Genomic DNA, 49552 nt, shown 5'->3' on the forward strand with positions numbered 1-49552 from the left:
TGCTCTGGTTATCTGCAACGTTTGGTTTCTAAGCTAGAGCACCTGCCAGTCAAAATGGTTGTGTCAGTTTTATGACAAGTGAAATATTGAGAATAATTTCCATCTGATAAAAATAGCGGCAATAAGGAGGATATAATCTTTCTCTTTTTAGATTCGCTCAATAAATTTTCTCTATTGGACTAATCGGCAAAATAATGACGATTAGTCCTTCTTTGTACTCGCGTACTAATACACCTTGGTTGTTGAAGTAAACGCACCTTCTTCAATGCTTCTCAATATTACCACCCTCTATTATTCAAATTTCCTGTCTTAATCCGCTTAACCTATTTTAGCAATTTGAGTTGTTATCAAAGTGTTACATCAAAGATGTGTTATCTTTAATAATGACCCTGAGGAGGATCAGGGGATGCTATCCCTAAGGTAAAGGAGGAGCTATGTCGTCAACCCTACGAGCAGCCAGCAAGGATACGCTTCAGGTTAAAGATAAAACCTGGCATTACTACAGCTTACCGCTGGCCGCCAAAGAACTGGGCGATCTCTCGCGCTTGCCCAAATCACTTAAAGTGCTACTGGAAAACCTGCTGCGCTGGCAGGACGGTGATTCCGTCACCGCCGAAGATATTCATGCCCTTGCCGGATGGCTGCAGCATGCCCATGCCGACCGGGAAATTGCCTACCGTCCAGCGCGCGTTCTGATGCAGGACTTCACCGGTGTTCCCGCCGTCGTCGATCTGGCGGCGATGCGCGAAGCGGTAAAACGCCTGGGAGGCGACACCGCCAAAGTGAACCCGCTTTCTCCTGTCGACCTGGTCATTGACCATTCGGTTACGGTAGACCGTTTCGGTGATGATGATGCTTTTGAAGAAAACGTCCGGCTTGAGATGGAGCGTAACCATGAGCGCTATGTCTTCTTACGCTGGGGACAACAGGCTTTCAGCCGCTTCAGCGTGGTGCCGCCGGGCACCGGAATTTGCCACCAGGTTAACCTGGAATATCTCGGTCGGGCGGTATGGGGCGAACAGCAAAACGGCGAGTGGGTAGCCTTCCCGGACACGCTGGTCGGTACCGATTCACATACCACAATGATTAACGGTTTAGGCGTACTCGGCTGGGGCGTGGGCGGTATCGAAGCGGAAGCCGCCATGCTTGGACAGCCGGTATCCATGCTGATACCGGACGTTGTCGGCTTTAAGCTGACCGGCAAGCTACGTGAAGGTATCACCGCGACGGACCTGGTCCTGACGGTCACTCAGATGCTGCGTAAACATGGCGTAGTAGGTAAGTTTGTTGAATTCTACGGCGATGGCCTCGATTCCCTGCCGCTGGCGGACCGTGCGACTATCGCTAATATGTCGCCGGAGTATGGCGCAACCTGCGGCTTCTTCCCGATTGATGCGGTCACGCTTGACTATATGCGCCTGACCGGGCGCAGTGAAGAGCAGGTGGCGCTGGTGGAAGCCTATGCGAAAGCCCAGGGGATGTGGCGTCAGCCCGGAGATGAACCGGTCTTCACCAGTACGCTGGCGCTGGATATGGGTAGCGTCGAAGCCAGTCTGGCAGGGCCGAAGCGTCCCCAGGATCGCGTGGCTCTCGGCGATGTGCCTCATGCCTTTGCTGCCAGCACCGAACTGGAGGTGAACCACGCGCAGAAAGATAAACGACCAATCGACTATACCTTAAACGGGCAGCAGTACTCGCTACCGGACGGGGCGGTGGTGATTGCCGCGATCACCTCCTGTACGAATACTTCCAACCCCAGCGTGCTCATGGCCGCTGGCTTGCTGGCGAGGAAAGCTGTCGAGCTGGGCCTCAAACCGCAGCCGTGGGTTAAAGCATCGCTGGCGCCGGGATCGAAGGTGGTTTCCGACTATCTGGCCCATGCAAAGCTGACGCCCTATCTGGATGAGCTGGGATTTAACCTGGTCGGTTACGGCTGTACCACCTGTATCGGTAACTCTGGGCCGCTGCCGGATCCCATTGAGCGGGCAATCAAGCAGGGCGATCTGACCGTCGGGGCCGTGCTTTCCGGCAACCGTAACTTTGAAGGACGTATTCATCCGCTGGTAAAAACTAACTGGCTGGCTTCACCGCCGCTGGTGGTCGCCTACGCTCTGGCGGGTAATATGAATCTTGACCTGACGCGTGAACCATTAGGGACCGGTAAAGAGGGTCAGCCGGTGTATCTGAAAGATATCTGGCCGAGCGGCAGCGAAGTGGCCCAGGCGGTTGAGCAGGTCTCAACGGAGATGTTCCGCAAAGAGTACGCTGAAGTATTTGAAGGGACCGCCGAGTGGAAGGCGATTAAAGTGGATCGCTCTGATACCTACGACTGGCAGGATGATTCGACCTATATTCGTCTGTCGCCCTTCTTTGATGAAATGGGCGTTGAACCTGAACCGGTGGAGGATATTCATGGCGCGCGCATTCTGGCCATGCTGGGCGACTCGGTTACCACCGACCACATCTCACCGGCGGGCAGCATTAAAGCCGACAGTCCTGCGGGGCGTTATCTGCAGAATCACGGCGTCGAACGCATCGACTTTAACTCCTACGGCTCACGTCGCGGCAACCATGAGGTGATGATGCGCGGCACCTTTGCCAACATCCGTATACGTAACGAAATGGTGCCCGGCGTGGAAGGGGGAATGACCCGCCATCTTCCGGATAGCCAGCCTATTGCTATCTACGATGCTGCAATGCTCTATAAAGCGGAGGGCACGCCGCTGGCGGTCATTGCCGGCAAAGAGTACGGTTCCGGCTCCAGCCGCGACTGGGCGGCTAAAGGCCCGCGTTTGCTGGGCGTCAGGGTGGTGATTGCCGAGTCATTCGAGCGTATCCACCGCTCCAACCTGATTGGTATGGGGATTCTGCCGCTGGAGTTTCCGCAAGGGGTAACGCGCAAAACGCTGGGGCTGAACGGCGAGGAGCGGATTGATATCAGCAACCTGCAGGCTCTACAGCCAGGTATGACGGTACCGGTCAAGCTCACCCGCGCGGACGGTAGTCAGGAGGTCATTGAGTGCCGCTGCCGTATCGATACCGCGACTGAGCTGACCTACTATCAGAACGACGGTATTTTGCACTATGTGATCCGCAATATGCTCTAAACCTGCGTCTGATATAAAAAGGGCCAGCATATGCTCTGGCCCTTTTCTTATTAATGCGGCGGATTATTTACTCAGCAGGTGGCCCATTTTCGCCGCCTTGGTATCGAGATAGTGGGCATTTTTCGGGTTGCGGCCCACGATCAGCGGCACGCGTTCGACAATGTTGATTCCGGCTTCGGTAAGGATCTCAACCTTCTTCGGATTGTTGGTCAACAGACGCACCTGTTCAACGTTGAGCAGCTTAAACATATCCGCGCACAGGGTAAAATCACGCTCATCGGCGGCAAAGCCCAGCTGATGATTAGCCTCGACGGTGTCATAGCCTTGATCCTGTAAAGCGTAAGCGCGAATTTTATTCAGCAGGCCGATATTGCGCCCTTCCTGCCGGTGATACAGCAGGATACCGCGCCCCTCTTCGGCAATATGCGACAGCGCCGCTTCCAGCTGAAATCCGCAATCACAGCGCAGGCTAAAAAGGGCATCGCCCGTGAGACACTCAGAGTGTACGCGGGCCAGCACCGGGGATTGCCCCGAAATATCGCCGAAAACCAGCGCGACGTGATCCTGCCCGGTTGCCAGTTCTTCAAAACCCACCATGAGAAAATCGCCCCATGGGGTTGGCAGTTTGGCTTCTGCCACACGTTTAAGCTGCATGTGATTCTCCAGATTCTATCAGCACCTGACTGTGCTTCTGTTTGCCGCTATTTTGCCACAACGGCGCGACGTTCTCCTAATTGCGTACGGTTACCTGCGCGCAAAGCGCACAAACGAACTACTTTCCGTTATGATATTGAGGTCAAAGAATAAGGAGATGAAATGCTGTTGATTGCCAGACGAACCGCCGTTGGCGCGGCCCTGCTATTGATCATGCCTGCTGTGGTGTGGATTTCCGGCTGGAAATGGCATCCGGAACTGTCGGCAGGCATGATGAAGCTGCTGTACTGGGTGACCGAGACGGTGACGCAACCCTGGGGCATCATCACGCACGTTATTTTATGCGCCTGGTTCCTGTGGTGTCTGCGATTTCGTCTGCGCGCCGCGGTAGTCCTGTTCCTGATTCTGGGCGCCGCGATCCTGCTGGGTCAGGGTATGAAGTCGTGGATTAAAGACCGCGTTCAGGAGCCTCGCCCCTTTGTCATCTGGCTGGAACAGGCCCGGCAGGTGCCGGTCACCCAATTCTACACCTTGAAACGCAAAGAACGCGCTAAACTGGTGCATGAGCAGCTGGCCCAGGAGCAGCAAATTCCGCACTTTTTGCGTAAGCACTGGCAAAAAGAGACCGGCTTCGCTTTCCCTTCTGGTCACACCATGTTTGCTGCCAGCTGGGCGCTGCTTGGCGTAGGTCTGCTGTGGCCCCGGCGTCGTTGGGTAACCATGGCGCTGCTGCTGACGTGGGCCGTAGCGGTGATGGGGAGCCGCCTGGCGCTGGGCATGCACTGGCCGCAGGACCTGATCGTCGCGACGCTCATTTCCTGGCTGCTGGTGACCCTGGCGACCTGGCTTGCCCAGCGGTTCTGCGGTCCGCTATCGCCGCCGGGTGAAGAGGCGCAGGATATTAAAAAAAGGGCGGCAGCGCCGGAATAGTGTTGATATTGCCAGCTTCAGGCCGCATATCCTGTACTGGCGTCATGCATTTCCATTTCACCGCTGCGGCGAAAATGATACTTTATAGGGCTGAACGCGGGATTCTTACGCGCAACCCACATAACGGGAAGTCATGTGAAATATTTTCTAATTTTCTTATTGGTGTTAGCAATCTTCGTCATTTCAGTGACGCTGGGAGCGCAGAATGACCAGGTGGTCACGTTCAACTATTTGCTCGCGCAGGGTGAATTCCGTATCTCAACGTTGCTGGCCGTGCTTTTTGCTGCCGGTTTTGCCATCGGTTGGTTGATTTGCGGCCTTTTCTGGCTGCGCGTCCGCGTCTCTCTGGCGCGTGCCGAGCGCAAAATTAAGCGTCTGGAGCATCAGATTGCGCCAGCCGGCGCTGCGCCCGCTGAAGCCGGTGTTCCTGCGGTGAAGGAATAATCATTTATGCTGGAGTTGTTGTTTCTGCTTTTGCCCGTTGCCGCAGCATATGGCTGGTATATGGGGCGCAGAAGTGCACAACAGTCCAAACAGGACGATGCGAGCCGTCTGTCGCGTGACTACGTTACAGGGGTTAACTTCCTGCTGAGCAATCAGCAGGATAAAGCCGTCGATCTGTTCCTCGATATGCTGAAAGAGGATACCGGCACCGTCGAAGCCCACCTTACGCTGGGCAATCTGTTTCGCTCGCGCGGCGAAGTTGACCGCGCTATCCGCATTCACCAGAGCTTAATGGAAAGCGCCTCGTTAACTTACGATCAGCGCCTGCTGGCGGTTCAGCAGCTGGGGCGCGATTATATGGCAGCCGGGCTGTATGACCGGGCGGAGGGGATGTTTAAACAGCTGGTGGATGAAACGGATTTTCGCCTTGGTGCATTACAGCAGCTGCTGCAGATTTATCAGTCAACCAGCGACTGGCAGTCGGCGATTGAAGTGGCGGAACGCCTGGTTAAGCTCGGTAAAGAGAAGCACCGCGGCGAAATCGCCAACTTCTGGTGCGAGCTGGCGCTGCAGCAAATGGCGGGCAATGACCTGGATAAGGCCATGGCGCTACTGAAAAAAGGCGCCGCTGCGGACAAGAACAGCGCTCGCGTCTCCATCATGATGGGACGGGTGTGGATGGAGAAGGGCGACTACGCTAAAGCCGTCGAGAGCCTGGAACGGGTAATTGAGCAAGACAAAGAACTGGTCGGTGAAACCCTGGAGATGCTGCAAACCTGTTACCAGCAGCTGGGGAAAATCGACGAGTGGGAAGCGTTTTTACGCCGCTGCGCGGATGAAAACACCGGGGCGACGGCCGACCTCATGCTGGCACAAATCCTTGAGCAGCGAGAAGGAATTGAGTCCGCGCAAAACTATGTGACGCGCCAGCTGGAGCGCCACCCGACGATGCGCGTATTCCATAAACTGATCGATTACCATATTAATGAAGCCGAAGAGGGGCGGGCGAAGCAGAGCCTGGGTGTTCTGCGCCAGATGGTGGGCGAACAGGTCCGCAGCAAGCCGCGTTACCGCTGTCAAAAATGTGGTTTCACCGCGCATACGCTGTACTGGCACTGCCCGTCGTGCCGCTCGTGGTCCACCATTAAGCCAATTCGCGGCCTGGATGGGCAGTAAATTTAAAAAAACGCGCGCTTTAGTTACAACATACTAATGGATTTATCTTCATCATCTCCTCCGGCTACGGTAGCCGAATTGTCCGGCAGACAGGGAAATGCAGCCTGTTATTTTTGCCTTATCGCAGGTAGAATGCTGCCCGTTTACCTTTTTTGCGCCGAACCGGCGCTCATCAACAATTAAGGTCCGGTCATGACGTCTACTGCTACATCTTCTTCCCGCGTTGTCACATCTTCTCCCGTCGTCGTTGCTCTTGATTATGATAACCGTGATAAAGCGCTGGCGTTTGTCGACCGTATCGACCCGCGCGACTGTCGCCTGAAGGTGGGTAAAGAGATGTTTACTCTACTGGGGCCGCAGTTTGTTCGCGACCTGCATCAGCGCGGTTTCGAGGTCTTTCTCGATCTAAAATTTCACGATATTCCGAATACCACCGCCCGCGCGGTCGCCGCAGCGGCTGAGCTCGGCGTCTGGATGGTCAACGTTCACGCTTCCGGGGGGGCGCGTATGATGACCGCCGCACGTGAAGCCTTGCAACCTTTCGGCAAAGACGCCCCGCTGTTAATTGCCGTCACCGTGCTAACCAGCATGGAAGCCAGCGATCTACAGGATCTGGGGATTACGCTTTCTCCAGCCGACTACGCCGCGAAGCTGGCGGAGCTGACCCAGCGCTGCGGTCTGGATGGCGTGGTCTGCTCGGCGCAGGAAGCGGTTCGCTTTAAACAAGAACGGGGCCAGGCGTTCAGGCTGGTGACGCCTGGCATTCGTCCACAAGGCAGCGACGCCGGCGATCAGCGGCGAATTATGACGCCGGAGCAGGCGCAGGCAGCTGGCGTGGATTATATGGTCATTGGTCGCCCGGTCACTCAGTCTGCCGATCCTGCCGCTACGCTGCGCAGCATCAACGCATCGTTGAATAAGGAGGCATGATGAGCGATTCCAATAGCCGACTGGTGTACTCAACGGACAGCGGTCGTATTGATGAACCTAAACCGGTACAAGCGCGCCCGAAAGGGGACGGTATCGTGCGCATCCAGCGGCAGACAAGCGGTCGTAAGGGTAAGGGCGTCTGCCTGATTAGTGGGATTGATGAAAATGATGAAGCGCTGGCTAAACTTGCCGCCGAGCTGAAAAAGAAATGCGGCTGCGGTGGGTCGGTAAAGGACGGTGTGATTGAGATTCAGGGCGATAAGCGCGAGCTGCTAAAAACGCTTCTTGAAGCCAAAGGAATGAAGGTTTAGCTGGCTGGCGGTTAATCAATAATAAGGCCACGATAATTATCGTGGCCTGCAATTTTTTGCTGGTGTACTGGTCAGCTAATATAAACTTTAATCTAATTGCTTGCGGTTAAATTATTTACCTACCTGGTGGCCAATAATACCGCCGACTGCCGCGCCGCCCAGGGTACCCAGGGTGCTGCCATCGGTAAGCACCGCGCCACCGAGCGCACCGGCGCCTGCGCCGATAGCGGTATTACGATCGCGTTTAGACCAGTTCGAACAAGCGCTCAGAGACATTGCAACAGTGACGGCCAGAACCACAGCGGCCATTTTTTTGTTCATTGAAGTCATCATTTTTTTTCTCCTGAATAATCTATTCATGGATACAACTTCCCTTAAGCATAGCTTGTTACGCCAGCTCGGGGAGTATTCCATGAAGCTTTAGTTGCGCAGGTGTTGCTCTATTCACGCAGGTGATAGTTACTTCCTGTTATATCGCTAACATTAATTCTACTTTCAATAAATTTTTCAGGCAGGTAAAAAGTCTGAATTCAGCGGTCAGATAAGTCTCAGACGAGAGCTATGCCGGGTACGGCCCGGCATACTAAAGGCAAAGCAGGGAGAACGATCAGGGATGGTTGACGATATTTACGGTTAAGCCGCACTGCGTTAACTGGTTATGCACGGCATCGTTTAGATTGTCGTCGGTAATAATGCGGTTGAATCGGCCGATCGGCCCGAGCGGATATGGGTGCACAACGTTGAACTTCGAGCTATCGCTCAGCACAATCGCCTCACAGCCCTTTTCAAGCACCGCGTTCACCACATCGGCGCGCATCATATCTCGTCCGGTAAATCCGGTTTCGGCCTGCCAGCCGTCGATGCCGATAAAGGCCTTGCTGAAGTGAACCTGCTGAATAAACTGCCGCGTGAGAGGACCAACCATGCTTTCGCTGCGCTTCTGGTAGATTCCACCCAGCAGGATCACTTCTCCGGGCGTCTCTTTCAGTAGGTGAGCGATATAGCTGCTGACGGTGATGATAGTGATATCGCCGCGCTCGGCGAGCGTACGGGCGAGCAGGGCGTTGCAGCTGCCGTTTTCGATAAATACCGTTTCCCCGGAGGAGACGAGCGTAGCGGCCCGCGCAGCCAGCTCTCGCTTAATGGCGAAATGGGTCATCATGCGGGTTTCCACATCTTCGCTGTCCAGCGGAACGGCGAAGCCGTGGGTACGTCGCAGGTAGCTCTGCTTTTCTAATGAGTTTAAATCCTGGCGAATGGTGACTTCAGAGACACCGGTCATTTTCGCGAGATCGGCCACGCTCATACGGCCTTTATCGATGACCATTTGCAAAATACTTTGTTGTCGGGCGTTCATAGCAACTTCGCAGTTAAGGGCTGTTTGGGCGAGCGATCGGGCCAGGATGCCCGATTGCGGCGGTGTAGATTATCAAATTTCCCACGGGGCCTTAGGCTGGCCGGGTTTGTTTTCCTGTTCGTCGTTCGAAAGCGCCTGAAGTTCAGCTTTCAGAATTTCGAGGTTATGGATCGCGGAGTGATAATCCCCGGCAACCAGAATATCCAGCACGGTATCGATACGTTGGGCGAGCAGGCGAGCATTCAGATCTGACATGGCGTTATCCTGGTTACAAATGTGAATAAAATCAATGATGCTAAAAACGGATGAAAAAGAGAAGCGAAAAAAACGCACAACTTTACTCATCGACGATAATTAGCGGACAACGCGCGGAACACCTACGGGAAGGGCTAAAACGCGGCTCCGGGTAAGGGAGCCGCATTGAACAGTCTATCAGGCGGCAGGGCGCGCAATCACGCTACGGGTTTCCATGCGGACTTCGGCAATCGTGACATCGATAACATCCGTCACCTTATACACGACCTCGCCTTTAATTTGCACGGTACCGCTTTCCTGGCTGCAAACCAGCTCATCGCGTACGGCGTGGAGGAATGGGGCCGGGATAAAGGCAACTGCGCCGTTATCAACCAGTCGCACACGCATACCGCCGCGGCTGACATCGATAATTTCAGCAGCAAAGCGAGTATTAGTACCGGCCTGCGGCTTCAGATAACGGGCGTACAGCCAGTCGCCGACGTCGCGCTCCGCCATGCGGTTGAGGCGGCGACGTTCCGCCATTTGCACCGCAACGTCATCCTGCGGACGAGAGATGGTTTCCCCTTTGATAATCGCTTTCAGCAGACGATGATTGATCATATCGCCGTACTTACGGATCGGGGAGGTCCAGGTTGCATAGGCTTCCAGACCCAGGCCAAAGTGCGGGCCCGGCTCGGTGCTGATTTCGGCAAAGGACTGGAAACGGCGAATACGGCTGTCGAGGAAACCGGACGGCTGCGCGTCCAGTTCGCGACGCAGCTTGCAGAAGCCCTCCAGCGTCAATACTTCCACCGGATCAACGTGAACATCGTGGGTTTTCAGCAAGGCCGCGAGCTGCTCGGTATTGGCCGGATCGAATCCGGTATGGACGTTATACACGCCGAAACCGAGCTTATCGCGCAGCACGCGGGCGGCGCAGATGTTGGCGGCAATCATCGACTCTTCAACGATGCGATTAGCGATACGACGCGGTTCGGCAACGATATCCAGCACTTCGCCTTTTTCGCCCAGCACAAAGCGATAATCCGGACGGTCCTTGAACACCAGCGCGTGGTTTTTGCGCCATTCGCTACGGCGCAGGCAGGCATCGTGCAGCAGGTTAATTTGCTGCGCGATTATCTCGCTCTCCGGCTGCCAGCCGCCGTTATTTTCCAGCCAGTCGGACACATCATCGTAGGCCAGCTTCGCTTTCGATTCGATGGTCGCCGCGAAGAACTGAATATCGTCTTCGATGGCCCCGTCAGCAGCCAGGATCATACGGCAGGCCAGAACCGGACGAACTTCGTTAGGGCGCAGGGAGCAGAGGTCATCAGAGAGTTCGCGCGGCAGCATCGGAATGTTGAAGCCCGGCAGATAGTTGGTAAAGGCGCGAATTTTTGCCGTATTGTCCAGCTTGCTGCCTTCGGCAATCCAGGCGGTTGGATCGGCGATGGCGACGGTCAGGTGCAGCTTACCGTCAGCGGCCAGCTCGGCGTACAGCGCATCGTCCATATCTTCGGTGCTGGCGCTGTCGATGGTCACGAAAGTCAGCGCCGTTAAATCGCGGCGTTCCAGACCCTCATCAAGCATCTCGGTCGCTACCCCATCCGGCGCTTCTTTTTCCAGATTATGGCGCGCCAGGGTGACCCACCATGGTGCGAAATGATCGTCGCCGAAGGTAATGTACTGGGTGAGCTCAGCGTAGAAACCGCGGTCACCTTTCAGCGGATGACGGCGCATTTCGGCAACGGCCCAGTCACCCTCTTTAAAATCATGCTCTACGCCGCGAGCAGCGCGGCAGGGAATGGCATCTTTCAGCAGCGGATGGTCAGGAACGATGGAAAGACGGTCGTCTTTCTTATGAACTTTGCCGACAAAACGCGTCAGGAACGGCTCAACCAGTTCTTCCGGCTCAGCGCTTTCGCGTTCTTTTTCAGTATTGACCACGGCAATAATACGATCGCCATGCATGACTTTTTTCATTTGCGGCGGCGGAATGAAATAGCTTTTCTGAGAGTCGACTTCGAGGAAGCCAAACCCTTTTTCCGTCCCTTTAACGACCCCTTCAACGCGCGGAGTCTGGGAATGCAGTTGCTGTTTAAGCTGCGCTAGCAGCGGGTTGTCCTGAAACATAATTTCTTATTTTCGTGGCTAAAAGAGCGGCTGACATTTTTACGCGAATATGCCTGCCGCAGCAAGCGCTGTTTCAGCATTTTACGTCTGCTGACATCCATTGCCGAGGGCGATTTTCAGACGATTCATCCAACCGCATAGCCCGCACCAGGCGAGAAGATCGATGGCGGCGGTGCGGGAAAGCCCGCATTCCGTCAATGGGCTTAGGTAGGCGGCGCTAAAACGGTCAGGGGAGCGGGTTAAAAGCTGTATGGACTGTAAAAGCCGGTGCTCGATGACATGCTCTTCTCTGCGCGACTGCGCGTCAGGAACGATACCGCGTAAAGCATCGGCAAAATCCGGACATCGCGAGGCCCAGGCATTGAAGCAGCTGATGCTGCCGTTAATCCGCGCTGCGATCAGCGCCACCTGAGCGGTGAACGGCGGCTGATCGCTGAGGTGGCTCAGGAGCAGTTCCTGCAGATCCAGCGGCGGTTCCTGGGTCGCCAGCAGCGGTGCCAGTTCAAACAGGCCGGGATACTTTTGCCATTTTGCCAGCAGCGACTGACGCTCATCATCGGCATAGCGTAAATCTGAGTCGTCGAGTCCGAGCCGCCAGTCGCTCTCACGGGCAAAGAAAAGCGCCTCTGGCGCATCTTCCTGCTGCGGCATCCCGGGGATCCAGCGCACCGGGTAACCCAGCGCGGCGTGAAAGGCGGCGATAGCGCGCGCCTGGAAGCCGATAAAGCCAATAATCTGATTGATAAGAATAATGTCGCGACTGGTCAGGCCGACTTCGTCAAGCTGGCTGCGGGAGAGCGCGTTGATCAGTGAAGGAGAGCTCGCCAGCTGGCGGGCGTATTGGGTAATTTGCGCCAGGCGTCGATTGCTTTCACGCGAGGAGTCCGGGCCGGGAAGCGGCGCCAGGCGGGCTGCGTAATGATTGCATAGCCGCTGAACGCCATAAACCTGGGCGACGGTCAGCGCCGTGCTAAGCCGGTCATAGGCGCTAAATGTCTGTAGACGATTTACGCTCACAGAAGCGGGGAACAGGGCATCAGCCAGCCGTCTGGCGGGTGCCAGCCAGCGCGCATGCGCCTTAAGCAGATCTTCAGGTAGCGTGAGATCGAGGAGAAAACGATCTTCGACATGGGCGGCTTCAGGGACGAGCGGCAATACATCCACCGGGCAGATTGTTGACTGGGTCTCATGATACCAGTGGTTTTTGCCGTAAACGCGGCGTTGCTCCATGGGCGTTCCTTGTTCGGTATGTGGCAAACCGCCGTTTCGCGGTCATGCTATGCGGAACTATCCTGGCTTAACCCTGGGGCCGGAGAAAATATTGATACGTGCTAACAAATAGCGGATTGGAATAACAGAAGGGTAAATATGCAGAAAAGACCCCTCCTCACGGACGTAAGGAGGGTGAACAACTTATTTGATTTCCAGCTCGTTCATGGCGGCGATGTTGAAGCCGCCGTCAACGTGAACGACTTCGCCGGAGATGCCGGCAGACAGGTCGGAGCACAGGAATGCTGCGCTGTTACCCACGTCTTCAGTGGTGACGGTGCGACGGATCGGAGTGACCGCTTCGCAGTGCGCCAGCATTTTACGGAAATCTTTGATACCGGAAGCCGCCAGGGTACGGATTGGACCGGCAGAGATGGCGTTAACGCGCACGCCTTCCGGACCCATGGCGTTAGCCATGTAGCGGACGTTAGCTTCGAGGGAGGCTTTCGCCAGACCCATCACGTTGTAGTTCGGGATGGCGCGCTCTGCGCCCAGGTAGGAGAGCGTCAGCAGGGCGGAGCCCGGGTTCAGCATACCGCGGCAGGCTTTCGCCATCGCCACAAAGCTGTAGGCGCTGATATCGTGAGCGATTTTGAAACCGTCGCGGGTAACCGCATTAACGTAGTCGCCGTCCAGCTGATCTGCCGGAGCATAGCCGATAGAGTGTACGAAACCGTCAAACTTAGGCCATACTTTTGCCAGCTCGGTGAACAGAGACTCGATGCTCTCGTCTTCCGCCACATCGCACGGCAGGACAATGTTAGAACCCAGCGCGGCGGCAAATTCTTCCACACGACCTTTCAGTTTTTCGTTCTGATAGGTGAACGCCAGTTCAGCCCCTTCACGGTGCATTGCTTGTGCGATGCCCCAGGCGATGGACAGTTTGCTGGCAAGGCCAGTCAACAGAATGCGCTTACCGGAAAGAAAACCCATAGCTTTTAATCCTTATCGTTATTGCGTATTTTTACTTTAACAATCATCTGGTTAGCGTTGTTATTTCAAAATAACTCAAATTTAGCCGGGAATTATATCCCACTGACGACCCCTTGTGTCACGATATTTTTCTGCCATTTGCCACGGTCTGGCGCGCTTTGGCTACCGTGCGTACAAGAGTATACCATCTGATATTGCGGCGATCTGGGGTTAGCGGCGCTCGATTTCCGCCAGTAAAAGCCGGGCGTCCTCAGAGTGCGGGATCAGCTCGCCGGGCGGTTGATTCTGCCACCAGATCCCCGAGCCGGCCTGGTAAATCGTATCCGCCATCCGCCAGTGGCCCCGCAGAACCCATGCGATACCCTCCGCGCCGGGCCGCCGCGGCTCAGCGACGACGCTTACCCGCGAGGCGGCACGCGCGCGCTGGGTCATAATATTGAAATCGAGACCGCGTCCGCTAATGCCTTCGCTGGCAAGAGGCCATTCGCCGGCAAAAGCCCATGGCTGCCAGAGCATCAGGCGCTGAGCAATATTGTCGCCCCGTAGCCACAGCGGCTGGCCCTCAAGAAGGGTGATGACCCGGTCAACGCCGGGAAAAGGAGAAAACGGGCCATCCTTTTCCAGCGTAGCGATACTGGCGCGCCAGAGAAACGGCGCATCTGGCGAGGCAACGCTGACAATTTCACGCGTTTCCCCACCGCCGTTTTTCCACGGCGTGACCGGCAGGGTAGAAAACTGAACCGGAACAATCATCGCAATTTTCGCCTCGGATTATTTACCGTCTTTACGCCAGGCATCGGCGGTCAGCGCCTCGCCGAAATGGCCGGCAATCAGACGTTTTGTCAGATCGTGCAGCGGAGAGGCCAGTACGTCGGCGGTGCTGCCGCGTTCGACCACTTCACCCTGGTGCATCACCAGCACCTGATCGCTGATGTGCTTCATCATGCCCAAATGCTGGGTAACGTAAATGTAGGAGATACCCTGTTTTTCCTGCAGCTCCAGCATCAGGTTAATCAGTTGAGAGCGCATTGACATATCCAGCGACGCCAGCGCTTCATCGCAGACGATCACTTTCGGGCGCAGGATTAGCGCCCGCGCCAGGCCCAGACGCTGTTTTTGGCCCGGTGCCAGCATATGCGGATAATAGCTGACGTGGTCCGGCAGCAGACCAACCATGCGTAACGTTTCGATAATCTGCTTCTGCCGCGCCTCGGGTTCGAGGTCGGTATTGAGACGCAGAGGGAAATCGAGGATTTGCGAAATTCGCTGCCGTGGATTGAGCGAGGTCGACGGATCCTGAAAAATCATGCGAATCTTCTGGCTGCGGAAAGAGAAATCTCCAAACGCCAGCGGATGGTCATCAATCAGCAGTTCGCCTGTGCTGGGTTCGACCATCCCGGCTAGCATTTTCGCCAGCGTCGATTTGCCGGAGCCGTTTTCGCCGATAATCGCCAGAGTCTGGCGCTCGCGCAGGGTAAAGCTTAACGGCTTAACCGCCTCTACCGTTTGCCGGTGAAACCAGCCGGTGCGGTAGCGAAAGGTCTTACTCAGATTGCGTACTTCAAGCAATGTTTCGACCATTTCACTCTTTCTCCATGTTCAGCGGGAAGTGACAGGCATAGAGGTGGTTGCGCGCGCCCACCAGCCGGGGCGTTTCAATACATTCACGCTGGGCGTAAGGGCAGCGCGGCCCGAGCCGGCAGCCGATAGGCAGCTGTTCGAGCAGCGGAATAGCGCCCGGCAAGGTATTGAGCCGACTTTTGTGCGGCATGGCGCTGCCGAAATCGGGAATCGCCCGAATCAGCGCCTGGGTATAGGGATGATGAGGAATCGTCACCAGCTCCTCGCTCGGCGCGGTTTCCACCGTCTGCCCGCAGTACATGACGTTAATTTTGTCCGCCCATTTACTGAGCATCTGCATATCGTGACTGATCAACAAAATCGTGGTGTTGTTGTTTTGGTTCAGCCGCGTCAGCAGGCGGATGATTTGCGCCTGCGTCGTCGGCTCCATGGCGTTAGTCGGTTCATCGGCGATCAGCAGCCGCGGCTGGTTAGCCAGTGCGATGGCGATCATGACCTTCTGACACTCGCCATCCGTCAGCTCGTAGGGGAAGCTGCGCATCGCATCTTTATGGTCTTTAATCCCCACGCGGTGCAAGAGCTCAATGGCGCGCCGCTTGCGCCAGCCAAAACGTTGCCACCAGCGGCCTTTAAAGGTCCAGCCGGGGATATTCTGCGTGAGTTGTTCGCCGATACGTTCGGAAGGATCGAGACAGGATTGCGGCTCCTGAAAGATCATCGAGACGTTGTGGCCCACCAGTTTACGCCGTTCGCGCACTGAGAGACGCAGCAGATCGATATCGTCGAAACGCATACGGTCGGCGGTCACCCGCCAGTTGTCTTTGGTGACGCCGCAAATCGCTTTGGCAATTAAGCTTTTACCCGAGCCGGATTCTCCGACCAGGCCGCGAATTTCCCCCTCAGCGAGGGTCAGGCTGACGCGATCGACGGCTTTCACCCAACCTTCGTTGGTTTTGAATTCAATGGTTAAATTTCGGATATCGAGTAACGGCATTATTCCACCCCGGCGATAATTGCGCGGCGGATCCCGTCGCCCAGCAGGTTAACCAGCAGGACGCTAATCATAATGGCCGCGCCCGGCAGCATCACCGTCCACGGCGCAACGTAAATCAGCTCCAGCGCGTCGCCGAGCATCGCTCCCCACTCCGGGGAAGGTAGCTGAGCGCCGAGGTCGAGGAAACCCAGCGCGGCGATATCCAGAATCGCCATCGAGAGCGCTCGGGTGATCTCCGTAACCAGCCCAGAGGTAATATTTGGCAACACCGCGAACCATAAAATATTCAGGGTTGACGCTCCGTCAAGGCGGGCGGCGATAACATACTCTTTTTCCAGCTCGTCGTGCACCATGCTGTAAACCGAGCGTACCATGCGCGGCAGAAGCGCCAGCCAGACGGCGAACATCGCGTGGCTGAGGTGAGGTCCGGCGAAGGCGACCACGATGATGGCCAGCAGCAGTGACGGGATCGACAGCAGGGTATCAAGAATATGGTTCATTACCGCCGAGCGCAGGCCGTGGGTCGCACCGGCAATCACACCAAGCACCAGACCCAGTAGGGTAGCGCCCAGCGTCACCACAAACGCGCCGCCGACCGTTGGCGCCGCGCCGCTCAGCAGGCGGCTAAGAACGTCGCGGCCCAGATCGTCGGTACCAAGAAAGAACGAGACTTCGCCGTAGCGCGACCATGACGGCGGCAGCAGTTGATAGCCAAGGAACTGCTGATCGATACCGTAAGGCGCGAACCAGCTGCCGAAAACGCACAGTAGCACCAGCGCCGCGCAGCCGTACAGGCCGATCATAGCGGTAGTATCGCCATAGAATTTTCGCCAAACGGTGCGCAGCGCACCCGGCGGGCGCTTCTCCAGATAGACGCTATCGTAGGGCATATGAACCTGTTTTATGTTTGTTAGTCATGATTGATGTCTTTTTAAATTCTTCAATACCAGCAACACGTTACTGCCATTTTGTGCTTTAAGATTCTTTATTTTGCATTAATTTGAAGGTTATCAATTTACGTATAATGTGCACACTGATGTGTATATCATCTTCCCGAATGTACACATTGCCTACCGACACAAAACTTAGGAAATCTCTTGGCAAAAAAAGAGACAAAATTGAGGTCATTTCAGACGCTCACGGCTTGAATGTCAGGTTGTCTACTTCCGGCAGTATAACATTCTTTTATCGTTACAGATGGAACGGGAAGGCCGTACAGCTGACGATTGGCGATTATCCAACCATATCACTATCTCATGCGCGAGAGTGTCGGCAGCAGTTCAGGGCGTGGTTGACGGAAGGACTGGATCCGAGACGGCAAACGGTGCTGGCGAAACAGAAAAATAGAAGCGCTGACAGTTAAAGAAGCGTTCGACTACTGGGAAAAGTATTACTGCCTTCCTGAAGGACTGGTCAATATAAAAGTTAATCGCCGGGACTTTAATAATCATATCGCTGCTGTGCTCGGCGACATGATCGTTGACCAGACAACAAAGGCACACTGGCTAAGCCTTTTTGATGATATGGGAAGAAGGGGGGGGACAGGGCAGATGCTGGGTTTAATGCAGCGTACATTCCGTTTCTGCTCCAACCAAGGGGTTATTAACGTAAACTCTATAGAAAGCTTAAGACGCGCTGATGTCGGGCTGACTGCTGCGGTAAAAGAACGCTGGTTAAGTGATGAGGAAATCAAAACTGTATGGAATGCTCTGCCGGAGATGAAGCACAGGCAGCAGCTGATTATGACGTTTCTAATCATGACCGGTTGCCATAGTACTGAGATAAGAACGGCTAAATGGGAATGGTTTGATTTCCAGGAGGGAACCTGGACTATTCCAGCAAGTGATTACAAAACCGGTCAGTCAGAAAGGCGGGCGCTACCTGAAGCGGTGGTCAAAATGCTGAAGACAGAAAAAGAAACATCCGTCTCAAATTATGTTGTGACACTGTCACGATAAAAAGGGCCAGAACACGATCGTCCCCCGCTGCAATCCAACATTGCCTTATTCTCAGCTCAAATCATCGCCAAAACGGGAATGAAAACATGGTCGCTCCATGACCTGAGAAGAACAATAGCGACACGCCTGTCCGAGCTCGGCGCGCCGCTACATGTTATAGAAAAATTGCTCGGCCATCATATGTCCGGCGTCATGGCGAGATATAACCTGCATGATTACCTTGATGATCAGCGCCATTGGCTTGGGGTATGGCAGACTCATCTTGAAAAGCTGATTGGTCAGCCTCTGGTTTAATACCCACCTTAGACGATCCTGCTGGAGTATTCCGGCTTTATCATCAACCCGCCTCTGAAACCTCTGTCATGGCTGAAATAGCCCTATTTTCTTCCTCCCTGGAACACAGAACATCACATCAAAAAATGCACATTTTACGTTCAATTATGAATTAATAGTGGACAAGTGATAACAATTCATTGCATTAAATTGCACAACATTTCAAAAAACGGAGTTTTTGATGTCGTGTCTTTCCTCTGCCAGATACGGGTTTCTGCTGGCCAGTCTCACTGCAACAGCCCTCCCGGCAGCGCCCCTGAGCCCTGCGGACCAGAATGCCATTGAGCAACAACAAAAGGCATTACTGGAACAGGCGCAACAGCAGCGCGACCTACTCCGCCATTCCACACCTGATCCCTCACTACCGGAAGCACCCCCCCGCAGAACCGACCGGTCAGTGTTTTGCACTGCGGCATATCCAACTCGAGAACGTCACGGTTCTCCCACTATCTGTGCAGCGAAAATTGGTAACTCCGATATTAAAGCAGCATCCAAAACATCATTAAACAGATTCGAAGTAAAATTTAGATAGGGGTAATAAAATGAAATATTTAACTGAGGAACAATATCAGGATCGAAAAGATTTATTGCGAGGAGCCTCTACAACGATGTTATGGAAAAATATTGACCCAGAGAGTGTGGATGGTGCCTATAAACTAACCTATCAGGAAGAAAAAGCTCTATATATCTGGTTCATTTCACGCTTACTGAAGGATGGTGACATTAAACTCGCTCGCTATGGAAAATTTCTCCCAGGAAGCATTGAAAAACAGATCGATGTTTTTGAAATGGCATTTCCCAAAACTGAGGATGAAATGGATTGTGATGCATTTGAAGGATTTTGGTTTTTAAGTGAAAACTGCCCCGCAGGTATTGTCTGGATTCACGAAAATGGCTATCAGGATTGGACTTAGGTCATGATATTTTAACATCCGCCCCGTCATTTATGATAGGGCGGATGTCATGACATACAATTACATCCAGACTGCGTACCTATTCTACGAGCCTGTCAGTAATTCTGTGTAAATGCCACTGTATTAAAGGTGATCGCTCATGCGGTCACCGAACTCGATAATAAAACGACTCATCGCCAGTCATAAGTTCTGGATCGGTATACTCCATTTTTTGATGCATTTTTGATCACCAGATAAACAACTTTCCGTACCGAGTCATCCGTCGGGAATGCTTTGCGTTTCTTTATCGCCGCCCGGATACTGCGGTTGCAGGAAGTCTTAAAGAGTAACGAGGCAAAAGAGCAGACGGCACGTATGATTGGCGCATTGACCGGGGCACTCATTACGCACACACCCGAAGGGGTATACAGCGGTGCAGACAGTGCCCAGAACGTCTATCGCTACAACATGACGGAACATATGCTGCAGCAGTATGCCCTGGATAATCAGCGGGATATTCTGGCCGCGAGTAAAGGAGATGCGGCGGCGGCGAAGCGTGTTCAGGCCCGGAGAGAAGCGGCGATTATCGTGGCAGCGGCCAGCGGTGGGGGTATGGCACTGACAGCAGGTGGTATGACTCTGATTGGTGCTGCTCCCGAGCTGGTGCTGGCTGCAAGGCTGGTTATCGCCGGTTGTAAAACAAATCCTGCGCTCTGCCTGAATCAGGCGGGTATTTATGCGGCAGATATTGTGGCACCAGAAGCACTTATCGGTACCGGAGCCATTACCACTTCCAGTACGCTGATTATCGGGAAAACCGAAGATAGCCTGAAGAAGCTTTCGCAGCAGTTGGTGAAGGTCTAGGATGAACTAAATATAAAAAAACATTAAATATTCAATCTGTTGCCAGCTTTATCAAAGGAGAAACAGCCTCCGGGGCTAATCTTACTACGAAAACGGCAGATTATGTACGTGATATTCAGAAAGTTAATACTAGCCAGTTAGTCAAGCTTTTCGATAAATCACAGCCAGATGGTAATATTAATATTTTTGGCAAGCCCATAGCGCAAGTGTTAGGCGATGGAGGAAGTAACAAGAAAGGCACAACAAAAGTTTTGGCTTCAGAATCACTTAATGATAAAGATATCTATACTTATGCACAATCACTTGCTGGAAGCACACCTCTTATCGAGGTGAGAAACGCAAAAGGTGTTGTGTACTACGCTAAGTATGACGGGAAAATTATAAATCTGAGAAATTATTCAGCTAGTGCGCAAGAGTCTAAAGCTCGATGGACAATTGATATTATCGGCTATAAAGATATAAATAAAGCTTCAAACCTCGCTGACAACAAGTTTGAACTCAAGTTTAGATAGGAGATTATATATGATTACAAAAGATGAATATAAAAAAAGGAAGGAAGCCCTTGAAGGGGCATCAATGGTTACGATTTGGGAAAATATTCACCCAGCTAGCCTGTCAGGTAAGATAACGCTGTCATTTGATGAAGAGAAAGAGTTATTTCTCTGGTTTATTGAGCGTTTAATGTATGAAGGGAAAGTAAAGCTTGGAAACGGTGGCAAGTTCTGGACGGGAACAATAAAAGAGCAGGTCTCTAAGTTTAGAGAAAGTTTCCCTAATTCTCCTGAAGAGATGGAGTGTGGCGCTTTTAATGGGTATTGGTTTTTATCTGATACTTGTCCTGCTGGGCTTGTCTGGATTCACGAAAATGGCTATCAGGATTGGACTTAGGTCATGATGTTTTAACATCCGCCCCGTCATTTATGATGGGGCGGATGTCATGACATACAATTACATCCAGACTGTGTACCTATTCTACGAGCCTGTCAGTAATTCTGTGTAACTGCCACTGTATTAAAGGTGATCGCTCATGCGGTCACCGAACTCGATAATAAAACGACTCATCGCCAGTCATAAGTTCTGGATCGGTATACTCCATTTTTTGATGCATTTTTGATCACCCGATAAACAACTTTCCGTACCGAGTCATCCGTCGGGAATACTTTACGTTTCTTTATCGCCGCCCGATCACGCTGTCCAGCGATTCTATAGCATTCGTGGTGTAGATGGCCTTGCGGATATCCGGTGGGTAGCCGAAGAACGTGTTCAAGTTTTCCCACTGTGCACGCCAGCTTTTGCTGATTTGGGGATACTTAGCCTCCCATGCTTCTGTGAACGCATCCAGCGCCATTAGCGCCGCCTCTTCGATCGGGGCCTGATAAAGATTTTAGCCCGCTGGTGAGGGCTTTGTAGTCCTTCCAGGACACGTATTTCAGGCTGTTACGCACCATATGGATGATGCACAGCTGGATGTGAGCCTGCGGGTAGACGCTGTTTATCGCATCCGGGAAGCCCTTCAGACCGTCCTCGCAGGCAATCAGGATGTCCTGAAGACCGTGATTTTTAAGCTCTGTCAGCATACTCAGCCAGAACTTTGCGCCTTCATTTTCGGCCAACCACATACCCAGTAATTCTTTCTGGCCTTCGATGTTGATACCCAGCGCCAGGAAGACGGCTTTGTTGATTACTCTGCCATTCTGACGGACTTTGACAGCAATGCAGTCCATATAAACAATGGGATACAGCGCATCCAGTTGTCGGTTTTGTCACCCCGTGACCTGCTCTTTTACGGCGTCGGTGACCTTGGATATCAGCGTGGGCGATACATCGGCGTCGTACATTTCTTGCGTGCGTTTATCAGGGATAGTTTATCCCACCCCCCTGGTACGTAACCCCAGAAGACAGGATCGATATGCAGTTGCTCATCATGTTCGCTCAGGAGCAAAACCTTTGCTACTGGCGCCACGTTGTATCGTCCGAATGGTTCTGGATCATAGGCGATATCACGCTCAGCTTCTTCGGCAAGGTAAGCCAGGTATTCTTCGCGTGTCTGTGATTGAGCAAAGCGTCCGCACATGGTTACCTCCAGTCATCAGAGTGAAAGTATAGAGGGTGTGGAGAAAAGGTAGGAAGGTAACTCCGACAGCCATATAACTGATGACTGCCGGAGTGGACGTTAAAAACAATGAGTACAAAATTGTGTATTAAAATCCGGAAAAATCACAATAATAAAACCTAACTTTTTGTATTTAAATGGTATTTTTTTATTTGTAACTGCTATCGTAGGGCATACCATTCCTTATGTTTCAGTGGGTTAGCCATAGCCCCCAAAATATCGGATATCACGTTCACAATAATCACCAGCGCGCCGATGACCATCACGCCCGCTGAGATTGCGGCGTAGTCCTGTTGGCGAATGGCGTTAATGAGCCAGCGGCCCAGTCCCGGCCAGCTAAAGACCATTTCGGTAATCATCGCCAGCGTTAGCATGGTGGAAAACTGCAGACCCAGGCGCGGAATCACCGGCGGCAGGGCGTTATGCAGTACGTGACGGTGTAAAATTGTCCGCCGCGATACGCCGCGGGTGGCCGCAGCTTTGACATAGTTGGTGTCGTACACTTCGCTGGTGCTGATGCGCATCAGACGGATCACTTCCGTCGTCGGCGCCACTGCGAGGGTCAGCACCGGCAGCACCATATGGCGCGCCGCGCTGACGATCATTTCATGACGCCACGGCGAATCGGAAAGCCACGCGTCGATCAGCGCAAAGCCGGTGACCGATTTCACTTCGTACAGCAGGTCGAAGCGCCCGGAGACCGGGAACCAGCCCAGGGTGAGGGAGAAAAACAGGGTCAACAGCAACGCCAGCCAGAATACGGGGATCGAGAAGCCCAGCAGCGCCAGGGCGCTAATCAGGGTATCTTGCCATTTGTTGCGCATAATCCCCGCCAGCATGCCGACGGGGATCCCGATCACCAGCGCGAAGCCGAAGGCGAGGATACACAGCTCCATCGTGGCAGGGAATACCTCTTTAAGCTGCTCCGAGATCGGCTGCCCGTTGATGCTGGAGACGCCAAAATCCCAGTGCAGCACGCCCTCAAACCAGAACCACCAGGCGTTCCACAGCGAGGCGCCCTGCAGCGGCGCGTGAGGCGTAAAATAGCTCAGGCTAAAACCGACAAACGTCAGCAGAAAGAGCGTAATCAGCAGCAGCAGCAGGCGACGCAGGGTAAAAATAATCATGGTTTTTGCACCTCGTCTTCTTTTTCCCGCGAGACGCCGGCAAAAGAGGCGTTGCCAAACGGACTCAGCACCAGGCCTTTCATGTCGTAACGATAGGCCTGAAGACGCAGGGAGGAAGCCAGCGGCAGAACCGGCAGTTCATCAGCAAGAATGCGTTGGGCCTCTTTATAAGCTTCAATGCGCGAAGCCAGCTGCTGGGATGTCAGCGCTTTTTGCAGCACGTCGTCGAATTCACGATGACACCAGTGAGCATAGTTGGTTTGTGAGGCAATCGCCGCGCAGCTCAATAGCGGACGGAAGAAGCTGTCCGGATCGTTACTGTCCGTTGCCCAGCCGGAAAGCGTCAGATCATGACTCATATCCATTAATCTGGCTTCCTGAAAACGCCCTTCGACCGGCACAATGATCACCTTCACGCCAATTTGCGCCATATCCGCCTGGATAAGCTCGGCGGTTTTCAGGGGGCTGGGGTTCCAGGCCTGCGAACTGGTCGGGACCCATAGTTTAAGCGTCAGCTGTTCCAGCCCCAGCGCTTTAAGCCTGGCGCGAGCTTCCGCAGGATTATATTCGGTGATTCTGGCGTCGTTATCATAGGCCCAGGAGGCGCGAGGCAGCATTGAAGCTGCGGTTTCCGCCGTTCCGTAATAGATTGACTGCATCAGACGCTGATTATTGATGGCCAACGCCAGCGCGTGACGGACCTCCGGATTATCGAGCGGCGGCTTAGCGGTATTGAACGCCAGCCAGGCGATGTTCATTCCCGGGCGCAGGGTCAGGCGAAGGCGCGGGTCGTCGCGCAGAATAGAGAGCTGGCTCGCAGCCGGCCAGGCCAGCACATCACACTCGCCGGTCAGCAGTTTTGACAGTCGTCCGGTACCGCCGGAGCCCAGATCGACCACCACCTGCGGCATCAGCGGTTTACCTCGCCAGTAGGCCGGGTGGCGCTGCAGACGAATATATTGCCCGCTGCGATATTCCTCAAGCTGGAACGGGCCGGTGCCAACAGGTTGACGATCGATCAGCTCCTGACGATCGCTCTGAGCCAGCTTTGCGGCATACTCCGCCGACATCACCGAGGCGTAGTGGGTAGCCAGGTGCCACAGGAAGGAAGCATCCGGTCGTTTGAGGCGAAATTCAACGGTGTGGTTATCCAGCTTACGCACGCTTTCGACGCTGTCGGCGAACTGTAAGCTATCGAAATAGGGGAAGCTGCTGCCGTTCACGTTGTGCCACGGATGGTCGCGGTTAAAAATCCGGCCAAAGGTAAAAATCACGTCGTCAGCGTTGAAATTGCGGGTCGGCTTAAACCAGGCGGTGGTCTGGAACGGCACGTTATTGCGCAGGTGGAAGCGGTAGGTGGCGCCGTTATCCAGCACCTCCCAGCTTTCTGCCAGTTCCGGGACCAGGCGGTAGGTATAGGGGTCAACATCAAGCAGTCGGTCGTACAGCTGGGCGGCAAGAGTATCGACAATCAGACCGCTGCTGACCTTTTGTGGGTTGAAGGTGTTAACCTGGCCGCTTACGCAATAAACAAAACCGCTATCGCGAATATCCGCGTTAGCAGGCAGGGCGGGCGCGGCAAAAGCTTGCCCGTACAGCATAGACACCGCTGCCAGGAGAGAAGACAATTTCAGGCGCATAGTTTCTTATTGATTATAGAGCAAGGCTCTATCTTATTAATATTAAATAACATTTACCACCACCTTATTGCTTATGGAGATAATGTAAGCGATGGTTGCGTCGGTTATTTGACCAACTAATTCAAATTCATACCGCTTATTAACTTCGAGTATACCTCTTAATTCACCCTGCGTTTGGCAACAGGCGAAGAGACGGGAAGCGCAAATATGAATTTCATCGATTCAAATGTAGAACGGCTCGCGGGCACGTATTGTCGTAAGCATAGCGCTTCTCTGCGCCGCAGACGCCCAGACGTTTGCCATATGGTAGCTTTTTATTTGAGGATTCTCCAGCGAGCCGTGCCGGCATGACCGCCGGAGAAAGGGGCGCTACAGCGGCAGGAGCCGGTTATAACGTGCAATATAGTCTTTTGGGGTGATTTCAAGCTTTCCGCCATCAGGATGGTTCGCGACATACGTACGCAGCACCAGGCCGCTTTTTTGCGGCGTGATTTCCCAGCCTTGCAGACGATAGGAATCTTCGGTTGAACGAATAAGCAGGTCTGAAAAGATCATCATGACCGTGAGCGCCGGGGCTTTGTGGCTTTTCATGGTATGAACCAGGCTGACGTGCGCGGCATAGCGGCCAAGCGTTGAGGAATTAACCGGAATCATCTGTATTTTCAGTCCATTGAGTCATCATGCGCCGATGATAGTTCACATCAGTATATCTTACCAGTTACAAATGTTTAACCATGATGACGGCCCGGGCGCATCCAAAACCCTTAACTTTGTCCCTGTTTGCCTCCGCAGGTCATGGTAACCATTCATGTGACGCTGTCACTTCATGTCATTAAGAGGCGTAAATTCATACAGCGCCAGCGCGTTGCTCTCCAGCGAATCGACGAGCTGCCATCGATCGCTTGCGGGCGTTTCTTCGCTCACGCGCAGGGCCGGGCGCGCCTGGTGCATCAGCCAGCGATACTCTTCTTCATCCGGGCCGCTCTGGCTGCGAAAAGCCTCGAAAAGCGGAAAGAGCGCGCCATGATGCCGATCGAAGAGATGATGTTTGATGCGCCAGCGTCCATCAAGGCCGAGCAGGCGCACGCTCCATGGCTGACTAAAGCGCTGGATAAACGCCTCCTCGCTGGAAAGCCAGGGATTGAAAACCACCGTATTGCGCAGCAGCAACTGGTAATGGCCGTTATCGCGCAGCAGCAGCAAATTTTTTTCGTTAATCACCACTTCGCCCCGCAGCCTGCGCCACAGCCACAAGACCCAATACACCGGTCGCGGCAAACCGTGGAGATAGTGCAGCGCCAGGCTGGAGGTATCAAGCTTGCCGTTAGCGCCGGCTTCCCCTTGCAGCCCGGAATTCAGCCAGAACCCCGCCAGCCACACCTGGTCTGCCAGCCCCAGCAGATTATCCATCAGTAGCGCGCCGCGAAAGAAACGGCCGTTGGTGTCGCGAGTATCGCCGGTCAGGGTATTCCACGACAGTAGCCAAAGCGGTAACAGCAGCTGCCGCTGGCGCAGCGCGCTGTGGAGCTTGCGCATTTTAAGCACCGGGTAATTCTCGCTGGCGGCCAGCCTCTGGCTATCAATCTGCGCCAGATCCAGCAGTTCATTCGCATCTGCCTGGCAGGCAAGAAAATCCGCCTCGGCCAGCAGCGGTGAACAGAAGAGGGGATCGTCCTCCACGTTTTGTGAAAAGCGGTGCCAGATCCCCAGCGCCGACTGCGGCGAAAGCGCCTGGAGGATCGTTTTTTGTTGCCGCCAGGCATGCTGGCGCGCCTCATCGCTGGCCTGCGGGGACCAGTGCCAGACAAAACGCCAGCTGGCGAGGGTTGCCGGTGGAAAATGGTTGGCGGACAGGTGCAGAAAACGCTGTAGCAGATCGCCACGAGTGGTGATACCGGTATGCAGTATTACCGCCCAGCCCATCGACGCCAGCCAGCTAAAAATGCGCTGCAGGTTATACCAGCACGCATACCCGGCCAGCTGCGCATCGTCCCAGCCGGTACCGAACAGGCGGCTACTGAGAAACGGATCGTGAACGTCGATGGCGAATATCGGCAGCGAGTTGTGCAGTTCTTCGAGCTCCTGACGGACATCCTCGCGCAGCAGGTCATCCAGTTCCCGAACGGTAACGACGATGCGCGTGTGCCGCAGCGGCGTACCGCGCGCCGGTAGCTGGCGCACATCAAGATGACGGGTTTGCTGGGGATTGAGCCGCAGCGGCGGGCTATCCAACCCATTGATCTGCGGCGCATTGAGCCGGGAATATAGCCTGTCTATAGACACCGGTTGCCATAGTTCAGCCCGTTGAACGCGTGGACGAGGGGATTCAACCGCCGTTTGCGGATGCTGATGGCGAAACTGGCGCGGCGTCAGACCGTGTTCACGTTTAAACAGGTCGCTCATCACCCGACTGCTGGCAAAGCCCTGTTGCTGAGCGATTTGCTGTATCGATTTACGCGTCATCGTCAACTGCTCAGTAGCTTTACGCAGGCGAAGCCCGGTGATGTATTGCATAAAGCTGACGCCCACCTCTTTGCGGAACAGGCGCGATAGCCAGGCCTCAGAAACAAATTCGGCGGCGGCTATCTCCTGCAGCGACAGGCGTCGTTGATAGTTGGCGTCGATTCGCGCCACTACCCGATTTATTCGCTGACTCCAGCGTTCGGCTCCGCGAGGCGCCTGGGCGGTGAGGGGACGGCTGAAGCGTGACGCCAGCAGAAGAGCAATTTCGCTAAGCCAGCGGTTGGCCTCCAGCCGGTAGTGGGCTTGCGGATTGACCAGACCGAGGACCAGCAGCTGGCGCATCAGGTAGCGCAGGGTATCTTCGGCATCGTGGGTTTTGTTGCTGCTCTGGTAGGCAGAGGCAAAAAAATCGCCGTCGAGGCGGGTCAGCCATCCAGCGTTCAGCGACAGCGCCATCACGACGTTCGCCGTCTTGCTGTGCAGGCTCCAGCGGCGATGGCGATTCACTATCGCCAGTTCATCAGCCTGCAGGTTCCGGCCCGACTCGCCATCGCGGAGTTCGACGCTGCCCTCAAGCAGCCATATTAGCGTCAGCGTCTCGTTTTCCTGCTGGCTCAACTGGCGGATATCGCGAACCGTAACCTGAAAGTCGCCTGAATGATGATCCATGCAGCCTCCTGAAGACAAAAAACAGCGTGTTGTTTTTTGTCATAACCGTTTTGTATGAAAAACACTCATTAATAATCCGTCACTATAAAACAAAAAGGCGCATTTTAAAGCCGCCATGGATGCATAAACTCGAAAGTGTCGTGCAAACACAACACAGGAATAATAAAAATGACACACCCGATTATTGAGGCATTACAGGTTAATGAGGCGCAGTTTGTCGCTCTTCGTCGCCGTTTCCACCAGCAGCCGGAAATCGGTTTTGAAGAGCATAAAACCAGCGAAGAGGTGGCCCGACTGCTCGGCGAGTGGGGCTATCAGGTCCATCGTGGTCTGGCGGGAACCGGCGTGGTCGGTACCTTACGCGCAGGCGACGGTCAAAAACGGTTGGGACTTCGGGCGGATATGGACGCGCTGCCGATGCATGAGATGAGCGGCAAAGCGTGGGCCAGCCAGATAGAGGGACGTTTTCATGGCTGCGGCCACGACGGTCATACCACCACCTTACTTTACGCTGCGGAATATCTGGCGCGCGCGCGGCAGTTTAACGGCACGCTGCAGCTTATTTTTCAGCCGGCTGAGGAACTGCTCTACGGCGGCCGGGTTATGCTCGAAGACGGCCTGTTCGACCAGTTTCCCTGCGATGCCATTTTTGGCCTGCATAATATGCCGGGACAACCGTTAGGCAAAATCGGTCTGCGCGACGGGGCGATGATGGCCTCATCCGACACTCTCCATATTGAAGTCAAAGGGGTTGGTGGACACGGCGCGCTGCCGGAGCATACCGTCGACGCTACGCTGGTGGCATGCCATATCACCCTGGCGCTGCAATCCATTGTCTCCCGCAATATCACGCCGTTTGAGCCGGCTGTCGTGACCGTGGGCAGCATCCAGGCCGGGCATGCGCCGAATATTATCAATGACAAGGCCTTAATGAAGCTCACTGTGCGCACCTTAAACGAACAGGTTCGCGAGACCGTACTGCAGCGCATTCACGATATTGCCGTCGCTCAGGCCGAGAGCTTTAACGCCAGCGCCGCCATTACCCACGTTAACGGCAGCCCGGTTTTAAGAAACGATCCGGCAGCCAATGAGATGGTTCGGAAGGTGGCGGCTTCGCTATTTGGCGAGGAGTTGGTCGGCGAAGTGAAGCCGTTTATGGGCAGCGAAGATTTTGCTTTTATGCTCGAGCGTAATCCGAACGGCTGCTATTTCACCATCGGAGCGGGGGATGAAGCGGATCGCTGTATGGTGCATAACCCGGGATATGACTTCAACGATGCCCTGTTGCTAAAAGGCGCCGCGCTGTGGTGCGCCCTGACGGAACACTATTTGCGTTAATCTCCGCAACGAAGAGGACCCTGCTATGAGTTCTGTATCGCTAAGCGAAGCGCAGTTCGTCGGCACCGATCGCCTGCTGGCGGGTATTGTATTGAGCGTTCTGACCTTCTGGCTGTTTGCCCAGTCGGTGATTAACGTGGTTCCGGCAATGAAAAGCAGCCTTGATATTTCGCTGGAAACCCTGACCCTGGCGGTGAGCCTGAGCGCCTTGTTCAGCGGCTGCTTTGTGGTCGCCAGCGGCGGGCTGGCGGATAAATTCGGCCGCATGCGCATGACCACCCTGGGCCTGATTCTCAGCATAGCCGGCAGCGCAATGCTGGTGCTCTCCCAGGGACCCGCGCTGTTCCTGGCCGGACGCGTTTTACAGGGGCTATCGGCCGCCTGCATCATGCCGGCGACGCTGGCATTAATAAAAACCTGGTATGAAGGTAAAGCGCGCCAGCGGGCGGTCAGCTTCTGGGTCATCGGCTCCTGGGGCGGCAGCGGGCTGTGCTCGTTTGTCGGCGGGGCGATTGCTACCGGACTGGGCTGGCGCTGGATCTTTGTTTTCTCCATCGCGGTAGCGCTGGCGGCGCTGTTTTTACTGCGCGGTACGCCGGAGAGCCGCAGCGCCAGCGCGCAGCAGCATAAGCTGGACATCAGCGGCCTGCTCAGCCTGATCCTTGCGCTGGTGCTGTTAAATCTGTTTATCAGCAAAGGCCACGGCTGGGGCTGGAGCAGCGGAACCTCGCTGACGATGCTGGGCGGCGCGGTGGCGGCGGGGTTATTTTTTATCCGCAGCGGTAGGCGTAAGGGCGACGCGGCGTTGATTGATTTTGCGCTGTTTCGTAACCGGGCCTACAGCGCCGCGGTGCTGTCGAATTTTCTGCTCAACGGCGCCATCGGTACCATGATGATTGCCAGCATCTGGCTCCAGCAGGGGCACCATCTAAGCCCGCTGGAGAGCGGAATGATGACGCTCGGCTACCTGGTCACCGTGCTGGCGATGATCCGGGTGGGCGAAAAGCTGCTGCAACGCTACGGCGCGCGCTTGCCGATGATCGCCGGCCCGGTTTTTACCGCGCTTGGCATCCTGCTTATTTCCTGCACCTTTCTCGATAAATCGACCTATATCGTCACGGTCTTTTTCAGCAACGTGCTGTTTGGCTTTGGACTGGGCTGCTACGCTACTCCGTCAACGGACACCGCGGTGGTCAACGCTCCCGAGAATAAGGTCGGGGTGGCGTCGGGAATTTATAAGATGGGTAGTTCGCTCGGCGGGGCGATGGGTATAGCGGTGACAGCGTCACTTTTTGCGCTGTTTTTACCGCTGGGAATGGCCAGCGCGGCGCAGTATGCGCTGTGGTTTAACGCCGCGCTCTGTCTCGGTTCAATGACGCTGAGCGCGCTGCTGCTGCCGCGCATAGCTCAAAGCTGATGCTTTTTCAGCAGCGCCCGCAGTTGGTGATAGGTTAGCCCCAGTAGCTCGGCCGCCTGCTTTTGATTGTACTTTGCCTGTTCGAGACTTCTCTCGAGCAGGCTTTTTTCTTGCTCCTGCTGGAAAGCGCGCAAATCGAGCGGCAACATGGGGCCGGGCGCCTTTTCTGCTGCAGCGGGCGGGGCAGTTTGCTGCTGGCGGAAGGGGTTAATAATAATATTATCCAGCTCGCTTTCACTGCTGCCGTGACGGTAAACCGACCGTTCCACCACGTTTTTTAATTCACGGATATTCCCCGGCCAGCGGTAGTTCTGCAGCGTCACGGCGGCGCGTTCGCTAAAGCCGGGAAACAACGGCAGTCCGAGTTCGCGGCACATCTGGATAGCAAACTGGGTGGCGAGCAGCATAATATCGCTCTGGCGTTCGCGCAGCGGCGGCAACTGCACCACATCGAAAGCCAACCTGTCGAGTAGGTCAGCGCGAAAGAGCCCATCTTCCACCATTTGTGGCAGATCGGCGTTGGTCGCGCACACCAGGCGGACGTTAACCTGCAGCGGCTGGCTGCCGCCGACGCGCTCGAGTTCGCCATACTCAATCACGCGCAGCAGCTTTTCCTGCACCAGCATCGGCGCGGTGGCCAGCTCATCAAGAAACAGGGTACCGCCGTCGGCGCGCTCGAAGCGCCCCGGATGGCGTTTACTGGCCCCCGTAAATGCCCCGGCTTCATGACCGAATAGCTCGGAATCGAGCAGGTTTTCATTCAGCGCAGCGCAGTTCAGCGAGATAAACGGCCCCTGCCAGCGGGAAGAGAGGAAGTGCAGGCGGCTGGCGATCAGCTCCTTACCGGTTCCGCGTTCGCCAATCACCAGCACCGGTTTATCGAGCGGCGCCAGTCTTGAGACCTGTTCCAGCACTTCCAGGAAGCTGTTGGCCTCGCCGAGCAGGTTGTCCTTGTATTCCGCCATGATGAATTTCGCCATTAAGTAGTGTGATTCACCAGGTCACTTTAGCAATGCGTTGGCCAGATAACAACCACTTCTATTAAAATCAATAAGATAAAAAGTTGGCACGGCATTTGTATTAGTGATGGCACAGGCCGGTGCCTGATACCAGAACTATGAGGATTGAAATTATGGGTATTTTTTCTCGTTTTGCCGACATCGTGAACGCCAACATTAACTCTCTGCTGGAGAAAGCGGAAGATCCGCAGAAGCTGGTTCGACTGATGATCCAGGAGATGGAAGACACGTTGGTTGAAGTGCGTTCGACCTCGGCGCGGGCGTTGGCTGAAAAGAAACAGCTGACCCGTCGTATTGAACAGGCCGTTGCGCAGCAGGCGGAATGGCAGGAGAAAGCCGAACTGGCGTTGCGTAAAGAGAAAGAGGATCTGGCTCGTGCGGCGCTGATCGAGAAGCAGAAGCTGACCGACCTGATCGCTAGCCTGGAAAATGAAGCGCAGCTGGTTGATGAAACGCTGGCGCGGATGAAAAAAGAGATTGGCGAGCTGGAGAATAAACTGAGCGAAACGCGCGCCCGTCAGCAGGCGTTGATGCTGCGCCATCAGGCCGCAAGTTCCTCCCGCGACGTTCGTCGTCAGCTGGACAGCGGCAAGATTGATGAGGCGATGGCGCGCTTTGAATCGTTTGAACGCCGTATCGATCATATGGAAGCCGAAGCCGAAAGCCACCGCTTCGGTAAAGATAAATCGCTGGATCAGCAGTTCGCCGATCTGAAAGCGGACGATGAAATCAGCGAGCAGCTGGCGGCGTTGAAAGCCAAAATGAATCAAAATAACCAGTAATGAATTCGGGCGGCACCGAGACGTGCCGCCGCCATCTGCAAGGAGTTCACATGAGCATGCTTTTTCTCGCCATCCCTTTGACGTTGTTTGTGCTGTTTGTTTTGCCGGTCTGGCTTTGGCTGCATTACAACAACCGCACCGCCAGCGGCAGTTTATCGCAAAACGAGCAGCAGCGCCTGCTGCAGCTGACCGATGACGCAAAGCGCATGCGCGAGCGTATTCAGGCGCTGGAAGCCATTCTTGACGCTGAGCATCCGAACTGGAGAGAAAAATAATGGGCGGACTGGATCTGAGTAAAAAACTGTGGCGCATTCCACAGCAGGGCATGGTCAAAGGCGTTTGCGCCGGTATCGCGCAGTACCTGGACGTGCCGGTTAAGCTGGTGCGCCTGATTACCGTACTGGCAATGATTTTTGGCCTGTTCCTGTTTGTGGTGGTGGCCTACATCATTCTCTCGTTTGCGCTGGATCCTATGCCGGAAAGCAAGCTGTATGGTGAAAAAATGCCGAGCAGCGGAGAACTGCTGGCTGCTGCGGATAAGGAGCTGGCTGCAGGGGAGCGCCGTCTGCGTGAAATGGAACGCTACGTCACCTCTGACACCTTTTCGCTACGCAGTCGTTTTCGTCAGCTATAACTGAAAGTTGAGGTTAATAATGAACATGAAATGGCAGCAGGCCGGGCAAAAAGTTAAACCGGGTCTGAAAATCGCAGGCAAGCTGGTGCTGCTCACCGCGCTGCGCTACGGCCCGGCGGGCGTCGCTGGCTGGGCGGTAAAATCCGTCGCGCGTCGGCCGCTGAAAATGCTGCTGATGCTTGTTCTGGAACCGATGCTCAGCCGGGCGGCGCAGCGGTTTTCTAAACGTCGTGGATGGCGTATGTTATGAGTGCCTAAAAACTCACTCTATCAGGATGATAAAATGCGAAAATTGTTTCTGGGTTTAGCGCTGGCGATGGCTTTACCCGCCTTCGCGGCGGAGCACTGGATTGACGTCCGCGTTCCGCAGCAGTATCAAAAAGAACACGTTGACGGCGCGGTGAACATACCGCTGGCGGATTTAAAATCGCGGATTGCGGCTGAAGTGCCGGATAAAAACGATACCATTCACGTCTATTGTAACGTTGGCCGACAGTCGGGCCAGGCTCAGCAGCTGCTGAGCGAAATGGGCTACACGCAGGTGGTGAATGCCGGCGGCCTCAGTCAAATAGCGATGCCGAAAAGCGCCAGCCACTAACCGTCAGCCCCGCCGCAGCGGGGCTATTGCACTTTATTGATTAGCCCTCATGTCTATTTCCCTCGTTCTTCAGGCTCAACAGGATGGCGATGAAGCGACTCAAAACAGAATTTAATGCGCTGGTGAATCGTGGGGTTGACCGGCATCTCCGTCTGGCCGTCACCGGTCTTAGCCGCAGCGGCAAGACCGCGTTTATCACCGCACTGGTCAATCAGCTACTGAATATCCACGCCGGGGCACGGCTGCCGCTGCTTAGCGCGGCCAGAGAAGAACGCCTGCTGGGCGTCAAGCGCGTCCCGCAGCGGGATTTTGGCATTCCGCGTTTTACCTATGACGAAGGGCTGGCCCAGCTCTATGGACAACCTCCGGTCTGGCCGACGCCCACCCGCGGCGTCAGCGAAATCCGCCTCGCTCTGCGCTATCGCTCTAACGATTCGCTGCTGCGCCATTTTAAAGAGACTTCGACGCTCTACCTGGAGATTGTCGATTATCCCGGCGAGTGGCTACTGGATCTGCCGATGCTGGCCCAGGATTACCTGACCTGGTCACGACAGATGACCGGACTGCTGCAGGGGCAGAGGGCGGCGTGGTCGGCGCGCTGGCGGCAGCTTTGCGAAGGGCTGGATCCGCTTGCGCCCGCCGATGAAACCCGTCTGGCGGAGATCGCCGCGGCGTGGACCGATTATCTGCACAGCTGTAAGCGCGAAGGGATGCATTTTATTCAGCCCGGGCGCTTTGTGCTGCCCGGCGAAATGGCTGGCGCGCCGGCGCTGCAGTTCTTCCCCTGGCCGGACGTTGATGCCGCCGGTGAGGCTAAGCTGGCGCAGGCGGACAAACCGACCAATGCCGGAATGCTGCGCGAGCGTTTTAAATACTACTGCGAGAAAGTGGTGAAAGGCTTCTACAAAGATCATTTTCTCCGCTTCGACCGGCAGATTGTGCTGGTGGACTGCCTGCAGCCGCTTAACAGCGGGCCTCAGGCGTTTAACGACATGCGTCTCGCGCTGACGCAGCTGATGCAAAGCTTCCACTATGGCCAGCGCACGCTGTTTCGTCGTCTGTTCTCACCGGTTATCGATAAGCTGCTGTTCGCCGCGACCAAAGCCGATCACGTCACCGTCGATCAGCACAGCAATATGGTATCGCTGCTGCAGCAGCTGATTCAGGATGCCTGGCAGAACGCGGCGTTTGAAGGCATCAGCATGGATTGCCTGGGTCTGGCGTCGATTCAGGCGACGCAGAGCGGGCTTATTGAGGTGAACGGGGAGAAGATCCCTGCGCTGCGGGGGCATCGGCTAAGCGACGGACAGCCGCTGACCGTCTATCCCGGGGAAGTGCCCGCGCGCCTGCCGGGTCAGGCCTTCTGGGAGCAGCAGGGCTTTCAGTTTGAAAACTTCCGCCCGCAAGTGATGGATGTTGATAAACCGCTGCCGCATATTCGCCTCGACGCGGCGCTGGAATTTTTGATCGGAGATAAATTGCGATGACCGAACCCTTAAAACCGCGTATTGATTTCGACGGCCCGCTGGAGGTGGAAAAGGCGCAAATTCTGAAATCCGCTCGCGCTTTTGACGGCGCGGATGCGGAGAAGTTCGCCCCTGCGCGCCTTGACGCGCCGGAAGAAGAAGAGGGGGCGGCGGAAGCGGTAGTGGAGTCGGTGCTGCGGCCTAAGCGCAGCCTGTGGCGAAAGATGGTCAGCGCCGGGCTGGCTATTTTTGGCGTCAGCGTCGTAGCGCAGGGCGTGCAGTGGACGATGACCGCCTGGCAAACGCAAGACTGGATCGCCCTCGGCGGCTGCGCAGCCGGCGCGCTGATTGTCGGGGCGGGCGTCGGCTCGGTAGCAACCGAATGGCGCCGTCTGTGGCGGTTACGCCAGCGCGCGCACGAGCGCGATGAGGCGCGGGACCTGATGCATAGTCATGCGGTCGGCAAAGGGCGTGCCTTTTGCGAAAAGCTGGCCCGGCAGGCGGGTCTCGATCAATCGCATCCGGCGCTGCAGCGCTGGTATGCAGCGATCCACGAAACGCAAAACGATCGTGAAGTGGTAAGCCTGTACGCGCAGATCGTGCAGCCGGTGCTGGATGCGCAGGCGCGGCGTGAGATTAGCCGCTCGGCGGCGGAATCGACGCTGATGATTGCCGTCAGTCCCCTGGCGCTGGTGGATATGGCGTTTATCGCCTGGCGTAATTTACGCCTCATCAACCGCATCGCCACTCTGTACGGTATTGAGCTCGGCTACTACAGCCGCCTGCGCCTGTTCCGTCTGGTGCTGCTGAATATCGCTTTTGCCGGCGCCAGCGAGCTGGTGCGGGAAGTCGGGATGGACTGGATGTCGCAGGATCTGGCAGCCAGGCTATCGGCGCGCGCGGCGCAGGGGATTGGCGCCGGGCTGTTGACCGCGCGGCTGGGTATCAAGGCGATGGAGCTCTGCCGCCCGCTGCCGTGGATCGCCGATGATAAACCGCGGCTGGGGGACTTCCGCCGCGAGCTGATCGGCCAGCTAAAAGAGACGTTGCAGAAGAGCAAAAGCGGCGCGGAAAAATAAGTCGCTTAAGCATTCCCGGCTTGCGGCGTGAGCGCCTTAGCCGGGCTACCGCTCCACAGAAGGCTGTCACTTGTCTCACGGCGATGCGCAGCGCAATCCGGGGAGAAAAGCAGCGGCGATGACGACCGGTTCTTTATTGCCATTTTCCTCTCTGAGCGCATAACTTTACGGCAGAAAGGCCATTTTTCCGCCATACTGTCAATAATTGTTGACAGCTATCTTCACGCCAGCAAATAACTGTCCTATTATTCATCCGTTATTGGCCTCTTTAGGGTGAAAACTCCTATGCGTCTTGAAGTCTTTTGTGAAGACCGTCTTGGTCTGACTCGTGAATTGCTCGATTTACTGGTGCTGCGCGGTATCGACCTGCGGGGTATCGACATTGACCCTATTGGCCGAATTTATCTCAATTTCGCCGAGCTGGAGTTCGCTAGCTTCAGCAGTCTGATGGCGGAAATTCGTCGTATCGCCGGCGTCACCGACGTGCGCACCGTGGCGTGGATGCCGTCAGAACGTGAACATCTGGCGCTCAGCGCGCTGCTGGTGGCGATGCCGGAGCCTGTGCTCTCTCTCGACACCAAAGGAAAAGTCGAACTGGCTAACCCGGCCAGCTGCCAGCTGTTTGGCCAGAGCCAGGAGAAGCTGCGCAGCCATCCGGTCGCACAGCTGATTACCGATTTTAACGTCCAGCGCTGGCTGGAAAATAGTCCGCAGGAGTCCCACGCCGAGCACGTGGTGGTTAACGGGCAGAACTTCCTGCTGGAGATCACCCCGGTTTATCTCGAAGGCGAACACGGCGAGAAGGTGCTGACCGGCGCGGTAGCGATGCTGCGTTCAACGGTCCGTATGGGGCGTCAGCTGCAAACGATGACCATTCAGGATACCAGCGCCTTCAGCCAGATCCTCGCTGTAGGCCCGAAAATGCGCCACGTCGTCGAGCAGGCTCGCAAGCTGGCTATGCTCAGCGCGCCGCTGCTGATCGTCGGCGATACCGGTACCGGTAAAGATTTGCTCGCTCACGCCTGCCACCTCGCCAGCCCGCGAGCGGGGAAACCTTACCTGGCCCTGAACTGCGGCTCCATTCCGGAGGACGCGGTGGAGAGCGAGCTGTTTGGCGACGCTATCCAGGGCAAAAAGGGGTTCTTCGAGCAGGCTAACGGCGGTTCGGTTCTGCTGGATGAAATTGGCGAAATGTCGCCGCGAATGCAGACTAAGCTGCTGCGCTTCCTCAACGATGGAACCTTCCGCCGGGTCGGGGAAGATCATGAAGTCCACGTAGATGTACGGGTGATCTGCGCGACGCAGAAAAACCTGGTGGAGCTGGTGCAAAAAGGGTTGTTCCGCGAGGATCTCTATTATCGTCTTAACGTGCTGACGCTCTATCTACCGCCGCTGCGCGATTGTCCGCAGGACATCATGCCGCTGACCGAACTGTTTGTGGCGCGTTTCGCCGATGAGCAGGGTATCCCGCGGCCGAAACTTTCTGCCGATTTGAACAGCGTATTGACGCGCTATAGCTGGCCAGGCAACGTGCGCCAGCTCAAAAACGCGATTTACCGTGCCCTGACTCAGCTGGACGGTTTTGAACTGCGCCCTCAGGATATCCTGCTGCCGGATCACGACGTCTCGTCATTAGCGGTTGGCGAAGAAGCGATGGAAGGCTCGCTGGATGATATCACGCGCCGTTTCGAGCGCTCGGTGCTTACCCAGCTTTATCGTAGCTTCCCCAGCACGCGTAAACTGGCCAGGCGGCTTGGCGTCTCGCATACCGCCATCGCCAATAAACTTCGCGAGTACGGCCTGAGCCAGAAAAAAGGCGACGAGTAATTCCCGCCGACCGGTTGCCTGCGCCGTCGGTCGGCATTTCCAGAACATTTCCAGAAAAAGGAGGGGGCCTGGCGGCGAATGAATCTGTATATACTGCGTTTTTACCCTCTTTTTTGCAGGAATACGCATGTGGATCTGGCGTAGTCGTTTTTTTCAGTGGATGAAACTGCTGGTGCTCTCCAGCGCGATCTCTTTTGCGCTGTTCTGGTTTCACCTCCCGGCCGCGCTGCTGCTGGGGCCGATGATTGCCGGCATTTGCCTGAGCCTTCGCGGCGCGGAAATCCGCGTTCCCCGACCCTTTTTTATTGCCGCTCAGATGATTATCGGCTGCATGATCGCCCGTAGCCTGACGCCCTCGATTTTCGGTGTTCTGCTGGCAAACTGGGCGCTGGTGCTGCTGATTCTCTTCTCCACGCTCGCCATCAGCGCGCTGGCGGGATGGCTGCTGGTGCGCTATAGCGCGCTACCCGGCGCCACCGGTGCGTGGGGAAGTTCGCCGGGCGGCGCTTCGGCGATGGTTATTATGGCCCAGGAGTACGGCGCCGACGTTCGACTGGTGGCGCTGATGCAGTATTTGCGCGTACTTTTTGTTGCCGGCGCCGCGGCGCTGGTGGTTCGCGTTGCGCTCGGCGGCGAAGCCCAGGAGATGACTCAGCAGGTCGCCTGGTTTCCCCCGATAAGCTGGCAGCTACCGCTTACGCTGCTGGTGACGGCGGCCGCGGGATGGCTGGGGCTGCGTCTGCGCTTTCCGTCCGGTGCGATGCTTTTCCCGATGCTGATCGGCGCGCTGGTGCAGGGAGAAGGCTGGCTGCAGCTTGAACTCCCTGAGTGGCTGCTGGCGCTGGCTTATGCCGCCGTTGGCTGGAGCGTTGGTCTAAAGTTTAATAAACAGATCTTCCTGCTGGCGTTAAAAACCCTGCCGCAGATCCTGGCATCGATTATCGGCCTGATTCTGCTATGTGCGCTGATGGCTTATGGACTGACGCAGGTTTTACCGCTGGACTTTATGACCGCCTATCTGGCGACCAGCCCGGGCGGGCTGGACACGGTAGCGATTATCGCTGCCGGCACGCGGGCGGATATGTCTTTTATTATGGCGATGCAGACGTTGCGCCTGTTCACTATCTTGCTGACCGGCCCGGCGATTGCGCGCTTTATCTCCCGCTATGCGACGCGGGAATAAAAAAAGCCCCCGTTTAACGAGGGCTTACGTTACCTGGTGGGGATATTACGCTTTCAGCGCGGCCAGGGCTGCGTCGTAGTCCGGCTCTTCGGTGATTTCATTCACCAGCTGGCTGTATACCACCTGGTCGTTTTCATCAATCACGACCACAGCACGCGCTGCCAGACCGGCCAGCGGGCCCGCGGAGATCGCTACGCCGTAGTCGGCCAGGAACTGCGCACCGCGCAGAGTGGACAGAGTCACGACGTTGTTCAGGCCTTCAGCGCCGCAGAAGCGTGACTGGGCGAACGGCAGGTCGGCGGAAATGCACAGCACTACGGTGTTGTTCAGTTCTGACGCCAGTTGGTTGAATTTACGTACCGATGCCGCGCAAACGCCGGTATCGATGCTTGGGAAAATGTTCAGCACTTTACGGGAGCCCGCAAACTGGCTCAGCGCGACGTCAGAGAGATCTTTGGCCACCAGCGTAAACGGCTGCGCTTTAGCGCCTGCCTGCGGAATGGTGCCTTGAACAGAAACGGGGTTGCCCTGGAAATGCACGGTTTGTGACATGGTTATCTTCCTGTTTACATATAGTTAACGTCGCGGCTAGTGTATGACATCCGTCATCGGCACGGCAAATCCTTTTAATACTTACCTGCGAGGTTCAGGGAATGCGAAATCTGCGAGTCTATGAAGAAGCCTGGCCGCTACATAGCCCTTTTGTGATCGCCCGCGGCAGCCGCAGCGAGGCAAAAGTCGTGGTGGTGGAAATTGAAGAGAATGGCGTCAAGGGCACGGGGGAATGCACGCCTTATCCTCGTTATGGAGAGAGTATCGCCTCGGTGATGGCGCAGATTATGGCGATCGGCGAACAGATTGAGCGGGGCGTCACTCGAGAGCAGATTCAACGCCTGCTGCCGCCAGGGGCCGCGCGTAATGCAGTGGACTGCGCGCTCTGGGACTGGCAGGCGCGCAGCGCGGGTAAAAGCATCTCGCAGCTGTTAGGCGTGACGCTGCCCAAGCGGGTGGTTACGGCGCAAACGGTGGTGATCGGCACCCCCGAGCAGATGGCGGCCAGCGCGTCGGCCCTGTGGGAGAAAGGTGCCACGCTGCTGAAAGTGAAGCTTGATGACCATCTGATTAGCGAGCGGTTAATTGCCATTCGCGAGGCGGTTCCGCAGGCAACGCTCATCGTCGATGCCAATGAAGCCTGGCGCAGCGACGGTCTGGCCGAGCGCTGTCAGCTGCTGGCGGACGTCGGCGTCGCGATGCTGGAGCAACCCCTTCCGGCTGGGGCCGATGAAGCGCTGACGAATTTTATCCATCCGCTGCCTATTTGCGCTGATGAGAGCTGCCATACTCGCGATAGCCTGGCGGCGCTGCGCGGCCGCTATGAAATGGTTAATATCAAGCTGGATAAGACCGGTGGTCTGACTGAAGCGCTGCTGCTGGCGGAGGAGGCAGAACGCCTGGGGTTTGCACGGATGCTGGGCTGTATGCTGTGTACGTCGAGAGCGATTAGCGCGGCGCTACCGCTGGCGCCGCTGGCCCGTTTTGCCGATCTTGATGGTCCAACATGGCTGGCCGTGGATGTCGAGCCGGCGCTGCGCTTCAGCACCGGGGTGCTTCATCTCTGAGAGTGCCAGTGCAGCAGCTCCGTCATGGCCTGCAGATATTTCTCCGTTGCTTCGTCGGCGGATATTGCCGGGAATTCGGCGGTGATACAGGGCAGGCCTATATCGGCGCACCAGCTGCCAAAAGAACCGGGCGTTTCATAGCCGACGCTACCCACCAGCGGCAGGCTAAACGCATCGGCCAGCCAGTGCCCCAGTTCGCTGTGGCCGGGGTCTTCAATGCAGGCCAGCGGATCGTGAAATGAGATCACCCATGCCGGGTGGATCTGATGGATCAACTGGCACAGCGCCCGGGTCTCGGGTTCCGAACCTGGCTTTTCGCCGTTGAGTAGAACGACATCGCGCTGCTCTGCCGCGCTGTTCCAGCGGTAGACGGTTTCTCCTTCCTTCCAGTTCGCCGCTGGAAAATTCCGGTTCAGGTCGATACCGCGTGCGTTAGCCCGCAGCCCCAGCTGACAGCCGTCAGGGTTGACCGCCAGCACCACGTGATGACGGCGCAGCTCTGGCTTGAGGGTTCGTAGCGCACAGGAGAGGGTGACGATGGAGGCGTTTTCATCGCCGTGAGTACCGGCAAGGATCAGGCCGCTACGGCTATCGGCCAGCGGCGCCGGAAACCACAGCAGCGGCGCGCCCAGGTAAGACTGGCCGTAGCGTTGGGTTCCAGGCGGAAAATCACCGCGCTGGGGGCGAGGACGAGAAACGGGCATAGGGCATCCTGTTATCAGGTTATTTTTCAGCAGTGTTGTGTAAAACCGTCCCGGAATCAAATAGTTTCCAGCAATGTTGAAATCAGCATATATGTCAACTTTCTTTCACAAGCTGTTTGCAATTTCAGGTGATGAAACAAATAATTATCGCACTGCCAGCTCTGGTTTTTTTATTTTAAAGGGGATCTTATGAAGTATCCTGTCAAATTGACATGCGGCGCGCTGTGGTTAGCCAGCGTCTCTTCTCTTGCCTGGGCGGCGGATGTCCCGCCCGGCACCGTATTAGCCGAAAAACAGGTGCTGGTGCGGCACATAAAAGATGAGCCCGCCACCTTAGATCCCGCGAAAGCCGTCGGCCTGCCTGAAATTCAGGTTATCCGCGATCTTTTTGAAGGTTTAGTCAATCAGGATGAGAAAGGCAACCTAATACCAGGCGTGGCGACTCGCTGGCAGAGCAATGATAACCGCGTCTGGACGTTTACCCTGCGCGATAATGCCCGCTGGTCCGATGGAACGCCGGTGACGGCAGAAGATTTTGTCTATAGCTGGCGGCGGCTGGTTGACCCCAAAACCACATCACCCTTTGCCTGGTTTGCGGCGCTGGCCGGTATCGCCAATGCGCAAAATATCATTGATGGTAAAGCCGCGCCGGATACCCTTGGCGTCACCGCCGTAGACGCGCGAACGCTGCGCGTTCAGCTGGATAAACCGCTGCCGTGGTTCAGCAATCTGACCGCCAGCTTTGCGTTTTATCCGGTCCAGAAGGCGAATGTTGAGAGCGGCGACAGCTGGACCCGTCCGGGAAGCCTGATTGGCAACGGCGCGTACGTTTTAAAGGATCGCGTGGTGAATGAAAAACTGGTGGTGGTTCCCAATACGCACTACTGGGACAACGGCAAAACGGTGATCCAGCAGGTCACGTTTACGCCCATTAATCAGGAGTCAGCGGCAACTAAGCGCTATCTGGCCGGTGATATCGATATTACCGAGTCGTTCCCGAAAAATATGTATCAGAAGCTGATGAAGGATATTCCGGGGCAGGTTTACACTCCGCCACAGCTGGGCACCTATTATTACGCATTTAACACACAGAAAGGGCCAACCGCCGATGAGCGCGTCCGCCTGGCGCTGAGTATGACTATCGACCGCCGTCTGATGGCGGAAAAAATTCTGGGTACTGGTGAGAAACCGGCCTGGCGTTTTACTCCGGATGTCACTGCCGGCTTCACTCCCCAGCCGTCGCAAATCGAGAGCATGAGCCAGGCTGAGCTGAATGCCCAGGCCAAAGCGCTGCTGCAGGCGGCGGGCTACGGCCCGGGTCGCCCGCTGAAGCTCAGCCTGTTGTATAACACCTCGGAGAATCATCAGAAAATCGCCATTGCGGTAGCGTCTATGTGGAAGAAGAATCTTGGCGTCGACGTGAAGCTGCAAAATCAGGAGTGGAAAACCTATATCGACAGCCGTAATACCGGCAACTTCGATGTGATTCGCGCTTCGTGGGTGGGGGATTACAATGAACCTTCAACGTTCCTGTCGCTGCTAACCTCGACGCACAGCGGTAATATCTCCCGCTTCAACGATCTGGCCTACGACAAAATTCTCACTCAGGCGGCGCTGGAAACGTCGGAAAAGGCGCGCAATGACGATTACAACGCGGCGGAAAAAATCATTATGGCGAAAGCGCCTATCGCGCCGATTTACCAGTATACCAACGGGCGACTGATTAAACCGTGGCTGAAAGGGTATCCGATTGCCAATCCGGAAGACGTCGCCTATAGCCGCACGATGTATATCGTGAAGCACTGATGAGCACCGGTTGCCTGCGGGCGTCAGGCAACCATCACATCTCTCCAGAGCGCGGCCCGCAGCGCCAGCTAACCTGTATTCTATTTCCCGACGCAGCGGCAAACCTCACTTTTGCCAGCTCTCACTCTCCTGGTCAATGAACAGCGTAGAGGCCATCAGATATCATTTTTAAAATCTATATTTATCCTATCTGAAATTATTGATATCTATATTTATCGTCGGGGTTGGGCTGGCTGATGGCTTGCGAGCGGTCAAACGTACTCAACATATCTTTTTGGATACGCGCAATCTTTTCCGCATCGGGAATGGCCTGATTGCCTTCGCTCATTGATTAACATCAATAAACTCCGTTTGTTTATATGTGAATTTAATATTTATTCATTTGTGAGATGTGAATTTTTTATTTATCGCAGTCAGATGATGAATGTTTTTGTTGATTTTGTGCGCATGATGCTTATTATTTTTTGTATTTTCATTTAAATGCTTAAGCAAAGTCTTATATTTGGCCTGAATACGGATGAGTTGCTCTATTCTGATGTCTGGCCCTGCGATGATTGTGCAAAGAAAATCGTTATGTTTGGCCCATACGCCTCCAGGGAAGGAAGCGCTATGGCCAGGATATTGCGAGTGCGGCTGTAAGGCGGCCTCTGATTTAAGCTGAGGCTGCACGTCAGAGAGGCGCGAATAGCGGCGTCGCATTTCCGCTTATGCGCTGCATCGTTACTGATTTGAGTAATGGCAAAGCGGGGCGTCTTTTATCTGGAAGATAAAAAAATTCAACGCCAATGGGCGCTCTTTTTAGCTGCGCGTTTTCATAATGACGTGCAGAAGAGCGTTTATCTGGGCTGAGCAGGCGCTAAAAGAACGGGCGGGAAATAATATGCGTCAGAGTGTCTAAGTTTTTAAAGGCCTTGAGTACGAGCAGGATGCGTGCGAGAAACTTTAACTTCATGCCATGCTGGCGATACGTCAATTATTACGCGTCCTCAAATACAGACTTTGATATCGCTATATTCAGAAAGGCGTTTGAATAAATTCTAAAAGACGCCGCGTTGACTCAGAAATTATGAGCCGAAATGAACACGCTGGCCCCTGAATTAATCGGGTGCGTTGTTTAATCAATTATCCGGAAATGGCTGATGTTGGTAAATATCAACACCGCTTCGCGAAAGGCAAGCCGCAGTACTGGAAACAGAGAGCACTCGTTGTTTTCTGTTTAAAAAACCACCTGGTTCGGGCGTGCAGTTGGGGTGAGATGAATCCCTTTCTGGATATGGCGGCGCTTTCTGTCGCCCCTCAGGCGAGGGTCTGGAAGCGTTATAGAAAAGTTTAAGGGTGAGGGCCGTCAATCGGAAAATAGCGCGGAGCAGCCCGACAAAGCCCTGGAAGACACGGACGTGCCCCTGTCGCAGGTGGGTCTGATATCAAAAGCGTAATACAGGAGCAGGGATGAAAACAGTACGACCGTTATGGGGACGGGGACAGATGATCTCTCCCCAACATTTTCAGCAGGAAACCGCGCAATCGGCCTGGCAGACAGAGTATGTCGCCCGGCTGGGGGCAATTCATCCCTGGGGAGTGGCGCGGGCGGAGTTTAATACCGCGCTGCTGAAGCAGGGGAAACTGAAAGCCGACCACCTGTGCGTGCGTTTCGCCGACGGCACGCTCATTGATAGCGATAACGCCGATGCGTTGCCGCCGGTGATGAACCTGCCGGAAACAGAACATCACGAACTGACGGTGGTTCTGGCGCTGCCCCATGAGCATGAGAACGGTGGCAACTGTCTGCAACCGGAGCAGAGAGCGGAGCGTCCCGTGCGCTGGCGTCTGGCCTGGCGGGAGGTGCGAAACCGCTATGGGGAGGACTGCCGCCAGATTGCGGTAATGCAGCCGGAGCTGACGCTGCGTGAGGCCGATAGCGACAACGCTGATTACCAGACCGTCGCCGCGATCCGTCTTACGCGCGATAGCCAGGGACACTGGTCGCAGGACGAGTCTTTTCTGCCGCCGCTGCTGAACGTACAGGCCAGCCGTTGGTTGAGGGAACAAACCGAACAGTTGACGGGTCAGCTCCGTGCGCGCCTGCAGCGCCTGATGTCTATGCGTCGGGAAAGCAACGAGCGAATGGCCGACTTCGCGGTAGCGGACGTGTCGCTGTTCTGGCTGCTGAGTGCGCTCAACAGCGCTGAGCCGTTGCTCAGCCATTTTGTTCGTCATCCGCAGGTGCATCCGGAACGTCTGTATACAGCGTTGGCCGGTCTGGCAGGTAGCCTGCTGACTTTTTCTCTTGAACACACTACAGCCGATATTCCGGCCTATCGTCATGAGCAGTTAACGGCGGTCTTTCCTCCATTGTTTGACTTGCTGGGGGGACTGCTGGAAGCCAGTCTGCCATCGAGGGTGGTGTCGATTGACATGGTTCATGATGAACGACGCAAGCGCTGGCATGCCCGTCTGCACGATCCACGACTGCGTGAAGAGGCGGATTTTTATCTCTCGGTACGATCGGCGCTGCCGGTAGCGCAGCTACTGGAGCAGTTTCCGCTTCAGTGCAAAGCGGGCAGCCCGGATGAAGTCGACCGGGTCGTTAACGGTTCGCAACCCGGCATCCCTCTGCGCGCGATGAGCCACGTTCCGGCGGCCATCCCGCTGCGCCTGGAGAACCAGTATTTCACCCTTGATATGGCCCATCCGGCGGCGCGAGCGATGCTGTTGGAAGGCAGTTGCGTCTTTTACGTCCCCGGTCTGCTGGGCGCCCCTGAACTCGAACTCTATGCGGTACTGCGCTCATGAAACAGGATACGAATATCGACGCCCTGATGGCTGACGCCTGGTTGACGGTGACGGAACTGCGGTGCGGGGCGAGACTGGCCGACGGGGAGGGCGAACGCCTCTGGCGACATTGCGTAGAGCATATTGAAAAGGTCATGGCGGAACTGGAGACCGCGGGCCTCAGCGAGGCGAGCCGTCGGCATATTCTCTACGCCTGGTGTGCACTGCTGGATGAGACAGCTAAAGGACGTGAAGGTGAGGATGATGCCTGCATCGTCTGGTATGACCGTCCGCTGCAGGCGAAATACTTCGGTGCCCTGGACGCCGGCGATGCGCTGTATGAGCGGATGCGACAGGTTCTGCATGAGCCCGCGCCGGATGTGGCGGTACTGACCTGCTTCCATCGCGTGTTGATGCTGGGCTTTAAGGGATGTTATGCCCTGGATGAGCCGGTTCGCGACCAGCTTATCACCAGACTGGCGGAGCGCGTTTCGCCGTTTGAAACCGACCAGAGCCAGCCTGTACTGGCGGGTATATCCGGGCGTAGCGGCCTGGCGGACGGGTTGCGACGCTGGCCGGTTTGCCTCGGGCTGTCGCTGGTTGCGATCGCCGCGCTGTGGCTGGGGCTAAATCATTGGCTTGATTCCCTGATTACAACCCTGCTGCTCGGGGCGGAAAAATGAGCGTGAACCATTTGCGCCTGTTATGGCTCTGGGCCGGGATCCTTGCGGTACTGCTCTGTTTGCTGTTTCTGCCGCTGGCTACCGGCGGGCGGATTCTGGCTGTTGCGCTGATCCTGACCGCAGTCATCGTTGCCCTGATTGTCGCCGGGCGCAAGGGGGAATGGGGACTTACAGAGGATGCCTGGCTGGATGACATTCCGGACGCGCCGTACTGCCTGCCGGTGGTGCTGGTCTGCGGTGATATCGCCAGGTGGCCGGAGTGCGGGGTGGTTTTGCGTACGGCTCAGGGCTGCTGGTTAAATGTTCCTACCGCCGAACTGCAGCAGACGGTACGTACTCTTCTGCGTAAACGCCCGGATCTGATATCGCAGCTGGCGGTGATGGTCTGCGTTTGCCCGCAGTTGCACGGTGATGAGGCGGCGCTGGCGGTCGGGCTTAATGAGCTGCGCTGGCAGCTGAACCAGGCGCGGAGCGACTGCCGCCGCTCGGTGCCTTTACTACTGAGCAGTCACGTGGCAGGGGCGTCTGTTCCTCACTCGCTATGGCAGACAGCGCAGACCGGGGAAGCCATGCAGGTGTGGCAGGCGAATGACGCGCCTTGCTGCACCGGGACCTGGCTGGCGCAAAAGAACGGAAGGGAGCGTCTGGCCACACAGGTGAGGATGAATGCGCTGGTTCGCCTGACGCACGAGACGGCGCTGGCTATGCTGACGGCGCCCTCTGTTGATACGCCCCCGGTGATACCCGCTATGATGCTGTATCACATGACGCCGTCGGGGGCACCGGTTCTGCCTCAGAATCTGTGGCAGCGCTGGTTGTCTCATCATACCGCTCTGGGCTCACTACCTGGCTGGCAGCCTGATACCTCATCAGCGGATGTCCTGTTACCGGATTTTATTCTGCCACTGTTGCCATTGGGCGTCAGCGAGACGCCACGCGCCAGGATTTTACGCCGGGCGTTCTGTCTGTTCACCCTTGCCATTCTCATCGCACTGTGCGCCAGCGCGTGGAACAACCGCCAGCTACTGCAGCGGGTGGGGTTCGATATTCAGCACTATGAGCAGATTGCGATGGTTGACTACGCCTCGAAAGCCCGCGCCCTGCAAATCCTGAGTGGGGATGCGGTTCAACTGGATCAGTGGGCGCGCCGCGGTGAGCCGCTGAACCTGAGTCTCGGTCTGTATCACGGGGCCTATTTACGCATACCGGTGTTGGCCGCGATTCGTTCCTGGGAACCCCCACCTCCGCCACAAAAACCAGCACAAAAAACCGTGCCGAAAACCATCCGCCTCGACAGCATGTCGCTGTTCGATACCGGGAGGTGGGCGCTTAAGCCCGGATCGACAAAGCTGCTGGTGCACTCGTTGGTTGGCATCAAAGCAAAACCCGGCTGGCTGATTGTCGTTGCGGGCCATACCGACAGTACCGGTGAGGAAAAAGCCAACCAGATACTTTCGCTGAAGCGTGCCGAATCGGTGCGCGACTGGATGCGTGACACCGGAGATGTACCGGAGAGCTGTTTTGCGGTGCAGGGCTTCGGCGAGAACCGTCCTGTAGCCACCAATGAAACGGTTGAAGGGCGTGCGCTGAACCGCCGTGTCGAAATCAGTCTGGTACCGCAGGTGAATGCCTGCCAGCCACCGGGCATGCCTTCGGCCTTATCGCGGGAGAGCGGCGCGTCAATCAATGAAACGGAGAAGTAGCATGGCAACTCCGGTCTGCCTGTTGCTGAAGAGCAACGGCGGAGCGGATATCACAGACTCCCATTCGCCAAACGTAGGTGTCACTACTTGAGCCTGAAACGGGCAGGTTTTCCTGTCCGCAGTTATTTTGCTGAGCAGCCGCGGGGCAAGTGTTCAACAACGACAAAAATTGGTCTGCTGGCCTGATGCGCTTTGGTAAGTGAACAGCGACGGGCGGTAGCGTACCTGAAATGATTGAAGAGAAACTCTCATGGAAAATCCCGCCATTTTGTTACGTCGTCTTCACCCAAACTGCGCCCGCGCAACAGAAGGTCTCTTCTGCCTGCCGCCGAACGCCGGGATAAGCCTGCTCTGCCAGCAGATATTACCGGCGGTAAGCCAGCTGCGCTTAAGCCCTGTGGCTGCAGGACAGTTGCCTCAGCGTCCTTCTCCGGGTCGGGACGATAAGAAAATGATTGCGATGACGTTTGAGAAAGAGGTGAGCGTATGAGTGATATCCCGGCACAGCAGTTCAGCCACAACCATCCTCTGTTAACGGTGCGCGGCTGCCGCGCCCTGCTGGACGTGCTGGCCTTTGAAGGCGATGAGGCCCTGAGCGAACCGTTCAGCTACCAGATTGAATTCACCAGCGCCGACAAAACCCTCACGCCGCAGCAGATGCTGATGCAGGATGCCGCCTTCACCCTGCTGGCCCCGGTTGACCAGGGCTTCGGGGTAAAAATCCGGCAGCCGGTACGCACGATTCAGGGCGTGGTGACGGCGTTTGAGCGCCTTTCCGCCTCCCGGGACGAAACGCATTATTCCCTGAC

At 55.6% G+C, this 49552-nt stretch carries 47 protein-coding genes and 4 pseudogenes (1 of these 51 running past the window's edge); 29 read left to right on the top strand and 22 right to left on the bottom strand.

Going from position 1 to position 49552, the window contains the following annotated elements; genetic code table 11:
- Together KO1_RS27170 and acnA are read left to right on the top strand one after the other, a co-directional pair.
- Positions 1-37 carry the 3' portion of a YmiA family putative membrane protein gene (locus KO1_RS27170; protein WP_073971807.1) on the top strand. The gene continues 131 nt to the left of window position 1, outside the view, so the window shows 37 of its 168 coding nt (coding positions 132-168); the start codon falls outside the window, past its left edge; it ends in the stop codon at positions 35-37.
- 397 nt (positions 38-434) lie between these two features.
- A complete protein-coding gene (acnA, locus tag KO1_RS11500) occupies positions 435-3107 on the top strand; it encodes an aconitate hydratase AcnA (protein WP_016808523.1) in 2673 nt (890 codons plus the stop codon).
- Positions 3108-3170: 63 nt separating this feature from the next.
- On the opposite strand, the gene ribA is transcribed toward acnA, so the two are convergent.
- The gene (gene ribA, locus KO1_RS11505; RefSeq protein WP_004101393.1) at positions 3171-3761 is read right to left on the bottom strand and encodes a GTP cyclohydrolase II; all 591 of its coding nucleotides are present in this window, start codon (positions 3759-3761) and stop codon (positions 3171-3173) included.
- 162 nt (positions 3762-3923) lie between these two features.
- Between ribA and pgpB the strand changes: the two genes are divergently transcribed.
- The 5 genes from pgpB (at position 3924) to yciH (ending at position 7552) form a co-directional block, all read left to right on the top strand.
- Positions 3924-4691, top strand: a complete 768-nt coding sequence (pgpB, locus tag KO1_RS11510) for a phosphatidylglycerophosphatase B (protein ID WP_004101394.1) — start codon at positions 3924-3926, stop codon at positions 4689-4691.
- A gap of 135 nt (positions 4692-4826) precedes the next feature.
- Positions 4827-5135 (top strand): LapA family protein, encoded by a 309-nt coding sequence (locus KO1_RS11515; protein WP_004101395.1) that lies wholly within the window; start codon positions 4827-4829, stop codon positions 5133-5135.
- Between the two features lie 6 nt (positions 5136-5141).
- Entirely contained in the window at positions 5142-6311 is a 1170-nt protein-coding gene (lapB, locus tag KO1_RS11520; RefSeq protein ID WP_004101396.1) for a lipopolysaccharide assembly protein LapB, read from the top strand.
- Between the two features lie 192 nt (positions 6312-6503).
- Positions 6504-7241, top strand: a complete 738-nt coding sequence (pyrF, locus tag KO1_RS11525) for an orotidine-5'-phosphate decarboxylase (RefSeq protein ID WP_017146059.1) — start codon at positions 6504-6506, stop codon at positions 7239-7241.
- Positions 7241-7552, top strand: coding sequence for a stress response translation initiation inhibitor YciH (gene yciH, locus KO1_RS11530; protein WP_064406928.1), 312 nt, complete (start codon positions 7241-7243; stop codon positions 7550-7552). The genes pyrF and yciH overlap by 1 nt, the downstream gene beginning before the upstream one ends.
- A 111-nt stretch (positions 7553-7663) precedes the next feature.
- Here the strand turns inward: yciH and osmB are convergent, their stop codons facing one another.
- The 10 genes from osmB to sapC form a co-directional block, all read right to left on the bottom strand.
- Positions 7664-7882 (bottom strand): osmotically-inducible lipoprotein OsmB, encoded by a 219-nt coding sequence (gene osmB / locus KO1_RS11535; RefSeq protein WP_004139496.1) that lies wholly within the window; start codon positions 7880-7882, stop codon positions 7664-7666.
- 277 nt (positions 7883-8159) lie between these two features.
- Positions 8160-8909: a DNA-binding transcriptional regulator YciT gene (yciT, locus tag KO1_RS11540; protein WP_004101403.1), complete on the bottom strand. Its 750-nt coding sequence runs from the start codon at positions 8907-8909 to the stop codon at positions 8160-8162.
- Positions 8910-8981: 72 nt separating this feature from the next.
- A complete protein-coding gene (locus KO1_RS11545; RefSeq protein WP_004101405.1) occupies positions 8982-9164 on the bottom strand; it encodes a YciZ family protein in 183 nt (60 codons plus the stop codon).
- 177 nt (positions 9165-9341) lie between these two features.
- Positions 9342-11276: an exoribonuclease II gene (locus KO1_RS11550; protein WP_016808529.1), complete on the bottom strand. Its 1935-nt coding sequence runs from the start codon at positions 11274-11276 to the stop codon at positions 9342-9344.
- Positions 11277-11357: 81 nt separating this feature from the next.
- Positions 11358-12506, bottom strand: coding sequence for a carboxymuconolactone decarboxylase family protein (locus KO1_RS11555; RefSeq protein ID WP_047719923.1), 1149 nt, complete (start codon positions 12504-12506; stop codon positions 11358-11360).
- A gap of 183 nt (positions 12507-12689) precedes the next feature.
- Positions 12690-13478, bottom strand: a complete 789-nt coding sequence (gene fabI, locus KO1_RS11560) for an enoyl-ACP reductase FabI (protein ID WP_004101419.1) — start codon at positions 13476-13478, stop codon at positions 12690-12692.
- 210 nt (positions 13479-13688) lie between these two features.
- Positions 13689-14231 carry a HutD/Ves family protein gene (locus tag KO1_RS11565; RefSeq protein WP_004112447.1) on the bottom strand — a complete coding sequence of 181 codons (543 nt, stop codon included), beginning with the start codon at positions 14229-14231 and terminating at the stop codon, positions 13689-13691.
- An 18-nt stretch (positions 14232-14249) separates the two neighbouring features.
- Positions 14250-15059, bottom strand: a complete 810-nt coding sequence (gene sapF / locus KO1_RS11570) for a putrescine export ABC transporter ATP-binding protein SapF (protein WP_004101423.1) — start codon at positions 15057-15059, stop codon at positions 14250-14252.
- Between the two features lies 1 nt (position 15060).
- Positions 15061-16053 carry a putrescine export ABC transporter ATP-binding protein SapD gene (sapD, locus tag KO1_RS11575; RefSeq protein ID WP_004101425.1) on the bottom strand — a complete coding sequence of 331 codons (993 nt, stop codon included), beginning with the start codon at positions 16051-16053 and terminating at the stop codon, positions 15061-15063.
- A complete protein-coding gene (gene sapC, locus KO1_RS11580; RefSeq protein WP_004101427.1) occupies positions 16053-16943 on the bottom strand; it encodes a putrescine export ABC transporter permease SapC in 891 nt (296 codons plus the stop codon). The genes sapD and sapC overlap by 1 nt, the downstream gene beginning before the upstream one ends.
- A gap of 176 nt (positions 16944-17119) precedes the next feature.
- Between sapC and KO1_RS27870 the strand changes: the two are divergent.
- A pseudogene (locus KO1_RS27870) lies at positions 17120-18305 on the top strand (tyrosine-type recombinase/integrase).
- Positions 18306-18952: 647 nt separating this feature from the next.
- On the top strand, positions 18953-19258 hold the full coding sequence (locus KO1_RS11590; protein ID WP_017146054.1) for a DUF596 domain-containing protein: 306 nt from the start codon (positions 18953-18955) through the stop codon (positions 19256-19258).
- Between the two features lie 180 nt (positions 19259-19438).
- On the opposite strand, the pseudogene KO1_RS28975 reads toward KO1_RS11590, so the two are convergent.
- Positions 19439-19572 (bottom strand): annotated as a pseudogene (locus KO1_RS28975) (IS256 family transposase); the annotation flags it as partial.
- Between KO1_RS28975 and KO1_RS28715 the strand changes: the two are divergent.
- Positions 19532-20101 carry a hypothetical protein gene (locus KO1_RS28715; RefSeq protein ID WP_017146053.1) on the top strand — a complete coding sequence of 190 codons (570 nt, stop codon included), beginning with the start codon at positions 19532-19534 and terminating at the stop codon, positions 20099-20101. The pseudogene KO1_RS28975 and the gene KO1_RS28715 sit on opposite strands and share 41 nt — an antisense overlap.
- A gap of 522 nt (positions 20102-20623) precedes the next feature.
- A complete protein-coding gene (locus KO1_RS11605) occupies positions 20624-20989 on the top strand; it encodes a DUF596 domain-containing protein (RefSeq protein ID WP_017146051.1) in 366 nt (121 codons plus the stop codon).
- Positions 20990-21169: 180 nt separating this feature from the next.
- Here the strand turns inward: KO1_RS11605 and KO1_RS11610 are convergent.
- The 6 genes and pseudogenes from KO1_RS11610 to KO1_RS11630 form a co-directional block, all read right to left on the bottom strand.
- Positions 21170-21945 (bottom strand): annotated as a pseudogene (locus tag KO1_RS11610) (IS256 family transposase); the annotation flags it as partial.
- Positions 21915-22175: pseudogene (locus tag KO1_RS27200) on the bottom strand (SOS response-associated peptidase family protein); the annotation flags it as partial. The pseudogenes KO1_RS27200 and KO1_RS11610, both read right to left, overlap by 31 nt.
- A gap of 200 nt (positions 22176-22375) precedes the next feature.
- The gene (gene sapB, locus KO1_RS11615; RefSeq protein ID WP_004101442.1) at positions 22376-23341 is read right to left on the bottom strand and encodes a putrescine export ABC transporter permease SapB; all 966 of its coding nucleotides are present in this window, start codon (positions 23339-23341) and stop codon (positions 22376-22378) included.
- Positions 23338-24981 carry an ABC transporter substrate-binding protein SapA gene (gene sapA / locus KO1_RS11620; RefSeq protein WP_004101448.1) on the bottom strand — a complete coding sequence of 548 codons (1644 nt, stop codon included), beginning with the start codon at positions 24979-24981 and terminating at the stop codon, positions 23338-23340. The genes sapB and sapA overlap by 4 nt, the downstream gene beginning before the upstream one ends.
- 369 nt (positions 24982-25350) lie before the next feature.
- A complete protein-coding gene (locus KO1_RS11625; protein ID WP_016808546.1) occupies positions 25351-25635 on the bottom strand; it encodes a hypothetical protein in 285 nt (94 codons plus the stop codon).
- 165 nt (positions 25636-25800) lie between these two features.
- Positions 25801-28113, bottom strand: a complete 2313-nt coding sequence (locus KO1_RS11630) for a helix-turn-helix domain-containing protein (RefSeq protein WP_064406929.1) — start codon at positions 28111-28113, stop codon at positions 25801-25803.
- A 168-nt stretch (positions 28114-28281) separates the two neighbouring features.
- On the opposite strand from KO1_RS11630, the gene KO1_RS11635 reads away from it, so the two are divergent.
- Together KO1_RS11635 and KO1_RS11640 are read left to right on the top strand one after the other, a co-directional pair.
- A complete protein-coding gene (locus KO1_RS11635; protein ID WP_064406930.1) occupies positions 28282-29451 on the top strand; it encodes a M20 aminoacylase family protein in 1170 nt (389 codons plus the stop codon).
- A 25-nt stretch (positions 29452-29476) separates the two neighbouring features.
- The gene (locus KO1_RS11640; protein ID WP_004112458.1) at positions 29477-30868 is read left to right on the top strand and encodes an MFS transporter; all 1392 of its coding nucleotides are present in this window, start codon (positions 29477-29479) and stop codon (positions 30866-30868) included.
- On the opposite strand, the gene pspF is transcribed toward KO1_RS11640, so the two are convergent.
- Positions 30859-31848 carry a phage shock protein operon transcriptional activator gene (gene pspF, locus KO1_RS11645; RefSeq protein ID WP_024274058.1) on the bottom strand — a complete coding sequence of 330 codons (990 nt, stop codon included), beginning with the start codon at positions 31846-31848 and terminating at the stop codon, positions 30859-30861. The genes KO1_RS11640 and pspF overlap by 10 nt on opposite strands.
- A gap of 152 nt (positions 31849-32000) precedes the next feature.
- On the opposite strand from pspF, the gene pspA reads away from it, so the two are divergent.
- From pspA to KO1_RS11690, 9 genes are all read left to right on the top strand, one after another.
- Complete coding sequence (gene pspA / locus KO1_RS11650) at positions 32001-32669, top strand: phage shock protein PspA (protein WP_004101456.1); 669 nt, start codon at positions 32001-32003, stop codon at positions 32667-32669.
- A 50-nt stretch (positions 32670-32719) separates the two neighbouring features.
- A complete protein-coding gene (pspB, locus tag KO1_RS11655; RefSeq protein WP_004101459.1) occupies positions 32720-32944 on the top strand; it encodes an envelope stress response membrane protein PspB in 225 nt (74 codons plus the stop codon).
- Positions 32944-33303, top strand: coding sequence for an envelope stress response membrane protein PspC (gene pspC / locus KO1_RS11660; RefSeq protein ID WP_024274059.1), 360 nt, complete (start codon positions 32944-32946; stop codon positions 33301-33303). The genes pspB and pspC overlap by 1 nt, the downstream gene beginning before the upstream one ends.
- A gap of 19 nt (positions 33304-33322) precedes the next feature.
- Positions 33323-33553 carry a phage shock protein PspD gene (pspD, locus tag KO1_RS11665; RefSeq protein ID WP_004101464.1) on the top strand — a complete coding sequence of 77 codons (231 nt, stop codon included), beginning with the start codon at positions 33323-33325 and terminating at the stop codon, positions 33551-33553.
- A 33-nt stretch (positions 33554-33586) separates the two neighbouring features.
- The gene (gene pspE / locus KO1_RS11670; RefSeq protein WP_004112461.1) at positions 33587-33901 is read left to right on the top strand and encodes a thiosulfate sulfurtransferase PspE; all 315 of its coding nucleotides are present in this window, start codon (positions 33587-33589) and stop codon (positions 33899-33901) included.
- 89 nt (positions 33902-33990) lie between these two features.
- Positions 33991-35388, top strand: a complete 1398-nt coding sequence (locus KO1_RS11675) for a YcjX family GTP-binding protein (RefSeq protein WP_024274060.1) — start codon at positions 33991-33993, stop codon at positions 35386-35388.
- Positions 35385-36446, top strand: coding sequence for a YcjF family protein (locus KO1_RS11680; protein WP_004112463.1), 1062 nt, complete (start codon positions 35385-35387; stop codon positions 36444-36446). The genes KO1_RS11675 and KO1_RS11680 overlap by 4 nt, the downstream gene beginning before the upstream one ends.
- A 285-nt stretch (positions 36447-36731) precedes the next feature.
- Positions 36732-38273 (top strand): transcriptional regulator TyrR, encoded by a 1542-nt coding sequence (gene tyrR / locus KO1_RS11685; RefSeq protein ID WP_004101475.1) that lies wholly within the window; start codon positions 36732-36734, stop codon positions 38271-38273.
- A 127-nt stretch (positions 38274-38400) separates the two neighbouring features.
- Positions 38401-39456: an AbrB family transcriptional regulator gene (locus KO1_RS11690; RefSeq protein WP_004101477.1), complete on the top strand. Its 1056-nt coding sequence runs from the start codon at positions 38401-38403 to the stop codon at positions 39454-39456.
- A gap of 45 nt (positions 39457-39501) precedes the next feature.
- Here the strand turns inward: KO1_RS11690 and tpx are convergent, their stop codons facing one another.
- Positions 39502-40008 (bottom strand): thiol peroxidase, encoded by a 507-nt coding sequence (gene tpx / locus KO1_RS11695; RefSeq protein WP_004101479.1) that lies wholly within the window; start codon positions 40006-40008, stop codon positions 39502-39504.
- 101 nt (positions 40009-40109) lie between these two features.
- On the opposite strand from tpx, the gene ycjG reads away from it, so the two are divergent.
- On the top strand, positions 40110-41075 hold the full coding sequence (ycjG, locus tag KO1_RS11700; protein ID WP_023329594.1) for an L-Ala-D/L-Glu epimerase: 966 nt from the start codon (positions 40110-40112) through the stop codon (positions 41073-41075).
- Here the strand turns inward: ycjG and mpaA are convergent.
- Positions 41066-41779, bottom strand: a complete 714-nt coding sequence (gene mpaA / locus KO1_RS11705) for a murein tripeptide amidase MpaA (RefSeq protein WP_064406931.1) — start codon at positions 41777-41779, stop codon at positions 41066-41068. The two genes, ycjG and mpaA, sit on opposite strands and share 10 nt — an antisense overlap.
- A gap of 189 nt (positions 41780-41968) precedes the next feature.
- On the opposite strand from mpaA, the gene KO1_RS11710 reads away from it, so the two are divergent.
- The gene (locus KO1_RS11710) at positions 41969-43585 is read left to right on the top strand and encodes a peptide ABC transporter substrate-binding protein (RefSeq protein ID WP_024274061.1); all 1617 of its coding nucleotides are present in this window, start codon (positions 41969-41971) and stop codon (positions 43583-43585) included.
- A 196-nt stretch (positions 43586-43781) separates the two neighbouring features.
- On the opposite strand, the gene KO1_RS28840 is transcribed toward KO1_RS11710, so the two are convergent.
- Positions 43782-43913 (bottom strand): hypothetical protein, encoded by a 132-nt coding sequence (locus KO1_RS28840; protein WP_259425828.1) that lies wholly within the window; start codon positions 43911-43913, stop codon positions 43782-43784.
- Between the two features lie 1121 nt (positions 43914-45034).
- On the opposite strand from KO1_RS28840, the gene tssK reads away from it, so the two are divergent.
- The 5 genes from tssK to KO1_RS11740 all read left to right on the top strand — a co-directional run.
- Complete coding sequence (tssK, locus tag KO1_RS11720) at positions 45035-46378, top strand: type VI secretion system baseplate subunit TssK (protein ID WP_023320814.1); 1344 nt, start codon at positions 45035-45037, stop codon at positions 46376-46378.
- Positions 46375-47040: a type VI secretion system protein TssL, short form gene (gene tssL, locus KO1_RS11725; RefSeq protein WP_016808562.1), complete on the top strand. Its 666-nt coding sequence runs from the start codon at positions 46375-46377 to the stop codon at positions 47038-47040. Before tssK ends, tssL begins: the two co-directional genes overlap by 4 nt.
- Complete coding sequence (locus KO1_RS11730; protein ID WP_023320815.1) at positions 47037-48743, top strand: OmpA family protein; 1707 nt, start codon at positions 47037-47039, stop codon at positions 48741-48743. The genes tssL and KO1_RS11730 overlap by 4 nt, the downstream gene beginning before the upstream one ends.
- Before the next feature lie 250 nt (positions 48744-48993).
- Entirely contained in the window at positions 48994-49233 is a 240-nt protein-coding gene (locus tag KO1_RS11735; RefSeq protein ID WP_023329595.1) for a hypothetical protein, read from the top strand.
- The coding region (locus tag KO1_RS11740) for a contractile injection system protein, VgrG/Pvc8 family (RefSeq protein WP_265093627.1) at positions 49230-49552 on the top strand (323 nt) is incomplete at its 3' end. The genes KO1_RS11735 and KO1_RS11740, both read left to right, overlap by 4 nt.

Origin of the sequence: Klebsiella oxytoca NBRC 105695 (assembly GCF_001598695.1) — a bacterium.
GTDB classification, from domain to species: domain Bacteria; phylum Pseudomonadota; class Gammaproteobacteria; order Enterobacterales; family Enterobacteriaceae; genus Klebsiella; species Klebsiella oxytoca.

Excerpts from the sequence above, each read along its gene's own strand:
- KO1_RS11565 (WP_004112447.1), bottom strand. The coding sequence starts at position 14,231 with ATGATTGTTCCGGTTCAGTTTTCTACCCTGCCGGTCACGCCGTGGAAA.
- tyrR (WP_004101475.1), top strand. The coding sequence starts at position 36,732 with ATGCGTCTTGAAGTCTTTTGTGAAGACCGTCTTGGTCTGACTCGTGAA.
- sapC (WP_004101427.1), bottom strand. The coding sequence starts at position 16,943 with ATGCCCTACGATAGCGTCTATCTGGAGAAGCGCCCGCCGGGTGCGCTG.
- pspA (WP_004101456.1), top strand. The coding sequence starts at position 32,001 with ATGGGTATTTTTTCTCGTTTTGCCGACATCGTGAACGCCAACATTAAC.
- KO1_RS11625 (WP_016808546.1), bottom strand. The coding sequence starts at position 25,635 with ATGATTCCGGTTAATTCCTCAACGCTTGGCCGCTATGCCGCGCACGTC.
- mpaA (WP_064406931.1), bottom strand. The coding sequence starts at position 41,779 with ATGCCCGTTTCTCGTCCTCGCCCCCAGCGCGGTGATTTTCCGCCTGGA.
- KO1_RS11730 (WP_023320815.1), top strand. The coding sequence starts at position 47,037 with ATGAGCGTGAACCATTTGCGCCTGTTATGGCTCTGGGCCGGGATCCTT.
- KO1_RS11675 (WP_024274060.1), top strand. The coding sequence starts at position 33,991 with ATGAAGCGACTCAAAACAGAATTTAATGCGCTGGTGAATCGTGGGGTT.
- ycjG (WP_023329594.1), top strand. The coding sequence starts at position 40,110 with ATGCGAAATCTGCGAGTCTATGAAGAAGCCTGGCCGCTACATAGCCCT.
- pspB (WP_004101459.1), top strand. The coding sequence starts at position 32,720 with ATGAGCATGCTTTTTCTCGCCATCCCTTTGACGTTGTTTGTGCTGTTT.
- fabI (WP_004101419.1), bottom strand. The coding sequence starts at position 13,478 with ATGGGTTTTCTTTCCGGTAAGCGCATTCTGTTGACTGGCCTTGCCAGC.
- lapB (WP_004101396.1), top strand. The coding sequence starts at position 5,142 with ATGCTGGAGTTGTTGTTTCTGCTTTTGCCCGTTGCCGCAGCATATGGC.
- acnA (WP_016808523.1), top strand. The coding sequence starts at position 435 with ATGTCGTCAACCCTACGAGCAGCCAGCAAGGATACGCTTCAGGTTAAA.
- KO1_RS11550 (WP_016808529.1), bottom strand. The coding sequence starts at position 11,276 with ATGTTTCAGGACAACCCGCTGCTAGCGCAGCTTAAACAGCAACTGCAT.
- pspF (WP_024274058.1), bottom strand. The coding sequence starts at position 31,848 with ATGGCGAAATTCATCATGGCGGAATACAAGGACAACCTGCTCGGCGAG.
- tssK (WP_023320814.1), top strand. The coding sequence starts at position 45,035 with ATGAAAACAGTACGACCGTTATGGGGACGGGGACAGATGATCTCTCCC.
- KO1_RS11680 (WP_004112463.1), top strand. The coding sequence starts at position 35,385 with ATGACCGAACCCTTAAAACCGCGTATTGATTTCGACGGCCCGCTGGAG.
- yciH (WP_064406928.1), top strand. The coding sequence starts at position 7,241 with ATGAGCGATTCCAATAGCCGACTGGTGTACTCAACGGACAGCGGTCGT.
- sapB (WP_004101442.1), bottom strand. The coding sequence starts at position 23,341 with ATGATTATTTTTACCCTGCGTCGCCTGCTGCTGCTGCTGATTACGCTC.
- ribA (WP_004101393.1), bottom strand. The coding sequence starts at position 3,761 with ATGCAGCTTAAACGTGTGGCAGAAGCCAAACTGCCAACCCCATGGGGC.
- tpx (WP_004101479.1), bottom strand. The coding sequence starts at position 40,008 with ATGTCACAAACCGTGCATTTCCAGGGCAACCCCGTTTCTGTTCAAGGC.
- KO1_RS11605 (WP_017146051.1), top strand. The coding sequence starts at position 20,624 with ATGATTACAAAAGATGAATATAAAAAAAGGAAGGAAGCCCTTGAAGGG.
- pspC (WP_024274059.1), top strand. The coding sequence starts at position 32,944 with ATGGGCGGACTGGATCTGAGTAAAAAACTGTGGCGCATTCCACAGCAG.
- KO1_RS28840 (WP_259425828.1), bottom strand. The coding sequence starts at position 43,913 with ATGAGCGAAGGCAATCAGGCCATTCCCGATGCGGAAAAGATTGCGCGT.
- KO1_RS11590 (WP_017146054.1), top strand. The coding sequence starts at position 18,953 with ATGTTATGGAAAAATATTGACCCAGAGAGTGTGGATGGTGCCTATAAA.
- KO1_RS11690 (WP_004101477.1), top strand. The coding sequence starts at position 38,401 with ATGTGGATCTGGCGTAGTCGTTTTTTTCAGTGGATGAAACTGCTGGTG.
- osmB (WP_004139496.1), bottom strand. The coding sequence starts at position 7,882 with ATGACTTCAATGAACAAAAAAATGGCCGCTGTGGTTCTGGCCGTCACT.
- sapF (WP_004101423.1), bottom strand. The coding sequence starts at position 15,059 with ATGGTCGAAACATTGCTTGAAGTACGCAATCTGAGTAAGACCTTTCGC.
- sapA (WP_004101448.1), bottom strand. The coding sequence starts at position 24,981 with ATGCGCCTGAAATTGTCTTCTCTCCTGGCAGCGGTGTCTATGCTGTAC.
- KO1_RS11555 (WP_047719923.1), bottom strand. The coding sequence starts at position 12,506 with ATGGAGCAACGCCGCGTTTACGGCAAAAACCACTGGTATCATGAGACC.
- KO1_RS11630 (WP_064406929.1), bottom strand. The coding sequence starts at position 28,113 with ATGGATCATCATTCAGGCGACTTTCAGGTTACGGTTCGCGATATCCGC.
- KO1_RS11545 (WP_004101405.1), bottom strand. The coding sequence starts at position 9,164 with ATGTCAGATCTGAATGCTCGCCTGCTCGCCCAACGTATCGATACCGTG.
- KO1_RS11635 (WP_064406930.1), top strand. The coding sequence starts at position 28,282 with ATGACACACCCGATTATTGAGGCATTACAGGTTAATGAGGCGCAGTTT.
- yciT (WP_004101403.1), bottom strand. The coding sequence starts at position 8,909 with ATGAACGCCCGACAACAAAGTATTTTGCAAATGGTCATCGATAAAGGC.
- KO1_RS11710 (WP_024274061.1), top strand. The coding sequence starts at position 41,969 with ATGAAGTATCCTGTCAAATTGACATGCGGCGCGCTGTGGTTAGCCAGC.
- pspE (WP_004112461.1), top strand. The coding sequence starts at position 33,587 with ATGCGAAAATTGTTTCTGGGTTTAGCGCTGGCGATGGCTTTACCCGCC.
- pspD (WP_004101464.1), top strand. The coding sequence starts at position 33,323 with ATGAACATGAAATGGCAGCAGGCCGGGCAAAAAGTTAAACCGGGTCTG.
- sapD (WP_004101425.1), bottom strand. The coding sequence starts at position 16,053 with ATGCCGTTACTCGATATCCGAAATTTAACCATTGAATTCAAAACCAAC.
- tssL (WP_016808562.1), top strand. The coding sequence starts at position 46,375 with ATGAAACAGGATACGAATATCGACGCCCTGATGGCTGACGCCTGGTTG.
- pgpB (WP_004101394.1), top strand. The coding sequence starts at position 3,924 with ATGCTGTTGATTGCCAGACGAACCGCCGTTGGCGCGGCCCTGCTATTG.
- KO1_RS11640 (WP_004112458.1), top strand. The coding sequence starts at position 29,477 with ATGAGTTCTGTATCGCTAAGCGAAGCGCAGTTCGTCGGCACCGATCGC.
- KO1_RS11735 (WP_023329595.1), top strand. The coding sequence starts at position 48,994 with ATGGAAAATCCCGCCATTTTGTTACGTCGTCTTCACCCAAACTGCGCC.
- pyrF (WP_017146059.1), top strand. The coding sequence starts at position 6,504 with ATGACGTCTACTGCTACATCTTCTTCCCGCGTTGTCACATCTTCTCCC.